General features: G+C 61.1%; 51 protein-coding genes, 1 tRNA gene and 3 pseudogenes (2 of these 55 running past the window's edge). 18 read left to right on the top strand and 37 right to left on the bottom strand.

Features of this window, described 5'->3' with window-relative positions:
- The 4 genes from ACVINW_RS20770 to chpT form a co-directional block, all read right to left on the bottom strand.
- Positions 1–149 carry the 5' end (the start) of a response regulator gene (locus ACVINW_RS20770; protein ID WP_021081912.1) on the bottom strand. The gene continues 217 nt to the left of window position 1, outside the view, so 149 of the gene's 366 nt are visible here — the first part of the coding sequence; its start codon is at positions 147–149; its stop codon lies off the left edge, out of view.
- Between the two features lie 51 nt (positions 150–200).
- Positions 201–671, bottom strand: a complete 471-nt coding sequence (locus ACVINW_RS20765; RefSeq protein ID WP_456752997.1) for a chemotaxis protein CheW — start codon at positions 669–671, stop codon at positions 201–203.
- A gap of 29 nt (positions 672–700) precedes the next feature.
- Positions 701–3430 (bottom strand): hybrid sensor histidine kinase/response regulator, encoded by a 2730-nt coding sequence (locus tag ACVINW_RS20760; protein WP_456752996.1) that lies wholly within the window; start codon positions 3428–3430, stop codon positions 701–703.
- 204 nt (positions 3431–3634) lie between these two features.
- The gene (gene chpT / locus ACVINW_RS20755; RefSeq protein ID WP_456752995.1) at positions 3635–4282 is read right to left on the bottom strand and encodes a histidine phosphotransferase ChpT; all 648 of its coding nucleotides are present in this window, start codon (positions 4280–4282) and stop codon (positions 3635–3637) included.
- A 150-nt stretch (positions 4283–4432) separates the two neighbouring features.
- Here chpT and cysQ point away from each other — a divergent pair, with 150 nt between their 5' ends.
- Positions 4433–5260 carry a 3'(2'),5'-bisphosphate nucleotidase CysQ gene (gene cysQ / locus ACVINW_RS20750; RefSeq protein WP_456752994.1) on the top strand — a complete coding sequence of 276 codons (828 nt, stop codon included), beginning with the start codon at positions 4433–4435 and terminating at the stop codon, positions 5258–5260.
- On the opposite strand, the pseudogene ACVINW_RS20745 reads toward cysQ, so the two are convergent.
- Positions 5261–5726, bottom strand: a pseudogene (locus ACVINW_RS20745) (YHS domain-containing (seleno)protein). It lies immediately after the preceding gene.
- Between the two features lie 153 nt (positions 5727–5879).
- Here ACVINW_RS20745 and ACVINW_RS20740 point away from each other — a divergent pair.
- The 7 genes from ACVINW_RS20740 (at position 5880) to ACVINW_RS20710 (ending at position 13590) form a co-directional block, all read left to right on the top strand.
- Complete coding sequence (locus tag ACVINW_RS20740; protein WP_050420523.1) at positions 5880–6485, top strand: DUF1134 domain-containing protein; 606 nt, start codon at positions 5880–5882, stop codon at positions 6483–6485.
- Between the two features lie 166 nt (positions 6486–6651).
- Entirely contained in the window at positions 6652–7935 is a 1284-nt protein-coding gene (locus ACVINW_RS20735) for a hypothetical protein (protein ID WP_456752993.1), read from the top strand.
- A 110-nt stretch (positions 7936–8045) separates the two neighbouring features.
- Positions 8046–8120, top strand: a tRNA-Val gene (locus ACVINW_RS20730).
- A gap of 469 nt (positions 8121–8589) precedes the next feature.
- On the top strand, positions 8590–8751 hold the full coding sequence (locus tag ACVINW_RS20725; RefSeq protein ID WP_456752992.1) for a hypothetical protein: 162 nt from the start codon (positions 8590–8592) through the stop codon (positions 8749–8751).
- A 288-nt stretch (positions 8752–9039) separates the two neighbouring features.
- Positions 9040–9645: a hypothetical protein gene (locus ACVINW_RS20720; protein ID WP_456752991.1), complete on the top strand. Its 606-nt coding sequence runs from the start codon at positions 9040–9042 to the stop codon at positions 9643–9645.
- 254 nt (positions 9646–9899) lie between these two features.
- A complete protein-coding gene (locus ACVINW_RS20715; protein WP_456752990.1) occupies positions 9900–12224 on the top strand; it encodes a P-loop ATPase, Sll1717 family in 2325 nt (774 codons plus the stop codon).
- A 307-nt stretch (positions 12225–12531) separates the two neighbouring features.
- The gene (locus ACVINW_RS20710; RefSeq protein WP_456752989.1) at positions 12532–13590 is read left to right on the top strand and encodes an AlbA family DNA-binding domain-containing protein; all 1059 of its coding nucleotides are present in this window, start codon (positions 12532–12534) and stop codon (positions 13588–13590) included.
- A gap of 901 nt (positions 13591–14491) precedes the next feature.
- Here ACVINW_RS20710 and ACVINW_RS20705 read toward each other — a convergent pair.
- Both ACVINW_RS20705 and ACVINW_RS20700 read right to left on the bottom strand, forming a co-directional pair.
- Entirely contained in the window at positions 14492–14755 is a 264-nt protein-coding gene (locus ACVINW_RS20705) for a hypothetical protein (protein WP_456752988.1), read from the bottom strand.
- Positions 14756–15329: 574 nt separating this feature from the next.
- Positions 15330–15569 carry a hypothetical protein gene (locus ACVINW_RS20700; protein ID WP_456752987.1) on the bottom strand — a complete coding sequence of 80 codons (240 nt, stop codon included), beginning with the start codon at positions 15567–15569 and terminating at the stop codon, positions 15330–15332.
- A 184-nt stretch (positions 15570–15753) separates the two neighbouring features.
- On the opposite strand from ACVINW_RS20700, the gene ACVINW_RS20695 reads away from it, so the two are divergent.
- The 5 genes from ACVINW_RS20695 to ACVINW_RS20675 all read left to right on the top strand — a co-directional run bounded on the left by ACVINW_RS20695 (position 15754) and on the right by ACVINW_RS20675 (position 17639).
- A complete protein-coding gene (locus tag ACVINW_RS20695; protein WP_456752986.1) occupies positions 15754–16125 on the top strand; it encodes a hypothetical protein in 372 nt (123 codons plus the stop codon).
- 373 nt (positions 16126–16498) lie between these two features.
- Positions 16499–16870, top strand: coding sequence for a hypothetical protein (locus ACVINW_RS20690; RefSeq protein WP_456752985.1), 372 nt, complete (start codon positions 16499–16501; stop codon positions 16868–16870).
- A gap of 35 nt (positions 16871–16905) precedes the next feature.
- Positions 16906–17082 (top strand): hypothetical protein, encoded by a 177-nt coding sequence (locus ACVINW_RS20685; RefSeq protein ID WP_225646387.1) that lies wholly within the window; start codon positions 16906–16908, stop codon positions 17080–17082.
- Between the two features lie 62 nt (positions 17083–17144).
- Positions 17145–17339: a hypothetical protein gene (locus ACVINW_RS20680; RefSeq protein WP_456752984.1), complete on the top strand. Its 195-nt coding sequence runs from the start codon at positions 17145–17147 to the stop codon at positions 17337–17339.
- 45 nt (positions 17340–17384) lie between these two features.
- A complete protein-coding gene (locus ACVINW_RS20675) occupies positions 17385–17639 on the top strand; it encodes a hypothetical protein (protein WP_456752983.1) in 255 nt (84 codons plus the stop codon).
- Between the two features lie 622 nt (positions 17640–18261).
- On the opposite strand, the gene ACVINW_RS20670 is transcribed toward ACVINW_RS20675, so the two are convergent.
- A complete protein-coding gene (locus ACVINW_RS20670) occupies positions 18262–18417 on the bottom strand; it encodes a hypothetical protein (protein WP_456752982.1) in 156 nt (51 codons plus the stop codon).
- A gap of 52 nt (positions 18418–18469) precedes the next feature.
- Here ACVINW_RS20670 and ACVINW_RS20665 point away from each other — a divergent pair, with 52 nt between their 5' ends.
- Positions 18470–20056, top strand: coding sequence for an acyl-CoA dehydrogenase family protein (locus ACVINW_RS20665; protein WP_456752981.1), 1587 nt, complete (start codon positions 18470–18472; stop codon positions 20054–20056).
- 330 nt (positions 20057–20386) lie between these two features.
- Here ACVINW_RS20665 and ACVINW_RS20660 read toward each other — a convergent pair whose 3' ends face one another.
- Both ACVINW_RS20660 and ACVINW_RS20655 read right to left on the bottom strand, forming a co-directional pair.
- Positions 20387–21457, bottom strand: a complete 1071-nt coding sequence (locus ACVINW_RS20660) for a cytochrome-c peroxidase (RefSeq protein ID WP_456756459.1) — start codon at positions 21455–21457, stop codon at positions 20387–20389.
- A gap of 687 nt (positions 21458–22144) precedes the next feature.
- On the bottom strand, positions 22145–22390 hold the full coding sequence (locus ACVINW_RS20655) for a hypothetical protein (RefSeq protein WP_456752980.1): 246 nt from the start codon (positions 22388–22390) through the stop codon (positions 22145–22147).
- Positions 22391–23351: 961 nt separating this feature from the next.
- Here ACVINW_RS20655 and ACVINW_RS20650 point away from each other — a divergent pair.
- From ACVINW_RS20650 to ACVINW_RS20640, 3 genes are all read left to right on the top strand, one after another.
- Positions 23352–23981 (top strand): FMN-binding negative transcriptional regulator, encoded by a 630-nt coding sequence (locus tag ACVINW_RS20650; protein WP_456752979.1) that lies wholly within the window; start codon positions 23352–23354, stop codon positions 23979–23981.
- Between the two features lie 666 nt (positions 23982–24647).
- Complete coding sequence (locus ACVINW_RS20645; RefSeq protein WP_456752978.1) at positions 24648–25328, top strand: HAD family hydrolase; 681 nt, start codon at positions 24648–24650, stop codon at positions 25326–25328.
- A gap of 268 nt (positions 25329–25596) precedes the next feature.
- A complete protein-coding gene (locus tag ACVINW_RS20640; RefSeq protein ID WP_456752977.1) occupies positions 25597–26496 on the top strand; it encodes a TauD/TfdA dioxygenase family protein in 900 nt (299 codons plus the stop codon).
- 172 nt (positions 26497–26668) lie between these two features.
- Here ACVINW_RS20640 and ACVINW_RS20635 read toward each other — a convergent pair whose 3' ends face one another.
- The 18 genes and pseudogenes from ACVINW_RS20635 to ACVINW_RS20550 all read right to left on the bottom strand — a co-directional run bounded on the left by ACVINW_RS20635 (position 26669) and on the right by ACVINW_RS20550 (position 44195).
- Positions 26669–26911: a DUF2274 domain-containing protein gene (locus tag ACVINW_RS20635; protein ID WP_456752976.1), complete on the bottom strand. Its 243-nt coding sequence runs from the start codon at positions 26909–26911 to the stop codon at positions 26669–26671.
- A gap of 3 nt (positions 26912–26914) precedes the next feature.
- Positions 26915–28117: a TrbI/VirB10 family protein gene (locus ACVINW_RS20630; RefSeq protein ID WP_456752975.1), complete on the bottom strand. Its 1203-nt coding sequence runs from the start codon at positions 28115–28117 to the stop codon at positions 26915–26917.
- Entirely contained in the window at positions 28114–29148 is a 1035-nt protein-coding gene (trbG, locus tag ACVINW_RS20625) for a P-type conjugative transfer protein TrbG (protein WP_456752974.1), read from the bottom strand. The genes ACVINW_RS20630 and trbG overlap by 4 nt, the downstream gene beginning before the upstream one ends.
- Positions 29145–29828 (bottom strand): conjugal transfer protein TrbF, encoded by a 684-nt coding sequence (gene trbF, locus ACVINW_RS20620; RefSeq protein WP_456752973.1) that lies wholly within the window; start codon positions 29826–29828, stop codon positions 29145–29147. Before trbF ends, trbG begins: the two co-directional genes overlap by 4 nt.
- Positions 29829–29927: 99 nt before the next feature.
- Positions 29928–31154 carry a P-type conjugative transfer protein TrbL gene (gene trbL, locus ACVINW_RS20615; protein ID WP_456752972.1) on the bottom strand — a complete coding sequence of 409 codons (1227 nt, stop codon included), beginning with the start codon at positions 31152–31154 and terminating at the stop codon, positions 29928–29930.
- Entirely contained in the window at positions 31151–31519 is a 369-nt protein-coding gene (gene trbK-alt, locus ACVINW_RS20610) for a putative entry exclusion protein TrbK-alt (RefSeq protein WP_456752971.1), read from the bottom strand. Before trbK-alt ends, trbL begins: the two co-directional genes overlap by 4 nt.
- The gene (gene trbJ / locus ACVINW_RS20605; protein WP_456752970.1) at positions 31519–32247 is read right to left on the bottom strand and encodes a P-type conjugative transfer protein TrbJ; all 729 of its coding nucleotides are present in this window, start codon (positions 32245–32247) and stop codon (positions 31519–31521) included. Before trbJ ends, trbK-alt begins: the two co-directional genes overlap by 1 nt.
- Positions 32244–34686, bottom strand: a pseudogene (gene trbE, locus ACVINW_RS20600) (conjugal transfer protein TrbE). The gene trbJ and the pseudogene trbE overlap by 4 nt, the downstream one beginning before the upstream one ends.
- 9 nt (positions 34687–34695) lie before the next feature.
- Positions 34696–34959 carry a VirB3 family type IV secretion system protein gene (locus ACVINW_RS20595; protein ID WP_456752969.1) on the bottom strand — a complete coding sequence of 88 codons (264 nt, stop codon included), beginning with the start codon at positions 34957–34959 and terminating at the stop codon, positions 34696–34698.
- Positions 34959–35282 carry a TrbC/VirB2 family protein gene (locus ACVINW_RS20590; protein WP_456752968.1) on the bottom strand — a complete coding sequence of 108 codons (324 nt, stop codon included), beginning with the start codon at positions 35280–35282 and terminating at the stop codon, positions 34959–34961. The genes ACVINW_RS20595 and ACVINW_RS20590 overlap by 1 nt, the downstream gene beginning before the upstream one ends.
- A gap of 1 nt (position 35283) precedes the next feature.
- Positions 35284–36198 (bottom strand): P-type conjugative transfer ATPase TrbB, encoded by a 915-nt coding sequence (gene trbB, locus ACVINW_RS20585; RefSeq protein WP_456756458.1) that lies wholly within the window; start codon positions 36196–36198, stop codon positions 35284–35286.
- A 229-nt stretch (positions 36199–36427) separates the two neighbouring features.
- A complete protein-coding gene (locus ACVINW_RS20580) occupies positions 36428–37750 on the bottom strand; it encodes an MFS transporter (RefSeq protein ID WP_456752967.1) in 1323 nt (440 codons plus the stop codon).
- A gap of 120 nt (positions 37751–37870) precedes the next feature.
- Positions 37871–38296, bottom strand: a complete 426-nt coding sequence (locus ACVINW_RS20575; protein ID WP_456752966.1) for a ribbon-helix-helix domain-containing protein — start codon at positions 38294–38296, stop codon at positions 37871–37873.
- Between the two features lie 6 nt (positions 38297–38302).
- A complete protein-coding gene (locus ACVINW_RS20570) occupies positions 38303–40291 on the bottom strand; it encodes a conjugal transfer protein TraG (protein ID WP_456752965.1) in 1989 nt (662 codons plus the stop codon).
- Between the two features lie 32 nt (positions 40292–40323).
- Complete coding sequence (locus tag ACVINW_RS20565) at positions 40324–42087, bottom strand: relaxase/mobilization nuclease domain-containing protein (RefSeq protein ID WP_456752964.1); 1764 nt, start codon at positions 42085–42087, stop codon at positions 40324–40326.
- Between the two features lie 250 nt (positions 42088–42337).
- Positions 42338–43027: a lytic transglycosylase domain-containing protein gene (locus ACVINW_RS20560; RefSeq protein ID WP_456756457.1), complete on the bottom strand. Its 690-nt coding sequence runs from the start codon at positions 43025–43027 to the stop codon at positions 42338–42340.
- A 194-nt stretch (positions 43028–43221) separates the two neighbouring features.
- Entirely contained in the window at positions 43222–43734 is a 513-nt protein-coding gene (locus ACVINW_RS20555) for a S26 family signal peptidase (protein WP_456752963.1), read from the bottom strand.
- Positions 43731–44195: a DUF2840 domain-containing protein gene (locus ACVINW_RS20550; RefSeq protein WP_456752962.1), complete on the bottom strand. Its 465-nt coding sequence runs from the start codon at positions 44193–44195 to the stop codon at positions 43731–43733. The genes ACVINW_RS20555 and ACVINW_RS20550 overlap by 4 nt, the downstream gene beginning before the upstream one ends.
- Before the next feature lie 245 nt (positions 44196–44440).
- Here ACVINW_RS20550 and ACVINW_RS20545 point away from each other — a divergent pair, with 245 nt between their 5' ends.
- Positions 44441–44881, top strand: a complete 441-nt coding sequence (locus ACVINW_RS20545; RefSeq protein ID WP_456752961.1) for a hypothetical protein — start codon at positions 44441–44443, stop codon at positions 44879–44881.
- A 356-nt stretch (positions 44882–45237) separates the two neighbouring features.
- Here the strand turns inward: ACVINW_RS20545 and ACVINW_RS20540 are convergent.
- The 9 genes and pseudogenes from ACVINW_RS20540 to ACVINW_RS20500 form a co-directional block, all read right to left on the bottom strand.
- Positions 45238–45892 (bottom strand): annotated as a pseudogene (locus ACVINW_RS20540) (replication initiator protein A); the annotation flags it as partial.
- 3 nt (positions 45893–45895) lie between these two features.
- A complete protein-coding gene (locus ACVINW_RS20535; RefSeq protein WP_456752960.1) occupies positions 45896–46174 on the bottom strand; it encodes a helix-turn-helix transcriptional regulator in 279 nt (92 codons plus the stop codon).
- 833 nt (positions 46175–47007) lie between these two features.
- Positions 47008–47328 carry a DUF736 domain-containing protein gene (locus tag ACVINW_RS20530; protein WP_456752959.1) on the bottom strand — a complete coding sequence of 107 codons (321 nt, stop codon included), beginning with the start codon at positions 47326–47328 and terminating at the stop codon, positions 47008–47010.
- Between the two features lie 601 nt (positions 47329–47929).
- Positions 47930–48361 (bottom strand): hypothetical protein, encoded by a 432-nt coding sequence (locus ACVINW_RS20525; RefSeq protein ID WP_456752958.1) that lies wholly within the window; start codon positions 48359–48361, stop codon positions 47930–47932.
- 141 nt (positions 48362–48502) lie between these two features.
- Complete coding sequence (locus ACVINW_RS20520; RefSeq protein ID WP_456752957.1) at positions 48503–49420, bottom strand: DUF2493 domain-containing protein; 918 nt, start codon at positions 49418–49420, stop codon at positions 48503–48505.
- A gap of 375 nt (positions 49421–49795) precedes the next feature.
- A complete protein-coding gene (locus tag ACVINW_RS20515) occupies positions 49796–50857 on the bottom strand; it encodes a DUF7146 domain-containing protein (RefSeq protein ID WP_456752956.1) in 1062 nt (353 codons plus the stop codon).
- Positions 50857–55182 (bottom strand): strawberry notch-like NTP hydrolase domain-containing protein, encoded by a 4326-nt coding sequence (locus ACVINW_RS20510; protein WP_456752955.1) that lies wholly within the window; start codon positions 55180–55182, stop codon positions 50857–50859. Before ACVINW_RS20510 ends, ACVINW_RS20515 begins: the two co-directional genes overlap by 1 nt.
- Before the next feature lie 303 nt (positions 55183–55485).
- On the bottom strand, positions 55486–55677 hold the full coding sequence (locus ACVINW_RS20505) for a hypothetical protein (RefSeq protein ID WP_456752954.1): 192 nt from the start codon (positions 55675–55677) through the stop codon (positions 55486–55488).
- Positions 55664–57671: the 3' portion of a ParB/RepB/Spo0J family partition protein gene (locus ACVINW_RS20500; protein ID WP_456752953.1), read on the bottom strand. Its footprint extends 119 nt past the window's final position; only the last 2008 of its 2127 coding nucleotides appear in the window; the start codon falls outside the window, past its right edge; it ends in the stop codon at positions 55664–55666. The genes ACVINW_RS20505 and ACVINW_RS20500 overlap by 14 nt, the downstream gene beginning before the upstream one ends.

Here is a 57671-nt window from a genome sequence, read left to right as displayed (position 1 = left end):
AGCACGGCTTCGGGCATCGCGCGCTTGCAGGCTTCGAGCGCCTTGGCGCCGTCCTCGGCCTCGACGATCGTGAAATCGAGTCCTTCCAGGATGCGGCGGGCGACCTTGCGAATGACGCTTGAGTCATCGACTACAAGACAGGTTCTCATCTGCGACCTCTTCCTCATCCCCGGTGGGATGTTTCAGTTCTTCAGTTCTGCTCACGCCGCCTTGGCGTCGGGCACCAGTTCGAGCACGCGATCGACATCGAGGACGACCATGAGCTGGCCGTCGAGACGGTGGACGCCGCCGGCGAGCTTGGCCATGCGGGGATCGAGGTTGACCGGATTGTCCTCGCGGCTGTCGTCGGGCAGCCGCAGCACCTCGCCGATCTGGTCGATCAGCAGGCCATAGGATTCGCCGCGCTGGTCGACCCCGACCGCCATCGGCGGCTGGCCGTCATCGGCCTTCGGCAGCCCGAGCCGGGCGCGCATGTCGACCACGGTGACGATGCGGCCGCGCAGGTTGAGCACGCCGGCGATCTCGCTGGACGACAGCGGCACCCGCGTCAGCCGCTCCGGCATGAACACGTCCTGGACGCGCGAGATCGGCAGCCCGAACAGCTGGCCGCCGATCACGGCGGTGACGTATTCGGCGACCGCGCCTTCAGTTGTCTCGGTCTTGCTGGTCATCACTTTGTGTTCCTTCAAGCCAAGTCCGATTACGCGGCCCGCCGCATCTCGGCGGTCTGCTCTTTCAGCGCCGCGATCAGCCCGGGACGGTCGAATTTTGCCACGTAGTCGTGGAAGCCGGCCTGCCGGCCGCGCTCGATCGCCGCCGGAGACACCATCGCCGACAGCGCGATGATCGGCAGCTGGTTCAGATTGTGGTCAGATCGGATGTTCTCGGCGAACTCGAAACCGTTCATCTCGGGCATCTCGATGTCGGTCAGCACGACGTCGAAGGCCTGCCCCGAGCGCAGCGCGGCAAGGCCCTCCTGCGCATTCGGCGCGGTCCTGACCTTGTAGCCGGCAGCCTTCAAGACCGGCGCCAGCATGTTGCGGAAGAACGCCGAGTCGTCGACCAGCAGCACCGACTGTGCCGACGCCGACGGGCGCATCTCCTTGCGCGAGAACCAGTCGGCGAACGCCATCGGCAGGAAGTGGCCGACGTCGATCACCTCGGTGGCCTGGCCCTTGATCACCGCCGAGCCCAGAATGCCGTCCTGGGAGCCGGCGACCTCGATATTGAGCCGCTCCTCGACGATGTCGATGATCTCGTCGACCACGAGCCCCATCGAGCGGCCGTCATCGGCGAACACCAGGATCGGCTGCGCGCCCTGGCTTTGCACCTCGACCCCGGCCATCTGCACCAGCGGCATCAGCTGCTCGCGGTACTGCACCATGTAGCGGCCGTTGCTGAGCTCGATCTTGTCGGTTGCGATCTCCTCCAGGCGCGTGACGAGGCCGAGCGGCACCGCCTTGGGCTGGCTGGAGCCGGCGCGGAACACCAGCAACGAAGTCAGCTGCTCGCCGCTTGCGGCATGGGCATTGGCGCTGTCGTCGGCCATGTCATGGGCCGAGGAGCCGGAGGCGCCGAGCGCCTTGGCAATCCCGTTGGGGTCGATGATCATGATCACGGCGCCATCGCCCAAAATGGTGTTCCCGGAGAACATGTCGATGTGCCGCAGCTTGGTCGACATCGGCTTGACCACGATCTCCTCGGTGTGGAACACGCCGTCGACCACGATGCCGAAGGTCTGGCTGCCGACTTGCGTGACCACGATGAAGCCGTTCTCGGCATCTGACGTGGTGGCGCCGTCGTCGATCTTCAGGAGCTTCTTGAGATGGATCAGCGGCAAGAGCTTGTTGCGCAGGCGCAAGACTGCGGTGTCCTTGATCCGCTCGATGCGGTGCTCGGAGTTGGCGCGGGCCCGCACCAGCTCGACCACGGACAGCTGCGGGATGGCAAAACGGTCGCCGCCGGCTTCGACGATCAGCGCGGAGACGATCGCAAGCGTCAGCGGAATCTTGATGGTGACACTGGCGCCCTCGCCGGCCACGCTCTTGATGTCGATGGTGCCGCCGATCTGGTCGATATTGGTGCGCACCACGTCCATGCCGACGCCGCGGCCGGACACCGAGGTCACCTGCGCTGCGGTCGAGAAGCCCGGCGCGAAGATGAACTTGTGGATCTGGGCTTCGGTCATCTTCTCGAGCTCGGCCTCGGTGACGAGGCCGTTCTGGAGCGCCTTGGCCTTGATCCGCTCGGTGTTGAGGCCTCTGCCATTGTCGGCGATGCAGATGATGATGTGGCCGCCTTCGTGATAGGCGGAGAGGCGAATGGTGCCCTGCTCCGGCTTGCCGGCGGCGAGGCGCTCGGCGGTGGTCTCCAGCCCATGGTCGGCGGAGTTGCGCACCATGTGCGTCAGCGGATCCTTGATCAGGTCGAGCACCTGGCGGTCGAGCTCGGTGTCGGCGCCGTGCATCTCCAGCTCGATCTGCTTGCCGAGTTCGCCGGAGAGGTCGCGGACGATGCGCGGCAGCTTCTGCCAGGCATTGCCGATCGGCTGCATCCGCGTCTTCATGACGCCCTCCTGCAGCTCGGCGGTGACGTTGGAGAGCCGCTGCAGCGGCACCTTGAACTCGGTGTCCTCGTTGCGCCTGCTAATCTCCAGCAGCTGGTTGCGGGTCAAGACCAGCTCGGAGACCATGGTCATCAAATGTTCGAGGGTGTCGACATTGACCCGGATCGACTGGTTGGCGATCTTGTCGCCTTCCTGGACGTCGGTCTCGGCGGCCGCCTTGCGGGCCGGCTTCTTTGCGGCTTCCGCGGGCTCGGCGACAGGTGCCGCGGCCACCGGCTTGGCAACCGGCGCCGATGCGGGTGCAGTCACTTCGGTCTCGGTCTCGCGGAAGGCGCGCTCGAGCTCGTCGAGCGAGACCTCGCCCGGACGCAAGGGGCGCTCCAGCGTCTGCACCACCAGCGTGCCTTCGGTCATTGCCGCCTGCACCGACGGGGCGTCGACCACCGGCACATCTTCTTCGGCGACATCAGCAGCCGCCATTGCGGCCATGCCGCGATCGACCATGGCCTCGAGCTGATCGATCAGGTCGCGGTCATTGCCTTCAGGCTCGGCTTCGGTTGCCTCGAGCCCGGCCAGAATCTCCTTGATGCGGTCGATCGAGGACAGGATCAGCGTCACGGCTTCGGCCTTCACCGGCATGCCGTCGCGGAATTTGCCCATCAAGGTCTCGCCGGCATGCGCCAGCGCTTCCAGCCGCGGCAGTCCGAGGAAGCCGCAGGTCCCCTTGATGGTGTGCACAAGGCGGAAGATATTATCCAGGATCTTTGCGTTGTTCGGATCCTGCTCGAACTGCACCAGCTGGTTGTCGACCGTATCCAGGCTCTCGCTGCTCTCCGTCAGGAACTCGCGCAACAGATCGTCCATGAAAACCAACCTTCGAAAAACGCCGAAAACGCAGGCGGCGCGCGACATCGACGCGCCTGACGGAACCGAGGTCAGCTTCTCCGCAAAGCGTTTAAGTTTGGTTGAGTAATTGGAAAAGAACGGGATCAACAAAGAGATAAGGCCGCACGATTGAATCGCGCGGCCGGTCGTAACCTTTGATTAATGATCTCCGCGCGGCCGCGTTCAGGCCGCGGCGACAATGACCTTGTCGCCGTCGAGCGTGAGCGTCACCTTGAGCCCGCAGGCTTCCGCCAACAGGCGCGTGTAGTATGGCTGCACCGCATGCGCATCGACCGTGTTCGCCGAGGTCCCGCTGAGGATATCGACGATGTTCTGCGGCACGCGGGCATTGAGCCCGGCGGAGGTGATCCGGAAGATCGTCGCGTCACCCTCGCCGACCGGATCGACGGTGAGCGTGCCGCCGCGCGGGATGGTCTGCTGTGCGACCACCAGCATGTTCAGCAGCAGCTTGACGCGATTCTTGGGCAGCAGCAGCCGCGGCAAATTCCAGACCAGCGTGACCTTGCCGTCCTCGATGTGCCCCTTCGCCATGTTCTGGGCGTCGCCGAGATCGATCTGGGCGCCGGAGGAACCGGCTGCGCCGAACGCCAGCCGGCAGAACTGCAACCGGGCCGACGCGGTCTTGGCGCTCTTGCGGATCAGATCGAGCGCGAAGTCGCGATCTTCCGGCTTCGGATTGTCGTCGAGGACCTCAAGCCCATTGACGATCGCGCCCACCGGACTGATGAGATCGTGACAGACCTTCGAGCACAGCAGCGCTGCGAGCTCGAGCGCATCGGGAGCGGGACCGGGAGACGAAGTGCCAGACATCAATTGTTTCCTGGAAAGCCGCACGCCGACCGAGGAGTGCGAATCACGCATGCCTGTCGGCTTGATACACCGCGCAGACGGATGCTGCCAGCTTGCGGCGGGACTGGCATCATGATCTCAGGGGAAGACGAACAGGATTGAGACCCGCTCATGAATAAGGCACAATCGGCCACCGTCGACTGCGACAAGGCCGCCACGCTGCTCGGATCGCTGACCGAACTGGTGATCCGGGCCGGTGAGGCGATCCTCGCGGTCAACCGTTCCGCCATGCAGGTCACCGGCAAGAGTGACGGCTCGCCGGTCACCGAGGCCGATCTCGCCGCCGACCACATCATCGTCGAGGGGCTGACACGGCTGGCACCGCATGTCTCGCTGCTGTCGGAGGAGCGCGTCCATCTGGCGACGCCGCCCTACAAGGACAGTTTCTTCCTGATCGATCCGCTCGACGGCACCAAGGAGTTCGTCGCCGGCCGCAATGAATTCACCGTCAATGTGGCGCTGGTCACGCACGGCGTGCCGCTGCTCGGCATCGTCGGTGCGCCGGCACTCGGCTTGATCTGGCGCGGCATCGTCGGCAAGGGCGCCGAGCGGCTGACGCTCGAGGGCAATCAGGTTTCGCAGATCGCGCCGATCAAGACCCGTCGCTGTCCGCCGCGCGGCGCGCCATGGACGGTTGCGGTCAGCCGCTCGCACGGCGATCCGCGCACCGAAGCCTTCATCGACCAACGCGGTGGCGCGGTCCGTGCCGTGCTCGGATCGGCCGTCAAGTTCGGCCGCGTCGCCGAGGGCGAGGTCGACATCTATCCGCGGCTGTCGCCGACGTCGGAATGGGACGTGGCGGCCGGTCATGCGGTGATCGTGGCGGCCGGCGGCAAGGTCACCGATTCGAAGGGCAACCAATTGCATTTCGGACTCGGCCGCGAAGACTTTCTGGTGCCGGAATTCATCGCCTGGGGCGACCCGGCCGCGGCGCCGTGATTACTGTGCGAGGCTTTCTTCCAGCTCCGGCCAACGCGCGGCGGCTTCCTTGAGGAAGCGCGCGGGATCGGCGGCGAAGGCATCGCGGCTGTGTTCCCGGTTGAACAGATAAAGCCTGTTCCCGACCACGGCCCAGAAGCGCGGATTGCCCGCGCAGGTCACGCCCCGCACCAGGTCGGTCGGATCGTAGCCGCCGAACTGCGGGCCATAGATTTCCGGATGTGCCACGAACGAGGCGCGGTTGCCCTCGTTGCGGAAGCGCCAGATCGCGCCGCTGTCGGCGGCCTCGAATATCCGGCCGCCCCAACGTGGCGGTGGCATCGGTGAAATAGGCGACGGGATCGAATCCCTCGATCGCCAGACCTGAGTAACGGTTCGTCACCACGCGCTCGGTCGTCGTGGCCTTGACCGGCAAACCGGGGCCGATAGCCGCCAAAATGCCCGCCAACAGGCCGAAAAACGCCATGCCCCGGCACGATCCATATCTTTCCTGCCGTTGTGCCGTCATAGTTGATACCGATAACATCCGAGTCGAGGGGACACTGGGCGCAACCTAGAGCCGTGCCTGTTGGCATCAGGTTAAAGGGCAGCGCCCAGATTTCGATAGCAGGGGTTCTTTATGACTTTCGCATCACGCCTTGCCGCGGTCGCGTTCGCCGCGCTGATGTGCTGGAGCGCAGGGGCGTCCGCGCAGCAGCCCCCACCGCCGCAATATCCGCCGCCGCAGCGTGAGCCGACCCCGTATACTTACGGGCCAGACGAATTGGTCGGCGCCGGACACAAGTTCTTCGGCAACGTCTCGCGCGGGCTCGCCTCGGTGATCGAGCGCGCGGTCAGCCAATGGGGTCTCCCCAACGGCTATGTGCTCGGCGAGGAAGGCTCCGGCGCGTTCGTGGCCGGCCTGCGCTACGGCGAAGGCACGCTCTACACCAAGAACGCCGGCGACCTCCGGGTCTACTGGCAAGGTCCTTCGGTCGGCTTCGACTGGGGCGGCGATGGCGCCCGCACCATGACCCTGGTCTACAACCTGCCATCGACGCAGGCGATCTATCAGCGCTTCGTCGGCATCGACGGCTCGGCCTACATCGTCGGCGGCTTCGGCATGACGGCGCTGACCGCCAACAACATCGTGCTGGTCCCGATTCGCTCGGGCATCGGCCTGCGGCTCGGCGCCAGCGTCGGCTATCTCAAATACACCCCGCGCGCGACCTGGAACCCGTTCTAGGTTACAAGCCCCGCCAGGTTACACACGCCCCCGGCCGGGTGATGCGCCGGAGCGCGCCGGCTCGGTTGGCGATTCACCTTAACGCGGCAAACGGGCTGGCCTTCGGCCGGCCCGCCGTGGCATTGTGATTAACAAATTCTTTCTTCTGTTCTCGGAGTGATCCTTCATGATCGAGCCGATCATGTACGCGGCGATCGGTTTCCTGATCTCGATGCTGTGTGGCCTGATGATCGTGCCGCTGGTGCATAACCGGGCGGTGCGGCTGACCACTCGCCGCATGGAGGCGGCCACCCCGCTGTCGATGGCCGAGATCCAGGCCGACAAGGACCAGCTCCGCGCCGAATTCGCGATGTCCGCCCGCCGGCTCGAGATGAGCGTCGAGCAGCTCAAGAGCAAGACCACGAGCCAGCTCGCCGAGCTCGGCAAGAAGACCGATGCGATCAACCGCATGAAGATCGAGCTCGGCGAGAAGAACGCCGCGATCTTCGCGCTGGAGGCGCGCGAGAAGGCGATGAAGGAACAGCTTCGCGCCACCGAGGAAGAATTCGGCGCCAAGAGCGAGCTGCTGCGCAACGCCGAGCAGGCGCTGACCGACAAGCAGAGCGAGCTCGGCAAGATCAACGCCGAGCTCAGCGACCGCTCGATGGCCGCCGACAGCCGCCAGGTCGAGCTGGTCGCGGTGCGGACCCAGGTCGAGGAATTGAAGAACCGCGTCGGCGATGCCGCCAGGGAATTCGCGGCGACCGAAGCGCGCCTCGCCCAGGAGCGCAGCCAGTCGGAAACCGTGACGCGCGATCTCGCCGAGGCGCGCGGCCGGGTCGAGAATCTGAGCCAGCGTGTCACCGATCTCGACCGCCAGCTGATCGCCCAGGTCAAGGAAGCCGAGATGCTCGGCAACCGCGTCACCGACCTGGAGACGCGGCTTGCGACCCAGGGCAAGCTGCTGGCCGAGCGTGAATTCGAGAACAGCCAGCTCAAGCAGGCCAACGCCGCCGCCGAGCGGACGGTGCAGGAGCTGCGCGAGGAGATCGCCGCAGCAGGCGGCGGCAAATCCTCGGTGCTCGAGAAGCTGCGCCAGGAGAAGGCCGCGGTCGAGGAGCAGCTGCGCACAGCCCGCGACGAGCGCGGCAAGCTGCAGCGCGACATCAACGCGATCCAGCAGCAGGCCGAGAGCTCCTGGGCGACCGAGCGGATGGAGAACGCGCTGCTGCGCGAGCGCATCAACGACATCGCCGCCGAAGTCGCCAAGCTCGCGATCCAGCTCGAGGGCCCCAATTCGGCGATCGAGGCGATGCTGGCGGCGGAGCCGACCGTGCCGGCGAAGACCGCCGCCAAGCCTGCCAATGGCGCCATACCCGGCAGCGGCATGCCCGAAGGCGGCGGGACGCTCGCCGAACGCATCCGGGCGCTGCAGTCCCACGCCTCCCGCGCCCGCCAGCAAGGCGCCTGATTTACGCAGGGTTTGGCTTGACACCCCTACCCGGCACTTCGTAAATCGCACGCTCTGACGAAGCGCCACTTTTCGACCGGCCGGCATCGGCCGTCGGCACGTCAGATCCCGGACGCATAGCTCAGCGGGAGAGCGTTCCCTTCACACGGGAGAGGTCCAAGGTTCGATCCCTTGTGCGTCCACCATTAACGCAATAAAATCAATAACATATCTAACCGCCTCCCGTAGCATGTGCCCCAGAAATCGCGGGGCACAGCCGGGGCACAGACGCTATCTGATATGTGATCGCGCGCTCTCTGCCATCGCCCCGCGCCAGTGCAGTTGATATCGAGCGCGATCGACTCGAAATCACTGGCGCGGTCCCATTTTCGTCGGCCAAAAGCCGGGCGCGCTCGCGTCCCACGCCTGCGATCGGCAAATTGAGGCCACGAGACGTTTGCCGACAAGAATTACCCAGTGTTCGGGTTGGGTGGGGCGCGATTAACAGCTGATCGGCGGCTGCCGTCATCGCCGAGCCATGGCGCGCGATGAAGGCCGCGCATTTCGGCGTGGAGTTCCGCTGCATGCCAATGAACTTCGCAACCTAACAGCTGAGCAGCTTGATGCATTGTCGAGGTTTTCCGCGAGCAACAGTTTGCGCGCCTTGCGGTGACGATGTCGGATTCGGCTGTGCTGCCGACCGGCAAGACGCCGTTAGAAATCATCACCGGTTTGAGCGCGGACCTCCGAAACTTCAGCATACGGCTCAGCTGGCCGATAGGAACGAAGCAGCAAACGAAAAAATCAACAAAAACAACGAAGCTCGATCCGGCTTGACCACTATTATCGCTGTTTGTTCACGGTGTTTCGGCGGTCAATCGGTGGTTGGTGAAGTCCAATCCCGAACACGAGTAGCGGATTTCGACTCCGCGGGTTGCAGGTTCGAATCCTGCCGGGATCACCAGCAGTTATGCCGATGAATAAGGGTTTCTTGCAGTTTCGGCTTCGTTCCATTGCCCGGATCCGCGTTGCAAGCCATCGTCAGCCGATACAAGCAAAATCAACGAATTACTCCGCGCAACACGGGCGCAACACGACAGTTCGATTTTCGTTCAGGGGTGCTGGATGCAAAACACGACACAGCGACAGAATCATTTCTGGGAACGAGGGTGCCAGTACTATGTCGCAGGCAGGCACGCTGTGACCGCTGGCCTCAACCCGATTTCCGGCAACCTTCTTCATCACGCGATCGAATGCATGTTGAAGGGCGCGATGGTGAAGACCAGGACCCTTCAGGAACTAAAAAAGCTCGGTCACGGCTTGCCGCAGCTCTGGCAGGCCTTCAAGTTCGACGTTGGCGATCCAGCGCTCTCCAAATTCGATGCAGCCGTCGTCGCGCTCGATAACTACGAAGATCTCCGATACCCCGACGATGCACTGAAGAACGGCATGGAGTCGGTGATCATTAGCCATCGCCTCCAAGCCGGCTCCTCGCGCTTCCCACCGCTTCCGCCGGGTCTGCCAGCGGAGGTTGCCGCTCAGATAAATCAGGTTCGCGCAAATTTGCCCCAGGTGCGCAGATACGATCTCTGCCTGCAGGACGTTGACGAGCTAGCCGAGGCGATTTTTAGGGCCTCCGGGCGGAAACCGGTCGAATTTTTCGGCGGCATGAACCCCGCGGCCAAACAAGCGTTGGCGGATGGGAACATGGCCAAGGGACTACGGGGATAATTCGCCTTTGCCCAGTCCGACCACGACGCAATAAACGGTAGCCGGGATAACTAGAGAATAGCTGAAGGAAGATTGTCTCGCGTCCGATCCTCCCACTACCGATGCGTGGCAATCTATTGAATTCATTCAGCTATTATGTCAGCAACTCGCAACAACACCAGCGCTCGTCTTATCAACCTTGTTTTACCCCTTTCCAATGTTGAAGCCGGGAGATTCGCGATACTCTCGTTCTTGGAATGAGCGGGGGGACCAACATGGCAAAGTTCAAGGTTGGATTTGCGGCCTACCCGGCCGCTCCACCTGATCTGGCGTCAGGCATCGCCCGCGCCGTGAAGGCGGTTGAGAATTCACCGAAGGCTCGGATCACTGCTTGGCCCCAACTCGAAATTTTCGGGGCTGTGATTCCGGATGAAGTCAGAGCCGGCATCGAGACCGCAGATGTTTTGATCTGCGACGTCACCCGTTCAAATCTGAACGTCTACTACGAGATCGGCTACAGCATCGGTAAGCGCAAGTCGATCGCGCCAGTGGTGAACGTATCATTCAAAGGCGCAGCCGAAGATATCCAGAAGGACGGCCTCTTCGACATTGTTGGCTACCGTTCCTATGAGAACTCGGAGGGGCTTTCCGCGATACTATCCGAACTGCCCGAACACATCTTGCTCGACCTCTATGCAAAGCCCCTCAACTCGACCCAGCCGCTGTACTTCCTGAATGCCTACCGGAAGACGAATTTCGTGGCAGCGATCGCTGCGGCGATCAAAAGCAGCAAGGTCCACTTTCGCAGCTTCGACCCGGCCGAAATCTCGCGCTTCTCCACGGTGCAAATCATAAGCGATGTTTCCTCCTCGGCCGGCGTTGTGATTCCATTCTTGTCGCCTCACATCGATGACGCTGAGCGACATAATATCCGCGCCGCCTTCCTTGCTGGACTAACCCACGGGCTCGGCCGCCAAGCATTATTGATCAAGGACGCCCAGTCGGATTCGCGTGATCCAGTGGACTTTCGCGAACTTGTCGAGTCTTTTCCAACCGACGAGGCATTGAGCGAACGCGTCGTCAATTTCGCCACGCAAACTCTGATCGAAGCCCAATCATTCCGCACGCCGTCTAGATCAAGAGGCGAAACGCGACTGCAACGACTGACGCTCGGCGCAATTGCGGCCGAGAATGAATTTCGCACGCTCGAGGACTACTTCGTGCGCACGTCCGAGTTTTATCGGACCGTTCGCGGAGAAGTCGAAATGGTCGCCGGTCGGAAAGGCTCCGGTAAGACTGCAATTTTCTTCATGGTTCGAGATCACTTTCGACGCGAGCGTCACTCGATCGTGGTGGATCTGAGGCCAGAATCGCATCAGCTCAGCCTTTTTCGGAGTGAGCTGTTGAAGATGCTGGAGACCGGCACGTTTGACCATACGCTCGCTGCTTTCTGGTACTTCGTTGTTTTGTCGGAAGTGTTGCTGACAATTCGACGTGACTTCCAGTTTGCTCAACGTCGCAGCTCTGTGTCCGTGCAAAGCGAGCTCGACGAGCTCGACCGAACACTGCGCAACCTTCAAATCACCGACACCGGAGACTTCACTGCTCGGATCAATCGTCTCAGTGAATACGTGCTGCGCGAAATCAAGACGCTCAGCAAAAAGGGGCAGCAACTGCCCCCAGAGCAGTTGACCAACGTGGTTTTTAAGGGGGGGATTGCGGAGGCCAAGTCATTGGTCGCAAAATTCTCCGCGAAGTCGCCGAACATTGTTTTTCTTTTCGATAACATTGACAAGGGATGGGCAACGAACGGCGTCGATGAATTCGACGTCAGATTGGTCCGCTTGCTTATAGAGTCGTTGGAGAAGGTAAAGCGAGACCTGGCTGTCGCGGGACGCTCATTCATTCCCGTCGTTTTTCTGCGAAATGACGTGTATGAGCTTCTCGTCGATGAGACACCGGATCGTGGCAAGGCAGCCATCGTTCGGATTGATTGGACTGACCGCGCGAAGCTCAGGCAAGTTATTCATCGTCGCCTGCAGGCTTCAGTGGACGACGATAGCGACTTCAACTCACTTTGGGCGCGGTATTTCGAACCGACTGTAGCTGGTCGTGACTCTTTCGAATATCTGGTAGATCACTGCCTGATGCGACCTCGCTTCCTTATAAACATCATCGAGTACGCGGTCGCGAACGCTATCAATCGCGGGCATGACTCTGTCGGCGCCGAAGATTGCACAGATGCTGTTCGCCAGCACTCGAACTACTTGCTGAACGAGTTCGGCTATGAAATCAGAGATGTGTCCGGCCTCTCGGCCAGGCTGCTTCACTCGTTAGTCGGCACCACGCTGTACGTCACGAAAAACGAAGTGCTCGAGCGATTCAGGAAGGGCCAGATCGCCGACGAGAATCTGGAGAGAGCGTTCCACTTGATGCTTTGGTACGGCGTGCTGGGAGTGATCTCACCGTCTGGCGGCGAACGCTACATCTACGACTTCGACTACAGCATGAACCGCCTTGAAGCTGAGATCGATACTCAGCGCGACGAGCCGTTGTATGTCGTGAACCGAGCGCTGCATGTGGCGTTACAAAGCACCTGAAATACAAAAGGCCTCCGCATGGAGGCCATTGAAAAAAGCTGAGTAGCGCGGTTCGGTCACATGACGTCCATCCTGTTGCTGTTTCGCTCAGATTGAACCTGAGCCTTATCCACAGCCTACACTCTGGCCGCGAGCGCCGCAACAGCTCGAATCGCTTGATTTTGAGCCGGAATGGAGTGGAATTTGCTGCGGTTCATTGATTGTTCCGCCCCCGCAATGGCTAACCGCAGTCCAGTTCATGACCCGTCGAGATCGAAATAGCACCGAGCCCGCGTGCTGTCGAAGCCGGTGGAAAGGTTGTCCTAGCATGCGTTCGTCTCTGTTTGAAAGTCTCCTGGCTTCGGGTCTGGCCGGCATTGAAGATCTCGTTGCAGAAGAACGCGCGGAGAGCTTGCACCTGGAGTTCAAGACGATCGCAAGTACCAACGGTCTAACGCGTGAAGATCGGAAAATGATTGCAAAGGCTGTCTGCGGCTTCAGCAATGCGGAAGGAGGGCTTTTGCTCCTCGGGATCGAGACCACGAAAGCTGATGGTCTCGACGTAGCCTCACGTCTTCGTCCAGTGAATGGCGTCAGCAGGTTTCAGAATCAAGTCAGATCGGCTCTGCCGGAGATGCTCTCTCCGCAGCATTCGGCTATTCGGGTCGAAACCATCGGCGACGATCGCGATGTCGGATTTCTGCTCATCGACGTTCCTGCCTCGAACAACCGCCCGCACATGAGCCTATCTGAGCAGCGCTATTTCCGGCGCGGCAGCGACGGGACGCGAGTTCTCATCCACGGAGAAGTCCGCGATTTGATGTTTGTCGAGCGAGAAGGCTCGCAGGAGATCAAATGTAGCCTGCGCTCGGGCGTGTCCCAGGGCGATACTAAGTTTCAACTCTGGCTCAGGCTGGACATATGCAATGTTGGCCGGATCCCAATCATTGCTCCGTACATACGAACTAATGCAAACCTGGGGATACCGGAAAGCTTACAGCCCCGCACTGTGCGTGATCATAATGAAGGGGTCTTCGGAATCTACACAACGCGCGATGTCGTGTTGCACGTTGGTCAAGCGATGACACTAGGTGAAACGCCGACGGGCCTAGATTTCACCAGAACTGGTCAGAGTAACTTAACGTCGGCTATTGCAAGCATTAAGAAGGGCGGCATAGATCATGCCTTTTCGATGGTCCCATGGGGTCAAATGGCTCACGGATCGCAAAATATCCCCCCTCCTCAAGAGACACCAATTTACATTGTAGGCACGTCCGGAGGGATGAACGCTCCCGCAAATGGCTTCGAGCTTCGTGTTGGTAAACACGAGTTGCTCGGTTTGTTCGAGCAACACAAGGGCTTGCGAACTCCAAGCGAGTTAAGTTGATCAGCTACTAGACAACGAATCGGCCGAGTTCATCTGGCCGCCGGTGGATGATCCGCGAAGTGACGGCCTGGCGCGTGACCGTCGTCAATTGGGCGAATCCGCCGACGTAGCAGAAATCGCCATCCTCGAGTCGGGGGTTTGCGCGCTGGAGCTCGAGCATGGCCAGGCCGTCGACCTCGGGATCGATCGCATCGGGATGCTTACCTCTAGCCGCCCCTGGATGAGCCCCAGCAGGCGCCGATCACACGGCAGCGCCACGAACCGGGCGAGGTCTTGTCCGCGACCACGGCGCCCCGTAGCGACCTTGGCTGGGTAGCATGTAGGCCGCGGGCCTGCCGTCGCCGTCGACGCCGGCGACGGTCACCTTGACTTCATGGCCGAAATCCCTCGATTGGACCGACAACGTTGTGAAATCGGGCGAGCTCGCGCCGAAGGTTCACCCCCAGCGACTCCGAATAGGCCGCGATCTGCTCCTCCGTGGCGCCCGTCCTGCGCAGCTTCTCGAGACGCTTCGCTAGAACATGTTCATGGTGCACGGAGACGCGATCGGCGGAGGCACGGCCAGCATTGACCGCTATCGTTGCTACACCTGCGACACGCGGTTCGAGGTCCCATTTCGTTAGCTCCGCGTAACACGGCAGCAACGCAAGCTAGCTAAGGGCTTGAAAAGGTTAGCGTCCCAGCGGATTTCTACTCCGCAGGTTGCAGGTTCGAATCTGCCGGGATCGCCAGCGGCAAAACCGGAGCTTGAAATCACGGCAGAAAACGCCCCTCAGTTACCCACTTTTTAGAACCTTTGTTCTGGTGGGTAACATTGGCTTGCGGAACATCGCTGCGCGGCCGGCCACCCTGCAGGGCTTCGTCGACCGGCGATCGGGCGGCAATTGAGTTTGCGCCTCGTCTAGCGACGCAAGAGTTCGCTCACATAGCTTTCCGGAAGATCGCGACCGGTCGGGTAGCCGAGATCGCTGCGCTGGATATCGACCTTCTTCGCAACGGCGCGGACCAAGGCTTCAAGCGCAAAAATGCGTTTTTCGGCCACCTCAAGCGCGTTCGCCGCTCCGAGGAGCTGCATCTTGTTCTGAGGTTCAGCCTTGGACGCGAGCTGCTTAAGGCAGCTTGCGGCGTGGTCGAGCCGCATCTGATGGGTGAGGAATTCCGCCACGAAATGACCCTCCTGTTTGCAACGGAGGGGAGATAGGCGCGCCCGCCGGCGCGTCGAAGCCCGTCCTTCAGCCCTGCGTACCGGTCGCCTCCAAGATTGTCCCGACCGGCCCAGATTGCTGCCCCGTCGGGCGAAGCGCGACCCAAAACCGTGCGCGTCAGCTCGAAGTCCGGCCTTGGTTGTGGCGATTACCGCGGATCGTCGAGAGCGCCGTGAAGCTACCGGCGACGCGCTTCGCAGTCGACGGCGAGATCTGCGCGCTCGACGTGCGCGGGATCTCTGATCCTCAACGCCCTGCACTCACCAACCGGAACAACTACATCCTCTGCGATGACACAGGCTGGGTCTGCGAGAACACCAGGACCAACCCTGGACCGGTCCGCATCCTGTACTTGCGGCGGCGCCGGCGCCCCGTGCCCGGTCCGCAATAGGCCTGACGACGGCGACATGCCGCGGATGCGGCTGGGATTCCGGCCGTACCCGCGAACGGAACGGGCTGTGACCCAACGCATTGACAATCATCGCAATCGCCCCCTTTAAAGGGTTGGCACTTGTTCCCGTCTCCCATCGGCGGTCATTCGAGCGGCAGAGAAAACGTCGGCAGCGACTTATTGCCCTGCTCGCAACCCCTTCGGCCCTTGGGCGGCATCGGTGAGGCATCCGCGGCGGTCCGGCTCATGAAATGGGTCAGATTGACGCCCGATGACCACTCCACATAGCCAACGACCGCAAAGGCAATCGCTCCCACAGTGACTATACCGAGCACTGAAGTGGTGGCTGCTGCCGACAGGCTTTGGCTGCTGAAAAACGGCATCACGATTCTCCGATACCGATCTGCCACCCGCTCTTGCGCTAGACCAACTCGCGATCATCGACTGTGAACTGTCTCACATTTCACGCGCTTTTTATGCCAAGGCAGCACTGAAGCCTCACCGGGCAAAACCCGGCCATGCTTGCCGACTGTCATCAGCCCGTGGCTTGGTTCGTGCAGGACAATCATGGCTGGGGATTTCAGCGTCCCAGTTCAGGAAGAAAACGCCGCCGGGCGTGTATTTTTGAGACCGGCGGCGTCTTTTCTTAGGATGGCTCTAGGCAAACTGGCCCCGAAGCTCCTCCGCCGGCTCGCCGCCGATAAGGTCGATAAGCAGTCGGCGAGCCATCAGCACATGGTGGTCGACGAGGTTCTCTTGGTCGCACCATTCGTCTCGCAGCACGCATGCGAGAACGACCGACATCTTCGCCCTCCCGCCGATCGCAGTATGAGCTGGGATGATGGCCCACATTTGCTGTATGAGCTCATCCATCCGATCAAGGTGCTGATAGCTCAGATCAACCAGTCGCTCTCGCTCTTTGGACTCCGGGTGGCCTAGACGGCCTGCCACCGCTGCTCCTCGGTGAAATCACTTCGTCCGGCCTTTACTTCATCAAGAAACCGCTCGGCATGGCGTGCCAAATCTTGTCCAGCCGCTCGATTTCGTCATTGTACGCATTGGCGGCCCCTAAGCGTCGAAGATTTTCTCTTCCAACTGCAATAGCATGCTGTCATCGGACAACGCGAGAGCCGCTGCTGCGGGCACTGCCGCAGCATTGACGCCGGCCACAGCCGCCCGCAACCATTTAGAGAACTGCCGTCGTGTGGTGGTGTTTGGATAGCCTGCATCTCGGGTGCACTCCATGTGTAGGTTAGGGCCGGCTTGGAAGTTCGCGCTTCCGTCCGGCCTGTTTTTGAGATATCCTTAATTCATGGCGAAGCCAATTAACGATATCTCGAAAGGGCGCGGCCGTCCTAAGACGACCGGCCCAGGAACCGGCATTCTAGTGAAGATGCACGATCCGGAGCTCGAGGCGATTGACAAGTGGATCGAGAAGCAGGCCGATGAGCCTTCCCGCCCCGAGGCGATCCGCAGGCTGCTCCAGATCGCGTTGACGTCGTCAACCGCAGTGCGGCCCAAGACTGAAAGCCAACGCCAGCGCGCTCGCGACATGGCCGGCAAAGCAATCGATAAAGTTGCGGACAGCACTGCCAGTTCGGAGGAGCAAGCCGACCGCAAGCGCCGGCTCGTCAAGGGACCCGAGGAATTCCAAAAGGTACGACGCGATCGAAACCGGAAATGAACCGGCCGAGGCGACCGGACATCGGGGAGACGACAATGGCTGCTATTTCACTTCTGATCGGTATTTTGATCATCGTGGTTGTGGGGGCGATCTGCTTTTGGGTGATAGATAGGTTCGCGCCGGACGGTCGCCTGGCGCAGCTCCTGAAGCTGCTGGTAGTGCTCGTGTGCCTCGGCGCTATTGTGCAGCGGCTGCTGGCGCTGACCTATTAGGCCCCTCAGGATCGAAACGCCTCTCCGCGCGTTGACTGTTGAGCCCAGGTGGGAGGTCAATAATGATCAACCGAGAACGGCGTACAACGACAGCTGCGGAGCGCGAAGCCCACAAGATATTCAAAGCGGTCAAGCCGAAGGAAGCCATGACCGATTACGCCAAAGAGCAAAAAGCACTCCACGACAATCGAGACCGCCTAAAGGCAGAACGGTTGGCGCGGGAAGCTGAAGCTGCCAACCGCACAAAAGCAGGTTGAGCGTCCGTCCGAGGAGCAAGTTTTGGCCTCTCCGCGGAGGGCGACGTGGCCCTGCACTTCCGCCAAGTCGATGCTGAACTGGAGATATGGATCGCGAGCAGCGACGACTATTCATTCGTCATCAGCAACGAGAGCCAGACCGGACCCGGCTTGCATGGAGAGCCGGGTTTTGTTGCATCATATCGCCCCGACTTCCTGAATATGCCTGCGGCTCAAGTGTCCGGATTGCCCTTCAACACGCTCACTGAAGCCGAGCGGGCCTGCAATGCTTTCCTTGGTCGCCTCATCATTAGGGGATGACTACCGTTATACGCCTTAGCTCATTGGCAGTATTGGCAAGCTAGCCCCCGTAAAACCCCCGGCCTACCCTCTACCTCTGGCTGCGGAAGCCTTGCGCCTTTCTCCCGTTGGGGCAACGGACAATGGGAACAATTGTGGATGGGTGATCTTTGCGATCATCGTAGCGATCGCGGCTAATTCCACAGGTCGAAACGGCCTGGGCTGGTTTGTCTTGGCGGTGATTATCTCGCCGTTGCTAGCTTTCGTTCTGTTGGTAGGGATGTCTACGCGCACCAGGGACAGCGGGCCTACGTGGATGGAAAAGCACGAAGGGAACGCAGAAATCATTGAACACCTCGAGCGACGTCGAGCCGCGTTGCGGGCCTCGTGCCAAGGCCACGACAGGGGCGATGCTTGGGAAGTCGAACGAATTGCGACCGAGGTTTGCGATCTCGTTCTCGATGACGGGGCCACGACTACTTCCTGGGACCGCCTTGTGCGTTGAGCGATTCATGAAGTGTGCGAGAAATGTCCTGCACTTGAGCTGACGACTGATGAGTTCGTTGGTCTCTATGCGGGACTTGGGTGACGATCAGGCTGCGTGGTGTGCCGACGCTTGCCGGCACCATCCTTGACGCGGCGATCACGAACTTGAAATCATCAACTCAGCGGCGGTCGGCGACAACGAATCCCCTGAAGCATATCCCGCGAACACGCCTTCGATGAGTTGCTCTGCAAGATGCATCTCGATGCCCGCCGCACAGCCCTGACGATGACTCCCAGTCTGGGTAACCTGCATATGCTTCGCTCGCATCCAAGTATACCAATGTCTATTCGAGCCAGCCACGAAGATGATTGTCACAACGCACGCGCGCAATCAATCTGGCGTTATGGATATGTACACTCAAGCTTACCCCTTATGCGAGGAGGCGCAGGAGCGCACAGCTGACTTTGGTGCGGCTACCACCTTATATTCCCGTTTGATCGATGACCTGAGTCAGTTGAATTTCGCAGACGCGGATGACCGTCGGGCATTCCCTCCGACCCTACACAGCGTATTGGCAAGGCATGGGCTATTTGGGCTCACTACACCAACAGAGCACGGTGGCTTAGAGCTTCCTCTGCAAGAGGCCATCGACCTCATCTCCGCGACTGCATCCTTCGATGTCTCAGCTGCCTCTACCCTCGTGATCCATAACTTTCTGGCCCTGCCCTGCATCGAAGCGGCACCGCACATCCCTGAACAAAGGCAGGTCATGTGGGGCGCAACACGCGGCGACCTCTGCGCTTTCGCTTTAACAGAGCCTGGAGCTGGCTCTGCGCCGCGACATATAGAAGCGTCGGCCTTCATACATGAAGATCGAGTTCGCATCTCTGGCCGCAAAATCTGGATCGGCCTCGCTGACTGGGCTCGTTGGATCGTTTGTTTCGCGCGAGCCGCTGGTCCCAATGCGAAAGGACGGGTCGTTGGCATTCTAGTTGATAGGCAGGCTCCGGGCCTAAAGGTCACGCACGAGCATCGCACACTCGGTCTGCGCGGCATTATTCAAAACACCCTAGAGTTCCACGATGTCGAGCTGCCGAGCGCTTACGTGCTCTCTCGCGATCAAGATGGCTGGGGAGCGGCAGCATCCAGTATGAACCGCGGGCGCATCGGTGTGGCTGCTATGGGTCTTGGAGCCCTTGAGCGCGCTATTCAGGTCGCAGCCTCATACGCAAGCCGTCGTCGACTAGGCAAGCTGCGCATGATCGAGAACAGCTATATCGAGCAGTCATTTGGACAGATGGTGCTCCGACGGGAAGTCGTGAAGGCAATGCTGGGCGCATCCTGCCGACTTGTCTCAGCGCAGGGCGCACCGAACGTCCACCTTGCGTCAGCCACGAAGGTTTTGTCCTCGGAGTGGTGCGGCCTCGTCGCTGATCAATGCGTCCAATTGTTAGGTGGCCGCGGTTACGATGAGGGGACTCCTGTAGCTAAAATCTATCGAGACGCTCGCATTCTCCGCATCTTCGAGGGGCCGACTGAGACGCTCCTATCACATCTCGGCCGCTGCCTTCTCTCGCGAGCCACACGTGACGAAATAGCTGATCTTTTTCTATCTCTTGATGCGGCACCATTCCACGCTGCTGCAATTGAGGAACTCTCTGGACTCAATGAGACAGATGGCGCCGTACTAATCTATGCGGGTTGGCTCACCACATTAGGACTGGCGCAAGCTGTCATGTCCAATGGTTCGTTTTCGGCCTCAGATTGCCTCGCGGCTGACCTCGTCAGTTCCGAATTGAACACCCTCCGTACTCGCAAGCCGGCAAGGCTATCTTTCGAAGGCCGCATTCGCGCTAGTAGGACTTTGAATACTTTCCTTCACGACGCAGCGTCTTCCATCCGTTCACCAGTCCTTACAGACGATTACCTCCGATTGGTACAGTATGTTTGAGATCCCCATGCGAACGGTTCGAGGTGCTGGTGCGAGACGATCCGAAACTCGACAGTAACGAACTTTCGGTAACGCCGGCGTAGCAGGATTTAGCGATTTTCCTCAGCACAGCATCTCATCGACGCCAAGCCATCTTGTCGCAAGTCAGAACTCCAGTCGGGGCTTGGGACGAACGCGCTGCATGAGAAATTCAAATGCTTCGCTGATTTGCGTCGCTGAGGCGAGACGAACTGGGGCGTCGCGTCGACAACAACAATTAACACAGTTAGCGACGCGCACATCTGAATGTCAATGAACCAAGGACGCACGGCATCCGGCTTATCGGTGGTCCTATTTGTCTAGAGAGGGCCGTGGCGTCGCATCGCTCCGCGTGGGCAGTCGCGGATATTCGATCTTGGGCAGCTGCCCAGTTAGCGAATTTAAAAACGCGACAATGTCGTTTTCCTCTTTATCGCTGAGCTTCGCGCCAAGCTGGGTCTCACTCATTACGCCAACCGCTTGCTTAAGGCTCCAGGCCTGGCCCGAATGGAAGTACGGGGCCCGCAACGCGACGTTGCGCAACGGCGCGGCGCGAAAAACGTATTCGTCGCTGGCCACCTTGGTAACCGCAAAACGGCCCTTGTCGGCGGATGGAAGCAGCGTTCCGTCCGGCTTTTCAACCACGCCGAACGGGAAGTAATCCTGTCCACCGACGTTGATTCCATTGTGGCAAGACGAGCATCCTTTTTCCATGAACAGCTTTAGTCCCGCCTTCTGCTGATCATCGAGAGCATGCGCATCGCCCCTGAGGTACTGATCAAACGGGGCTGCGGGCGTAATCAGAGTCGCTTCGAAAGCCTCGATCGCCTTGGCGGAATTGTCAAAGGTGACGGGCCTCGCCTCGTTCGGGAACGCTTTCTGGAACATGATGACATAGTCGGTCATCGAATTCAACGTGCTGAGTACCCTGTCCGGCGTGGCATTCATTTCGACACTCGCCTGGATGGGGCCGGTGGCTTGCGCCTTGAGATCTGCCGCGCGCCCATCCCAGAACTGCGCCACATTGAATACTGCGTTATAGACGGTAGGTGCCCGACGGGGACCCCGCTGCCAGCCATGCCCCACCGACGTTGGACCGGCATCGACGCCGCCCGCGCCAAGGTTATGGCACGTATTGCAGCTAATGATCCCGCTTGCCGATAGCCTCGGATCGAAGAACAGTGTCTTGCCAAGTTCGACCTTTTCGCGGGTGACTGTATTGTCCTTGAGCGCAGGGACGACCGAAGGAATCGGTTTGAAAGCCTCCCTGGCAGCGCTCATCAAATCGTCAGTTGCGCCAGCTACTGAGGAGACCAGCATCCCAATGCTCAGAACGCACACTTTGTAGACCAGGGAAAACTCTCGTATCGCTGACTTCTTCATTACTTGCATTACCAATTTCTTAGATGCCGGAAACGGCCGAAAAGCAGCACGCGACCACGCTCCAGGAAAGACACAGCTCACCAGAAGGAAAACGTCGCAACAGGAGCCCTCGAACCCGCCGGCCGTCTCGGGTGCCGCCGACCAACAATGAAGAGGCGGTCAACTACAGCGGTTATGATCCAGGATCGCCGAACACGCAGCCTCATTCGCACCCCAGCACTTGCTGCCGGCGCAAAGACGTCTGCGTGAGATCTGGGTTGTCGAAGCGTTGATATTGTCAAAGCAATCCATCGGATTCTCCTCTGCCAGATCTGGGCAAATCAAGCCGGACCTGACACTAGCTGAGCCCCTCCCATGCTGTGAGCCTTAGCTGTCGACAAGCTGACGAGCCCCGGAACAATTCACAATGTAGGTCTTGCACGGCAACTCTCGTGTAACGCCGTTCGGTTTTTTTAGCGGGTCGACGGCAGAATTACGGGGCAACTGAGCGAGGGCAAAGCCGCCATTAAGAAGCTCAATCCCATGATGTCCGTCAAGGAACCGGCCTTGAAGGCGACTAGCTGAGCGGCGGCTGTCACGGTGTTCGCGCGATCGGGTGGGGCAGCTTGATGGCTGAGCAGCAACGAATGTTGAGGAACATCGCATTAAGCCGGTTTGTCAGCTAGTAGGTAAGCGGACTCCGCCCTACTAGGTGGGCACGCGCCGTTCGCGCTCAGCCCTATTTGCAGCCCTGAGCCGCTCTCCAATGTACTCAGAGATATCGCTCATCTCAGCCTGCAAGTCGGCTTCGGAAATATCCTGTTCTTTGGCAGCCTCGACAAGTCGCTGCGCGAGTTCGGCCACATCCTGCGACGCGCCGGGAGTCCGATATTGCTCGACGGCGTGAACGCTATTCTCGATCCAGAAGTCGATAAATTCGCGAGCTTTGCTCACCGTATACCCTTAAGCACCAAACCAATGGACCAGCGTTAACCCCAGTAACGGAACGGAGCAAGGCCGTCTTAGCGGCGTCGGCGTATACCAAGGTTTGGCGGAGGCGAGATTTAGGAAGTGACACTCGAACAGCGGATGGCCGATGAATGAACGTGATCAGAAACACAACAAGTGCCGCAATCGCGATAGGCAAAGGCCGAACAGAGCGATTCCTGCGCTGAACAATAAACTCGCTTATGACTCCCCTTCGCCGCGGACACACTGTGCCTTAGATGCGTGACTTCGTAGACGCCTTTATCCAGCGTCCAGGACGCGACAAGTCCACATACGAAATCGGGGGCCCACATGGCAAATGACATGCCGCGCGCTATTCCGCCGATGATCTTGGCGATGCCTTGTCCTCTAACATCTCCACGGATCCAAGTATCCCGTGGTAGGCACTTTTTCACGGTCATCTTTTTTATAATAGAGTACTTGCCACCGTCCATAACGGGTTGTCCCCCCCGCGCTTCAGCTCGATTAGATCAAGCTGATCAGAACCTCCGACATTCATAAAGTTCGACAGTGCCACCAGAGATATCGAGTTGGCGTTGAGGGAGTCGTTGGCTGAGCCAAATGGAAAGTTATCAGCACCCCTGTCCGCTCTGCTCTCGGTAAGCTGGCTGTTGGTAGGTTTCGAGTTGAACGTGGAACGCACCAATCGGTAAGCAGCCGTCCGGCTCGCTACCGAGGAAGCTCAGTCGTTCAGAGCGGCGAATGAAAGAGAGCGGCCCATGGAGCTGGACTGACGCGTCATAATTTTGACTTGCTCGGTTACGTCAGCAGGCGATCATGAGGCGGCCAAGCAACGAGCAAGGCGGGCGGATCCAACGGCGAACTTCCAAGGGGGGCGACTGAAACTGGCAGTTTTCTCGCATATTGGCCTGTGTTTATCTCGACGACGTCTAACCGAGAGCCTTCCATGTACATACCATGCCCCTTTCGAGATGACGACCTTGAGAACATTCGAGCGACAATCCGCTGCGCCCGATTGGCCAACCTGATCACGGCCGCGTCGGATGGGCCCCTTGCGACGCCACTTCCGCTCTTCCTCGATGAGAGCGAAGGCGAGCACGGCACGCTGTACGGGCACCTTGCGAAGCGCAATCCGCAATGGCGCACCGCCACGATCGGAGATGCGATGGCGATATTTACTGGCCCGGACGCTTACGTGACGCCATCCTGGTATCCCAGTAAACGACAAGCTGAGCATGTGGTGCCGACATGGAATTACATCGCGGTCCATGCCCATGGGCCGATTGAGTTCGTCGAGGATCCTGATCGCCTGCTTGAGATCGTGACGCGCCTGACGAATATCCATGAAACGTCACGTGCGACGCCTTGGGCCGTCAGCGATGCTCCCGTGGATTTTATTGCCGCCCAGTTGCGTGAAATCGTCGGCGTGCGCATCCCGATCACCAGGGTCGAAAGCATGCGCAAGATGAGCCAAAATCGCCCGATGCCTGACCGCATTGGTGTCGCCACCGGCCTAGCGGCTAGCAAACTGGCGCGAGACCAGGAAGTTGCACCTCTTATCCTAGTTCAGGCCTGAGACGATAATAAGCATGGACGTTACCAACAGCGGCGGTCGACACATGGCGATCTTACATGTGCAGTTCTCTCGGGAACAGCGGCATCAGTCTAGCCGTTGCGCCGCTCAAGACATTTTTTCCTCGTCGCATTAGGGGTTGCTGGCGCCAGAATGGATGGGCGAAAATTGAGCATTGGCTCCAGTCCTCTCAATGGAAAGTCGTTGCCCCCCGACGTTCGAAGCCCATTCGCCTCACTGGCCGGACAGATCACGGAGGGGGACTACCCCAGTATCAATCGCGCCCGAATTTCACGAACGAGTCAGTGGGCTCGCACTTACCGCACCTTTTGGACTCTTGTCGGTATTCTGACAGAGGCACAATCTCGTGTAAGGTCCAGTACAGCGCGCCCACCACGCGTTTAGACTGTCGAAAGCCCATTCGGCCTTGATGGCCGGCTGGCATGACCATTGCTTCAAGCAAATCGATCCAGAAATAGAGCCATCAAAGCAGCAATGCTCACGCTCTCCGCCTCCAACTCGCCTCAGAATCACGGAGCGCCCGTCGAGCGCACTGGCGCGCGTTGCTCCCCCGACAACTCTGTATAGGCCTTAACCCAGGACCGCGCCGGACCAACAGCCAGTCTCGAACTCGAGAATATCGCACGATTAGTTATCTAGGTTTTCCGCATGAAATCCGCCGTTGTATTCGACTGGAATGGCACGCTGCTCGATGATGCCAATGCCGTGCTGCAAACCGTTAATGCGATTTTGAGCCGCTTCGGTCGCGCAACCGTCGATATGCACAGGCTTCGAGAGGAGTTCGAACTCCCTCTTTCGGTTCTTTTCCGCAACCTAGACATGTCGGAAGATGAAATCGGAGTCGTGAATAGTAACGACAGCGCCATTTTCCACGATGCCTACGAATTTTTGGCGCGCAACGCTGCCTTACGTAAAGGCGCACGAAACGTTTTGCTCGCTCTTGATCAGAGATCAGTTCAAACCGTGATCGTTAGCAATCACATTGTTGAACCGATCCGCACACAAGTGCGAAGACTCGGAATCAAGACTCAAATTAGCGATATCTTGGCATTTGAGAGCCGCGCTACCCAGTTTAGGAGCATGAGCAAGCAAGAACGGCTGCGTTTGTATATGCAGGCCAATGATCTATCGCCAGAAAGAACCGTGATCGTAGGTGACATGCCAATTGAGACTGAGATTGCCCGCAATCTGGGTCTCATTAACGTATCAATCACGGGGGGATTTGTTTCCGAAGCGCGCCTGTGCGCCGCAGAGCCCGACTATATGATTCAAGACCATCATGAGTTATTGCCGGTTTTGCAAAAGCATTGTTTTATTCAGGTCAGTTAAGTGACCATAAGAACATAACTGAAAATTCGCCGTTCGGCGCTGCTATCCGCTTCGTCTTCACGATCCGATGATATTCGAGAAGAGGAGATCGAAAACCGAGTTCTTTTACTTGGTCAAGCCGCGGATCAAGTCCGATAGCTCGTGTTAAATATCGCGATCCGCTCAGTGCCATCTTGCGCCATATGTTCGGTCTTTCGCCTGGCATGATGCTTGCTGCAGATCATTCGTTAACAAGGGGCAGGAAACTGAAAGGCCTTGGAAAAACGGCATGAGCACAGCCGCTTTGATGAGTAACGTCATTCCTGGCAGCGATGTTGTGAAACGTGCAGCGCGCATCGGTGCCGAAGTCAAAAATATCAAGCTGTCGGGCGATCTACCGGACCACACGATCGCCGCGATTAACAGCTTGTTGCTCGAGCACAAGGTAATTTTCTTTCGCAATCAAGGACATCTCGACGACACCGAGCAGGAGCGCTTTGCCACTCGTCTCGGAAAGCTAGTGCCGCATCCGATGCTCGGTTCCACCAAGGGAACGACGGCGCTTCTCGAACTAGACTCTACTCGCGGCGGCGGTCGTGCCGATGTTTGGCATGCCGATGGGACTTTTGCCGAAGCCTATCCCAAGATTTTAGTCTTGCGAGCCGTGGTAATGCCGACGTTCGGAGGTGATACCGTGTGGTCGAACACAGCTGCCGCATACCTTGACCTGCCGCCGCCGCTACAACGGCTTGCCGATGAGCTATGGGCTGTTCACAGCAACGTTTTCGATTACGCTGGGATCGCGCGCGTCCGTGACGTCGACAAGAAACACTTTGACGATGTGTTCACCAGCAGGACCTTTGAGACTGAGCATCCCGTGGTGCGTGTCCATCCCGAAACAGGCGAGCGGACGCTAGTGCTCGGCGTCTTGGTGAAGCACTTTATTGGGGTACCAAAATACGACGGACAAAAGCTGTTCGAGCTGTTCCAGTCTCATATCACCGCGCCCGAAAACACAGTGCGGTGGAACTGGTCTGAGGGCGATATCGCGATATGGGATAACCGCGCAACACAGCATTACGCGGTCAACGATTACGGGGACCAGCATCGCGTCGTACGTCGGGCCACGATCGATGGTGACGTGCCCGTCAGCGTGGATGGCCGGAGAAGCGTAACGCGCAGGAAGTGATCAACGATCAGCGCCCTCGCATCTGAAATTGGACAAAGCCTGGCTAGCGGAGTTGTTTGGGACGGACGTGCGAACGCTAAACGATATCTCGACTGTTAGGGACAAAATAGCACCCCTAAGTTGACGTCGCTGCTATTTAGCGTCCAGCGAAAGCTTCGAGAAACTTTGAGCATCACTTGCCTTCGCCAGCGGCTGGTACGTGGACCTCACGCTTCAGTTTAGAAAACCCCCGATCCGTGGCCATAAAGCGAGCCAGCATGGGCGCGATCAGCTTCGCCGGATCGATACGCTGCCCATTTTCGCGTGCCAGGGCCTCTGCATAGGCGACGAGATCCCTATGCACTAAGGCTGGCAATTCAGTGGTGACCTTGACCGGCTTGTCGTCTGGAAGTGCTCCGATTCTAAGCTTGGGCATCCCCTATCCTCCGTACGGTGCAAGTATGAGGTCGCGATTGACGACGACGCGAATCGGGAAACCAGGTCGCACGGTCAGCGTCGGCTGGATATTGAGACTGCGCCGAACTACCTGCTGTCCAGTCTGGTTCAGTGAGTCCGAGGCGCCGTGCCGCAATGCCTGGATGATCGCGCTGTCGTTGCTGTTGGTGTCCGAGCCGGCACCTAGCTCGGTCCCGACTGCTAGAAACGTCGACAGCGCCGCAGCCTTGAAGAGCTCACCCCAGTGATTGTCTACCTGGTCTTCAAGGCCCGCATATCCAGCTGTGTCAGCGCTAGGCTGCCGCTCGAGAACGATAGAACGTCCATTTGGCATGATCAGTCGGGTCCAGACGAGCAGGACACGTGACTGGCCGAAAGTGACCTGGCTGTCGTAGATTCCGATCAGACGCGCACCTTGAGGCACTAACAAGAACCGACCGGTGGGCGTGTCGTATAAGTTTTCGGTGACCTGCGCCGTTACTTGGCCTGGAAGGTCTGATCGAATCCCGGTGATAAGGGCTCCCGGAATGACCGTCCCAGCCTGCACGATATACGGTGAAGCTGGCCTAGTGATGCGGTCAGGGCTGACCGTACGACGGTCCGCAGGGGCGTTCACGAAGGCAAGCTTGCGGTCCTGGCCGTTCTGCGCATATCCATCGTCGCCAGTGCTAGTTGCGCTCGGTGGCACGACGCGCTCGCCTCCAACAGCCGCATCGGCGGACGGACGCACTCCTCCTCCATTGGTCGAAGCGAATAGATGACTGATGCGGGCTGCCTCGGACTCTTGATCTCGGCGCTGCTGGTCCGGATCAGCGCCGATCTGGCCTTGGGCGGCAAGGATCGGTCGACCGAGGTCCCCGGGGAGTGGCGGACCAAGCTGCGGGATTGGCTGGCGCGGAACACCAGTATAGTCCTTCGGCAGCGTCGTAATGCCGTCGGCAACATTGTGGTGGTCGGTACTGTAAAGCTCATCGGCCGCTTGATTGCGGGATCGATTGCTCTGTAGCGACCACAGCACCGCTCCGCCGATGACAAGCAGGGCAACTGCGCTCCCTCCGGCCAAGACCTTCCGCGACAACCGCGTCACACGCGGGTGCTCAGCTCTCAAGCGGAAGCTTTCGGACTGCTCCCCTTGTGTCTCCGCCGGAACTGCTTGCTCCTGATCGTTAGCATTCCGAGTGTTCATGACGAGGGCCTCCCGTCGGTCCTCACAATCCTGACCTTCTGCTGATGCTCGCCGCCAAGCCGCAGTTCGGCAGCAGCAAACAGCCGATCGACGATCAATACGTTGCCGTACGCGCGATAGTTGACGAGTTCGGTCTTGCCGTCTGGACCGATGACGAAGAGCGGAGGCATCTCGCCCTGCACGATGCCTCGCGGGAATTCGACGTAGACCTTGCGGCCATCGTCATATGCGGCGACCGGCCGCCAGGGAGGACTGTCCCCTTCGATGGCATAGCGGGAGATGCGCTGCGCCGGGTCCGGAAGAACTGGTCTCAGAGGGACTGAACGGGATCGGTCCCGTGAAGTTTCTGGATAGTACCAGGCAACCGACGGCATGTATGGCCGCTCGCGGGAGCGGAGCTCGAGCAGGTAGGTGCGCCGGTCGGTATTGACCACCAGGTTGGTCTCGATCGAAGCTCGGGTGGGTTTGACCAGGACATGGACGCGTCGAGTGTCGCCGCTCCCGCTCTCGGTATCGCCCACGACCCAGCGTACGGTATCTCCGGCCGCGATCGGCCCTGATCCCGTCAACTGTTCTCCCTCCTCGAGCGCGATATCCGTGATCTGCCCCGGTGCGGCGTAAATCTGATAGAGCGCTCCGGGACTGTAGGCGTAGATCTGCGCCGCGTTGAAATACCCCCGCTTGCGCGGTTCGACCCGGGCTGCGCTGTTTGCGGTCTCAACCCGGCTCACGGGTTCAACGTCTTCCCTCCCTCCCGACTTGCCGCCGAGAGCCGGCTTCCAGAGGGGTGGAACGTGAAGTGGTCGCGGCCTGTCGTCGAGAGGCACAGGCGGCGCGGGCACCGAAGGAACTTCAGCGTCATAGCTGATCTCCGGGGGAATGTAGGTCGCGCACCCACCAAGCGCCGAGGAACCAAGCAGCAGAGCAAACAACACTGGTCGCTTCGCGGTCAAGAATTCGGGCCAAGTCGGACCGTCCCCACTGTGCGGGACGGGACGCTTCGAATAAACCTCAGACGGCGTCTTAGTCACTGACTCAACTCCTTTGACCAGTTGATGGCGCGGACGTAGACGCCAAGAGGATTCTTGCGCAGGCGTTCGGCATCTCGCGGCGTTTCGATCACGATGGTGAGAATGGCAGTCCAGCGCTCGGTCGAGCTCAAGGAGCCGTTGTCATAGGTGCGCTCGGACCACGCGACCCGAAAGCTCTCCGACGAAGCGCGAATGACGCTCGAGACGTCCACGGAGATTTGGGCCTTACCCAACTTGGCAAAGGGGTCATTGCTGCGCGCATAGTCGTTCAACGCGGCGGCGCCACGATCGGTCGTAAAATCATAGGCCCGGAGCCAGTTTTGGCGCAGAACGATGCCGTCGGCCGGTAGGCCTCTGACGTCCTCGATAAACCGCGCCAGATGGTAGGCAATCTGCGCATCAGTGGGTTGATAGTCGATATTAGCCGGCGCAACCCTTTGGGCTTGGCCGAGATGATCGACTTCGACCACCCAGGGTGTGATCGAGCCTTGGCTCGATTGCCAGACAAGACTACCAGCGAGACCGGCTGATAGCATGAGGCAACCGAACGCCATCAAGCGCCAATTCTTGGCCTGCACGCGGGCAGATCCAATGCGTTCGTCCCAAACCTGCGCCGCCTTTTGGTAAGGCGTGATCGGCTCGGGCATGCGCCCGTAGTGTACGGAAGGTCGTTTGAACATCGATAGTTGCCCCTGAGATCAAGTAATCGTTTTCGAGTTGTTCGGTGTCCGCGTTTCAGTCGGCCGCGCAGCGGCTGGCGACGGCGCAGTGGCTAAGTGTCAGCGCTCTCCTTCAGACAACTCGACGGATGAGCCGCCGCCACCGTGATCACCTGAGCGAACCGCGTGGCTGACTGCCGATGCCCCGTGCCGAATAGTCTCGGCACGCTTCATGCGCCGCGCCCAATCGGGCTGCGCGCCGGCCGAACTGCTGGCGGCCTGCTCGCTGGTTTGCCCACCTCTACCGAGCGCAGCCGCTGCACGACGCAACGGGCTAATCGCAGCGGAAGCGCCTGCCTCCGCGACGCCGACAAGGCCGCTGCGGTAGGCGGCGGATGCTCCGCTCATGGCAGCGCCGCCACTACGCGCGGCGCCCGCAATCGCGCCGCCAGCGAGACCAGCACCGCCAGCGGCAACACCTGCGCCTGCCGCAACAATGCCACCGGCAGCAAGGCCTGTTCCAACCGCGGCACCGGCACCGAGCTGAGGTCCACCCGACACCAGACCGTTCGCGATACCTGGACCGAAGATACCGAGGCCAAGCAAGGAGAGCGCTGCAAGGACCAGGGTCATCGCGTCTTCGATCGTTGGCTGAGCGCCGCCGAAGCCAGTGGTGAACTGCGAGAACAGGGTCGAGCCAATGCCGACGATGACGGCCAGGACCAGGACCTTGATCCCTGAAGAGATGACGTTACCCAACACCCGCTCTGCCGCGAAGGCAGTCTTGCCAAACAGTCCGAAGGGAATGAGCACGAAGCCGGCCAACGTCGTGAGCTTGAACTCGATCAGGGTGACAAAGAGCTGGATCGCCAGAATAAAAAAGGCGAGCAGCACCACGACCCAGGCGAACAGGAGAACGACGATCTGGACGAAATTCTCGAAGAAGCTGATGTAGCCCATCAGGTTCGAGATCGAATCGAGCAACGGTCGACCAGCATCGAGTCCGACTTGAGCGATTTTTCCAGGTCTCAGGAAATCTGATGCGGACAGGCTTGCACCCGATGCTTTCAGTCCAAGACCGGCAAAGCTCTCGAAGACGATGCGCGCGAGGCTGTTCCAGTTGCCGATAAGGTAGGCGAAGATCCCCACGAAGAGCGTCTTCTTGACGAGGCGCGCGATGATGTCTTCGTCTGGCCCCCAACTCCAGAACAACGCAGCAAGCGTGATGTCGATCGCAGCAAGGGTTATTGCGAGATATCCGACATCGCCGCTGAGCAGCCCAAAACCGTTGTCGATATAACGCGTGAACGTTTCCAGGAACTGGTCGATGATCCCCGTACCAGTCATTGCCTGCTCGCCTCAGGTGTCGCCAGGTTCGGATATCCCTGCGGAATTCGGCTTTGATCCTTTGGGGCAGGCGTCGTGCTGGCCGAGTCATCGAGGCCGGGAACTACAACGCCGTCTTTCTTGCCAAGGAACCGACGCCGGTTTTCGGCCCAAATCTGCTGGCAATGGCGATAGCCTGCCATCTCCTCCGGAGTGACGCCGTGGCAGCGTGCGAGGTCAAAGCTGATTGCATCTGTTGTCTGCTCCGCCTTCGGTGCCGGCGGAGAATCGTCTCCGCCACGCAGCTGAATCGTGCAGGCAGCGACGGCCGCCAGGCCGATTGTCGTAAGCAGCGACAGCGCCTTGAATACTTTTACATCGTTCATCAGTGGAACATCTGCACATTGGAGGATTGATAGCCCTGTCCTGGCGTCAGGAAACGCCTGAGCTGCTCTCGCCCCTGATCCTGAGCCGAAGCGCGCTGAGCCGCTTCGAGGCTCTGCGCCCTGCCCTGCGCCGCCGCGGCCGCTGTGAGATCGGCAAGTTGTTGCGCTTGAAGCGCGAGGATCTGGTTGCCGGCCTGAGTCGCCTGCAAGGCGCCACTGGCACTCTGGCTCGACGTTACGAGGGCAGACGTCTGCATGCGATTGTTGTCGAGGTTGCCAACGATGCCGGCCTGGACACGAAGCGCGTCTTGCGTCGCTCCATAGGAATTCTGCCATCGCGATTGAGCGTTGGAGATCAGCAACTGGCTCGACTGGCTGCTGGTCGCTGGCGCATAGCTTGTCGAGAAGGCATGATCGATCTGCTGCACGTCGTACGCAATGCGCTGGGCCTGGGCCAGCAATTGCTGGGTGCGCTGGATCGATGATTGCAGTTGCTGCAGCGACGAATACGGCAGGCTTGCCAGATTCCTTGCCTGATTGATCAGCATCTGTGCCTCGTTCTGCAACGAGGTGATCTGATTATTAATCTGCTGGAGCTCCCGCGCGGCCGTCAGGATATTCTGGACGTAGTTGGTGGGATCGAAGACGATCAGCGCCCGTGCGGGCACCGTGACGCCAAGCAACAGCGCGAAGGCGGCCGTGGTCGCCAATAGGCCAAGAGGTCTCATAGCGATTTCTCCAGATTGACGAGATTGGGGATCAGATCTGTCGCCCAGGCGACGCCACAGTGCTGGAGCCAGGCAGGCACGAAACCGTCGGGTCCATGTTCGGCGATGAGTAGCGAGATGGCGGCCTGGTCTGTCTTGGAAGAGGCTGCGGTGAAAGCGAGCGCAATCTCACCAAGACCAAGTTCGAACATCCGGTTGCCCCGACGCGACTGGCAATAGTAGTCGCGCTTTGGCGTTGCCCGGCTCAAAAGCTCGATCTGACGGTCATTGAGGCCGAAGCGGCGGTAGATGGCAGTGATCTGCGATTCGATCGCCCGTTCGTTCGGCAGCAACAAGCGCGTTGGGCAGCTTTCGATGATCGCCGGCGCGATCGCGGAGCCATCAATGTCCGAAAGCGACTGGGTGGCGAAGATGACGGACGCGTTCTTCTTCCGAAGCGTCTTCAGCCATTCACGGAGTTGCCCCGCAAAATGCTCGTCATCGAGGGCAAGCCAACCTTCATCGACAATCAGGAGTGTCGGCCGGCCGTCGAGACGGTCCCCGATACGATGGAAGAGGTACGCCAGCACAGCCGGGGCAGCGCTCGTTCCGATCAAGCCTTCGGTCTCAAACGCCTGGACCGAAGCCTCGCCAAGGCGCTCGAACTCAGCATCAAGCAAGCGCCCGGAAGGTCCGCCCAGGCAATATGGTTGCAGGGCGCGCTTCAGGGAGTGTAATTGAAGAAGGACTGACAGGCCCGTCAGCGTCCGCTCCTCCCGCGGCGCCGAAGCGAGAGACGTCAGCGCCGACCACAGGTGATCCTTGACCTCCGGGGTGATCTCAATCTTTTCCCGTGCCAGGATCGCGCCGATCCATTCCGTCGCCCATCCGCGTTCGGAAGGATCATCAATCCACGCCAGCGGCTGCAGGGCGACGGGATTTTCGTCCCCGTCAGACGATGCACCGCCGAGATCATGCCAGTCGCCACCCATGGCGAGGGCGGCCGCACGAATTGAACCGCCAAAATCGAACGCAAAGACCTGAGAATTCGGGTAACGCCTGAACTGTAGCGCCATCAGCGCAAGGAGGACTGACTTGCCGGCACCGGTCGGCCCCACTACTAGCGTATGGCCGACGTCACCGACGTGGAGAGAGAATCGGAACGGCGTCGATCCCTCGGTCTTGCCGAACAGAAGCGGCGCCCCCTTGAAGTGCGCATCCCTCGCCTCGCCCGCCCACACGGCCGACATCGGAATCATATGGGCGAGGTTGAGGGTCGACACCGGCGGCTGCCGCACATTCGCATAGACATGCCCGGGCAGGCTGCCCGAGCCAGGCTTCAACGGCGTTGACCGTCTCGATCATGCAGGTGAAATCGCGGCCCTGAATGACCTTCTCGACCAGCCGCAGCTTTTCATCGGCGGCACCGGGATCTCTGTCCCAGACAGTGATGGTAGCCGTGACAAAGGTCTGTCCGATCTGATCGGACCCCAATTCCTGCAACGCCGCGTCGGCATCAAGCGCCTTGTTGTGGGCGTCGGTATCGAGCAGCGTCGACGCCTCGTTGGTCATGACCTCCTTGAGGATGGCGCCGATGGACTTTCGCTTGGCGAACCACTGGCGGCGGATCTTGGTCAGCAGCTTCGTGGCATCGGTCTTGTCGAGCATGATCGCGCGGGTCGACCACCGATATGAAAACGCCAGCCGATTCAGGTCATCCAGAATTCCCGGGGTCGTCGCCCCCGGAAAGCCCACGATCGTCAGAACCCGAAGATTGGCTGAGCCCAACATCGGTTCTAATCCGCCGGTCAGCGCTTGGTCGGCCAACAGCGCATCGATGTACATCGGAATTTCGGGCACCCGAACGCGGTGACGCTTGGTCGAGATCGTCGAGTGCAGGTAGGTCAGCGTGTCCTGATCATCGAGCCAGGCACATTCGGGCATGAACCCTTCGACGAGTTGAAGCACACGGCTTGTCTGGTCAATAAACCCACGAAGGACCTCGCGCGCGTCGGCTCCGACGGTGCGGTCGCGACCCTCGTAAAGCAGTTGCTCTGCCCTGGCGGCCCCTTCCTCTGGAGGCAGATAGAGGAAGGTCAGGAAGTAGCTGGACTCATAGTGCGCGCCCGCCTCCTCGAATTGAGCCCTGCGTTCCGCGTCAACCAGCGCAGACGCGACATCCGGAAAGGTGCTCGGAGGATAGGTCCCCGCAAAATGACGCTGCGCCTCAACGAATACGGCCCAGCCTGATCCCAGGCGACGCAAGGCGTTATTCAGACGACCGGCGACGCCGACAAGTTCGGCCGGCACCGCGCTGTCGAGGTCAGGCCCCCGGAACTTCGCCGTCCGTTGGAACGAGCCGTCCTTGTTCAGGATGATTCCCTCGTCGACGAGGGCCGCCCAGGGCAGGAAGTCGGCGAGACGCGCGTTGGAATGACGATATTCGGCAAGATTCATCATGACCGAGGCTCAGGTGTTGAGGTGACCGGGAATGCGCAGATGTCGGCGCACCACATCGACGAAGGCAGGATCGCGCTTGGCGGCCCAGACGGCGGCCATGTGGCCGATGAACCAGAGGACGAGGCCCGCGATCCAGAGCCGAAGTCCCAGCCCCAGGGCTGCCGCAAGCGTGCCGTTGACAATCGCGACCGACCGCGGCGCACCGCCCATCAGGATTGGTTCAGTCAGGGCGCGGTGAACGGGCACGACAAAGCCTGCCACATGATCATCCATCAGATCACCACGCCGCCGCCGAAAGAGAAGAACGACAGGAAGAAGCTCGAGGCAGCAAACGCGATCGACAGACCGAACACGATCTGGATCAGCCTGCGAAAACCACCTGACGAGTCGCCGAATGCGAGCGTGAGACCGGTCACCACGATGATGATGACAGCGATGATCTTGGCGACCGGACCTTCAACCGACTGCAAGATCTGATTGAGTGGCTGCTCCCACGGCATGTTCGAGCCAGCCGCCCATGCCGGCGCTGACGTCAAAAGTACCGCGACGAAGGCGGCCAACGATGCACCGCGAAGAAAGCGAAATTGCTGACGCATGTCAGTCTCCTGCTGATGAAAGGTTGTAGTCGCCGGCGGCGCCAAGGCTCGAAACGAAGGCGAGCTCAGCGAGGCGACGGTCAGCGCCGCGGCCCGTAAGGACGGCGACGAGGTTGATTGTCTCAGCGATCAGGGCCCGCGGAACCGTGATCACGGCTTCCTGGATAAGCTGCTCGAGCCGCCGCAGCGCACCGAGCGCGGTGCCCGCATGAATAGTGCCGATGCCACCGGGGTGACCGGTGCCCCAGGCCTTGAGCAGATCGAGTGCTTCCGCACCGCGGACCTCGCCAACCGGAATACGATCGGGACGCAGTCGCAGCGAGGACCGAACGAGATCCGATAGCGTGGCCACGCCATCTTTGGTCCGCAGCGCCACGAGATTGGGCGCATTGCATTGCAGTTCGCGCGTGTCTTCGATCAGAACGACCCGATCGGAGCTCTTTGCCACCTCGGCCAGGAGGGCATTCGTCAGCGTCGTCTTGCCGGTCGATGTCCCGCCGGCGACGAGGATGTTCTTCCGTGCGGCGACCGCGCCCCTCAGGACCTTGGCCTGCTCCGAGGTCATGGTCCCCCTGGCGACGTAGTCGTCGAGCGTAAACACGGCCACTGCGGGCTTGCGGATCGCAAAGGTCGGTGCTGCAACGACCGGAGGCAAGAGACCTTCGAAGCGCTCGCCGGTCCCAGGCAATTCGGCCGAGACCCGTGGCGAGCCGGCATGCACCTCGGCACCGACGTGATGCGCTACCAGGCGAACAATGCGCTCGCCATCCGCTGCGGACAGAGTTTCGCCCGTGTCGATCAGGCCATTCAACAACCGGTCGATCCACAACCGCCCATCCGGATTGAGCATCACCTCGATGATCGATTCGTCTTCGAGGTAGCCGGCAATCGCTGAGCCAAGCGCGCTACGCAGCATTCGCGCGCCGCGCGAGCTCGCTTCCGATTGAATGGAATGGATTACCACCGTTCGCCCCACCGAATGAGGACATCCAACGAGCGTCCTCATATGGGGATGATTAGAAAAGGCACTGATGGACTTGGCGCAACAAGCGCTTTCGGTAATCGTAGACTGGCGTAGAAAAAGGAAGACTGACGGCTGATATTGGACGGCTACTCAATCGTACCGGTTCGCGATGAGTTATTGCTCACCACTCCGCGTCGTCTGCGGGCACCAGAATGACCGAATCCTCATACAATCCAACTGACTCGAGAGCATAGGAAACATCAGCCGGCTTGAAGAAGAGGATTGAACTGATCCACGAAGCGATGGATCGGCGCCAGGGCATCGCGAACCAGACCAACGTCGCGATCTGCATTGCTACGTTGAGACCGAACGCGACTTGATAGGCTTGGACGGGTCTATGGCCATCATTCGCAGACCATTGCTCCAAGATAAGACCTGTCGCGTATTGTGCCAGAAAAGCCCAACCAAAGTGCAAAACGTTCAAGGCGGCGTTGGCACGACCGGCAAGCTCCGGCGGAAAGTAATCCGCTATCACCGCGAAGCTGACCACGGTTGCCGTTCCGACAATTGCGACAACAGACCAGGGAAAGATGGATGGCACCGGCGCTCTCAGGATCAAAGCAAACTCGGCTGCGATAAATAGTACTGCAACGATCGCCAATATTGTCTCCGCCCCGATTCCCCTTCGTTTGATGCAATGAACCGTCATTCCGAACAACCAGGCACCACCGCTAAGTACGATTGACATCATGAAAAGCTGTCTGACGAGACTTGCGCGATCAAGCCCCTCCACGTCGGTCAGCCATGGAGATGCCCACAATCCCTGCAGGGACCAGGCCGATCCAATGCAAGTCGCCGACAATGGGGCCATTCGCCAAAAGCGCCGATCGCCGAAAACGGAGCTAAGAGTGGCGTGCTTTGCTGATGGGACAATGCCTCGCTCAGGCACGACGGCATAGATGAGGATGGCCGTCGCACCGGTAGCGGCCGCTAGGACCTTAAAGAGTTGCCGCCAGCCCATCCAGGCGAGCAGGTGTTCGACGGGGACCGTAGCCGTCACTGCTCCTAGCGATCCCAGCATGACCATGTAGCCGTTCAGCAAGGCGACACGCTCCCTGGGGAACCAAAGGACGATCGACTTCAATCCTGCGGTCAGCGCCGCCGCCGCGCCAAGGCCGATCATTGCGCGCGCGATCAAAAGCGACAGGAAGCCAGTCGATATAGCGAAGAGTCCGGCGCCCGCTGCGGCAAGCAAGAGCAGAATACTCTGGACGCGACGCGGACCAAAGCGATCCAACAATATACCGATGGGGATCTGAGCGGCCGCGAATACCAGGAAATAGACTGACGTAAGTAACCCGATGTCGGCAGTTCCAAGCCCGGTGTCCGAGTTGAGATGGCTTGCGATCAGAGCGTTGATGGTTCGAAACAGATACGAGAGGTAGTACCCAGCTGCAAAAGGGAGAAAAACGCGCGCGATTTGCCATGCTGGTGAGAATTGCATGCTGGCCCCTCTTGCTGTCAGCTCGTACGAGCCGATAGCGCGACCAGCTTTTCGTCGGGTCGGCTAAATCGCTGCAGTCGCAGGCAGGCGTAGTGAAAAGAAGGATCGGCGAAATGGCAATCAGGTTTCTTCGGCCGGTTCCTGACGGCGAATATCTTCTGGAATCTCGCGCAGAAAGCTTTGCCCTTTTTGCAAACGGCGCCCGAGCGCTTCGACAAATCCTTCAAAACGCTCGCGACCCTTTGCCTGCGCGGCCGCCTGCGCGTCGTTGGGTAGCGGCGGCGTGATCGTTAACCAGAAGCGAATGAAAAGCGCCAAGCTCTCAGCCGTCAGACCGACGTCGCGCTCCAGCCTCTGCATCTGACGCGACAGCCGATCGAGGCGCCGGGCGAACGCCGCCTCCCGCCTGTCCGCTCCATCCGGTGACAGAAACGAAGCGACGGCCGCTTCCACGATCGCAGACCGGGAAAGCTTCTTGCGATCGGCAAGTTCCGAGATCTGTTTCAGCAGCTCTGGCGGGAAGTAGACGTTCATCCGGTCGCGCATGTTGCCTCAGAGCTCCATACCGTCATTCGGGTCCATAGCGGCCTGACGGGCGACACCTCGCGTCTGTTGGCGTATGAGCCGGGACTGACGGACCGCATCCTCGTCATCGTCAAGGACGATGGCGAACTCCTCTGCCGGCGTCGGTGCTGTCGTCTCCTTGGCGATCGCGACGTGATCCGGAAGTTCAGGCTCACGACGGAGCCCACTGTTCGCCGTGTCTTCCTCGGCATCCGCAGTTTTGTCAGTTGGGCGTGCCGTCGGCTTCAGAGGTCCGAGCGCCGACCATCCGTCCGTTCGCGAGGAACGGCCGGCGCTCGCTGGATCGGGCGGCGGCAGAACCCGCTCGGTGAACCGCCGATCCTCATAGTAGCGAACTTTCTTCACCCGGATCGGCGGCGTACCCGCCACCATGACGATCTCGTCCATAGGCGGAAGCTGCATGACCTCGCCAGGAGTCAAAAGCGGCCTCGCCGTCTCCTGCCGCGAGACCATCAGGTGACCCAGCCAGGGGTTCAACCTATGCCCGGCGTAGTTCTTCATCGCCCGCATCTCGGTCGCCGTTCCCAAGGCGTCCGACAGCCGCTTGGCGGTCCGCTCGTCGTTCGTCGCGAAGCTGACCCGGACGTGGCAGTTGTCGAGGATGGCATTGTTTGGCCCGTAGGCCTTCTCGATCTGATTGAGCGACTGCGCGATCAAGAAGCTCTTGATGCCGTACCCCGCCATGAAGGCGAGTGCGGACTCGAAGAAATCAAGCCGCCCAAGAGCCGGGAACTCGTCGAGCATCATCAAAACTCGATGCCGCCGGTCGCGGGCACGCAGATCCTCGGTCAGACGACGGCCAATCGGGTTCAGCACCAGGCGGATCAACGGCTTAGTGCGCGAGATATCGGAGGGCGGCACCACGAGGTAAAGCGTCGCAGGGCGGCTATCTGCGATCAGATCGGCGATCCGCCAGTCGCAGCGGCAGGTCACCTGAGCCACGACGGGATCACGGTACAGCCCAAGGAACGACATTGCGGTGGACAGGACGCCTGAACGTTCATTCTCGGACTTGTTGAGAAGTTCGCGCGCCGTCGAGGCGACCACGGGATGGGCTCCGTGCTCGCCGAGGTGCGGTGTGGTCATCATCGCCTTCAGCGTCGCCTCGATCGGCCGCTTCGGATCGGACAGGAAGCCGGCCACGCCCGCCAAGGTCTTGTCTGCCTCGGCATAGAGGACATGGAGGATGGCGCCGACGAGGAGGGAATGACTGGTCTTCTCCCAATGGTTCCGCTTGTCGAGCGAGCCTTCGGGGTCAACCAGGACGTCGGCCACGTTCTGGACGTCACGAACCTCCCATTCCCCACGCCGGACTTCGAGGAGCGGATTGTAGGCTGAGGATTTTGGGTTGGTCGGGTCGAACAAGAGGACGCGTCCATGCCGCGAGCGGAAGCCGGCGGTCAGCTGCCAGTTCTCCCCCTTGATGTCGTGAACGATGGCCGAGCCGGGCCAAGCCAGCAGGGATGGGACTACAAGACCGACACCCTTGCCGGATCGGGTAGGTGCAAAACACAATACGTGCTCCGGTCCGTCATGGCGGAGATAGTCGCGGTCGAGCTTGCCCAGCACCACACCATCCGGGCCGAGAAGTCCCGCTGCTCGGACTTCTTCCACACCAGCCCAGCGCGCCGAACCGTAGGTCGCGACATTCTTGGCTTCACGCGCGCGCCACACCGACATGCCGATCGCCGCCGCGATCGAAACGAAGGTCCCTGACGCCGCAATGAACGCCCCCTCGACAAAGACCTGCGGGGCATAGGCATCAAAGACGAACCACCACCAGAAGAAGATTGGCGGGAAATAGATCCGGAAGCCCAACAGCTCGAACCAGGGCCGCCCAAGCTCCGGTTGCCAGGCGAGCCGCCAGGCCGTCCACTCGGTTGCTCCCCAGATGGCCAGCAGGACGATCAGGCCGACGACGATCACCTGTCCCCAGAGGATTTTAGTTCCGGACATCCCGAACGCCCTTCTGCAACTTGGAGAGATTGCTAAAGGCCGAGGTCGCGCTTCCGACCGAAGCCCCATTCGATGCCACCGCCGTCCTTCATGACTCCGGTGACGTGTTGGCCGAGTTTCCTTTCGAGTTCGCGCGACCAAGGCACGAGCTGGAAACCGAGCCCATTATCGATCATGGCGAAGCGTCCCGAAGTGAGCGTCAGGCGCTGGCGATAGGTGCCCACCACATGCTCCCCGGAAGCGGCATTCACGCGAGGCAGGCCGTTGTCGGCCGAGATTCTAGCGGCCACCTCGTCCAGTTCGCGCCGGCGCAACGTGTTCAGGAGGTCGCGCTGCAGGATGATGCGTTGGCCCTGCCGCCGCGCCAGCCCCTCCTGGATCAGATGCTCGGTACGGGCTTCCATGGCTTCGCGGGTCTCGCGGCCGAAGCCGCCCGTGGCGAGTGGCATGGGGTCGCGTTCGACCAGCCGGTGGTCGAGCCAGGTGGCCCCTCTTGCAGTGACCTGCTCGGCAAGATCGAAATCGGAACGGGCTGCGAGCACCATGGTCGGCCGCGGATCGCCGGCTTGACCGAGGCGTCGGACTTCGACGATGCCGCCAGCCCTTGGCGCCTGGTCCAAAGCCTCCAGCCCTCGGAAGCGCACGTGATGGGCGCGCCCGTCCGTTCCGTCGATCAGAGCGTAGGCCTCGCCAGTCAGTTCGTCATGCAACCCGCGGTCGACCAGTCGCCCGATGATCTGGGACGTCGGCTCTCGGCCTTCGATCACGAAGTCGGCAACACCGCGCGCTTCCCCACGTTCGGTGAAGGCGCGATGCATGGTCTTGATGATGTCGCCGCGCATGCCAAGCTCGCGCAAGCTCCGCTCAGCCTCGAGCCCGACCATCCATTCCCCCGGCGCGGCCGATGCGGCAAGGCCCATCTTCTCCAGGTGCTGAAGACGACCGATCATCAGGCGCCGAATCTCGGGATCGGACTGGCCGGGGTTCTCCGGGCGAAGATCGATAGAGCTGGTCTCATCGGCCGCCAGCCGGATCTCCCGATCGAGCCGCGTCCATCGTTCCGCCGTGACTTCTCTCTCCAGTGAATTGCGGATCTCGTGCTCCGGCTTTGGACCCAATTCGATGGCGGCCAGTTCCTCGGCGCGTGAGCGCAGGCCCTGGCTGATGTAGTCGCGGGAAATCACGAGATCCGCCCCTTCCTCATCTACGCCCCGAACGAGAAGGTGGACGTGGGGGTTGTCGGTATTCCAATGATCGACAGCCACCCAGTCGAGCCGTGTGCCGAGATCGGTCTCCATCTGATGCGCGAGATCGCGGACAAAGGCCTTCAGGTCGGTCATGTCACCGGCATCCTCTGGCGAGACGATGAACCTGAAATGATGCCGGTCGTCATTGCACCGTTCTGCGAAAGCCGCGCTATCGGCGCGGTCGCTGCCGGCATCGAACATCTCGGCCCGCTCACCACTCCGGGTCACGCCGTCGCGCTTCAGATATGAGAGGTGGGCGGTCAGTGGCGCTGAACGGAACGCTCGCCCCTTATGACGAACCACGCGCGCCTTCACCACAACGCGCCGCGTCGGGCTGAACAATCTGGCGCAACTAAAGGCGAGCCGCCCGCGGCCAAAAGTCGAGCGCCCATAGGCCGCGGAACGCCCGCCCGCCAGTGTCTGACCTGAGGGGTGTCCTGCTTTCTTCGCCGCCCGCAGCACCTGATTGATGAAGCTCTTGGACTTCGGCGCGCGGGTACTGCGGATGCGCCCAGGCCGAATACGTAGATCGCTGTCGCGCACACTCATGGTAGGGCCTCCGAGCGATCCAAAGTGCACACGGTGCCGAAAACGCCTTTGATTGCATTCGTTAAAAAGCAAGGCGCGGCACGCGCCGCGACCGACCGGCACGCCAGAACCCAAGCCATGCCAATGGCTTGTGGTTCGACCGGCGAGCCCTTTTTATCTAGCAGTCCAGCTGTCGTGCTTGTGCGCCCTCCTCGTTCTTTCGCCAATTGCTCGCTGTTGCACGCCAGGGCTCGCGAACCTGCCGTTATGGTCATTGCGATCCTCCCGCCTTCGACCCAGGGACGAACACACCAACAGGCCGGGGCACCATGGGCGAGACACCTTGCACCGAGATTGCAGCCTTGGCGCCACTCGAAGGCATGAGCTCTGCCGATCGATCGCGCATTCTCGTCCGATCAAACCATGTGACGAACAAAGTTTCAGCGGTGGATGGCTGCCTGGCGGCGCTCCTCGTCGCAGGCATTTCGATGTCAAGCAGAGCTGCAAGCTTTGCCACATACGCTTGCGTCTCGGCTGGCAAAGCGCCGCTCGCAAGAAGTGCTCCATAGCGAGATGGTCCCGCGTTGTACGCCGCAAACATACCGGGCGAGCCATAGCGATCGAGCAATTCACGCAGATACGCAGCCCCAGCCAGAATGTTGTCGTGTGGATCGTAAGGATTGCTGCCTAGATTATAGCGCTTGCGAAGTTCCGCCCAGGTCGCCGGCATGATTTGCATCAGGCCAATTGCGCCCCTGGGCGATTTGGCATGCACGTCTCCCGCGCTTTCGATGCTGAGCACCGAGCGTATCCAGGCTGGCGGGATCGCAAAGCGTTGTGCGGCTTCGTCGATGAAGCCCGCGAACGAGCGGGTGCCCTGACGGATCGCTGGAACTGCGATCGGCCCGTTCTCGGCTGAAGCAGCATCGCCAGATGCGGTCAGTAGGAGCAACAGGGGCATCACACGTGCGACGGATCGAGCCAAGCAGGCCACCGCGCTCTCGCCCCTCCAGGGCAAAGCTGCTTCGTGCCAGTCGCTCGGCCGGCCTGGACCGTCCCTGCGCGCGTCGACCTTGATATCGATCGGAACGGGGGAAGGGTCCCGCAATGGACCGAACAAAGGAATGGCAAGGTGAACACGTGGAACACGCACGCTCATTCCTCCCGCGTCCAGACCGGGAACGCACGTCCGATTACGGCGGAAGCCGGGCTAAATCCAAAATATCGACCGTCCAGGGAGTCGTTGGACTGCCAGTTCATCAGAAAGAGTTCGTCCGTGCCGACGACGCGACAGCCCTGCCATTTCGGCAGCGGACGGCCGCGTCCGTCGCGATCGCGGGCCTCGCCGACTGCAATCTCATCAACCGAAATCGTGGGGCCGGATCTGCAGACCGTCTGTCCGGGCAGCGCGAGCACCCGTTTAAGCATGGGAACGCCGATGGGCAGGTAGCCGTTAAGGTCGAGGAAGGTCGCAAGCGGCTCTGGCGGCTGAACGGCGACCAGTTCGGTAACCTGCAAGCGCGTTGCCGGTCGTAAGCGATAAAGACCGATTGGCACGCTCGTCGATGCATTCCAGATGTAGAGGGGAAGCGGCTCGAGAGCGACAGTCGCGACCAGCGCAGCTGCGACCCCAAACGTCGTTGTCAACGTCATCAGGCGGCTTCTCATCGCGTCACTCTCCGGCGATGGAGCCACGCCTGGTGGCGGGCTTTCGTGTAGGGACGCGGCTTTTCATTGACGGATAGACGGTTGTGGACGTGATGCCAGTGATCTGGAGCGACGTCGGCCGGATCGATGCTGAGCGCCTCGACGGCGTCGATCATCTGCAGCACGCGTTCGACCTTCGGCCACCCGGAGAGCCGCAGCAAAATTTCTCCGCCGGGCTTCACATAGGGCACAGTCGAGCAGCGCTGTCCCGGCGCGACCGAGCGCAAGATGTCGATCCGCGAAATGATCGTACCGAAGTCGTTGGAGGTCCAACGGACAAATGCAAAGATGCTGTCTGGCGCGAATGATAGGACACGCCGATGACGATCAATCTTCCGTTCCTCGACGATACGACCGAACCGAATGCGGTTTTCGATTCGCTTCTCGAGCCACAGCAGTTCTACTTCGGTGAGATCGCTCATGCCGCCGCTCCCCGACGCTCGAACTGGGAGCCGTATGCTTTGAGCGGCGTTAAACACGCGTGACGCTTCTGAAGGTTAGCAGGACTGGCGCCGCGGCGTTGCCAATCACCTCTCCCGGAGCATTTCTGGGCAATCGGGGTACTGACTTGTGTCCCCTCGCCAGCCGCATTGCGGCGACGGCACCTCGCAATGATTCGCGAAAGCAGCGCGCGGCGCGCGCCGGCGACCGACCGTGAAAGCGAACGATGGACTACTATCCAGGTCCTGACGTGTCGCTGGAGGCGACGAACATTTGCGTGGTGGATAGTGACGGCAAGCTCGTCCTGGGCACGACGCTTGACCCGGAAGCGTTCTCGTTCAGCACATGGCTGTTCCCGGCGCTCGTCCAAAAGCGCTTCCCCGTGATTTGCATCGAGACGCGCCATGCCGAGGCGGCGGTGAACGCGACCTGCCGGAACGACGTCAAAGATATTGCGCAGATGATGCGGACCGGCTGGTTCCGTGCAATCCACGTCAGGCCGGAGAGCGCGCAAACGTTGCGGGCGCTGCGGGTCGGGCGGACGGCGCTGCTCGGCAAGCTGCTGTATATGGTGAACACGATCCGCGACTCGTTGCGCACGTCCTGGCTCAAGGTCGGCGACATATCGGCAGGCCGCCTTGAAGCTATCAAGCATTGCGCTTGTTAGCCTGACCGCCCATTCTCCAGATTCCCGCATGTGGTGGCCTTGGTGCCAACCACGGATGTCGCCGAGTTCTCCTCGACGAGCGAGCTGCCGCAAAGGAACACAAGGAGTGTAATATGCTGACGCCGACGTTGGTGATCGCGCGGTATTATCCGTACGTTCTAGAAACGAGTTGCATCGCAGGAACGCGTCGCGCGTGGGAAAGCAAGTGCAAGTGGCATCGCTCCAGGCGTGGCCTACTTGTTCAAAATGCAAGGATCCACGATTAGAAGTTGGGGTCTGAAGGTGAGTGAAGTGAGCGCGGTCGTAAAGCGCGGAGAAGCAAGCAATGAAGCTCAATGTCGGCCCTCGACAGCATGTTGGCGCCCACCGCGCTTGCCCACGAGCGAGTAAAGCCGACGGGCAAGTCCGCCGGTCAGATTGAAATGGGGTACGACCGATCGTCAGCACGAGCCCGTCATCAACCACCCCCGTATGCAACCAACCCGGCAGGATCAGCTCGAGACCAAATCGACGCTCGTTTACATTGACCGTCTCCTTCCACTCGTTGATCCAGGAGCGACGATACGGTCGCCATTCTGTCGGTTGGTGGAGCGAAGTCTGCACTGTCACAGATCGCGGTCTGTCGAGCCCGGTCTTTAGCCGGTCATATTCCCGCGCGCTGGTGTCGCGAGCCCCAAAAGTCGAAATCTCGTAACGCGTTGCAGCCATCAGGCGCGACGTTCTCAAACCGGCGACACGGGCTTCGACGATTTGGCGCACGGCCCAGATCGGAACATCTGCATCCAAAATCGACGCCATGCCGCGTTTCCGCATGGCGTCGACGTGAATTAGGATCGCGCCGGCACAGAAATCGATTGGCACGATGCGATTTGTCTTCACGCGTGAGAAGAACGGATAAGCCATGAGATCCTGCGCATCGCGCGGCGCGAGATCGTCAGGATGCGCACGAAACGGGGGAATGCGCTCGCGCTCTGAACGGCGGCGGTGCGCCGGGGATTTGCTAACGGACATTGCTTAGCGCCGCTCTTTACCTGCATAAGGAATTGGCGCGTGCCGTTTTGCGGGCAGTACCGTGCCGGCACCGGGATCGGAAGTCGATTTCTTCTTGCCCAGTTCGGCCCAGGCTCTCAGGTCAGCTACTGAGTAGACGACACGCCCACCGATCTTGTGATATTGCGGGCCGGTTCCGTACGTTCGATGTTTCTCCAAAGTGCGGCCGGACAAACTCAAAAAGCGCGCGGCTTCGGACGTTCGTAGGTAACGCTGCGTCTTATCCGCGTACGGATCGGACATTTGAAAAGCTCCGTGATCGTCTGGAGCGCGAACGAGGTTCGTCGCGCGTCGACGGCCACCATCGCGGAGTAGCAGTGCTTAGGGGGATGCCGAAGATGACGGGGTGATTTTCGATACCCTACAGAAGACCTATTCGTCCTCGCGCCCGGGCCGCAGAAGCTTGCGATAGAAGCCGCCGATCAGCGATTGCGCAGGCGAGCGCGCGGATAACGGAGCTAAGGCGCTTGCCCTGCTATTTAAACGATTGATCCAAGCTTGGGCTTCGCGCGCTCCCGTTCATCATGCGCCAGAGTAACTGGCTACATATGCCCGTTAGTCGCCTCAAACATCAACTCGGCTGCTTATGACGAGCCGACTACCGGCGGCTCCTTGGACCAGATGCGGTGCTCGACCGAAATCGACACGCAGAACCGCAGTCCAGACATTGGGCGCGACGCACCTGCCCGGCCGCATGATCGAGCCGTAGCCGAGACGCTGAAGTTGCAAGAAACAGGCGGTGCGGCTGCTGCGATCAAGATCGGCCACGCCTGTCGCGTCGCCGGAGCCGGTGAGATCGTTCGACAACAATAGGAACGATCGTTCGGCTCAGCTCCCGTATAGCGCTGGATTCAAGGAGATCATGGCTGAAAATCCGCGTCGGACATACGACGATCTACTCATTGCGCAGGAGGAGCGAGCGGGCTTAAGCCGCCTACCGTGCTCGGACAGATTGCTGAAGGGTCGGATCGAACCGGGAGCCTGCTCAAGGCGCCGCGCAGCCTGGCAATCGTAAGCCGCCTCGGGCCGGTTGCGAAGCGCCCCGCCAGATGGCGGGGCGCAGCACTCGGCTCAACTCACTCGCCGTTCTTGCGCGGCCGCGACCAGAGCAGGGTGTAGCCTTCACCGCCTTCATCGTCGAACAGGTTCGCGTAGATCGGTGCGGTGAAGGAGGGATCGTCGAGCTTGAGCGAGAGGTAATCGCGGCCCTCTTCGGAGCGCTTCGACCAGGCGGCCCCGATCTCGGCCCGGCCCACATAGATGCGGTGGCTGGGGGCGTTGTCGTTGGAGCGGTTGGTCTCGGCGACGATCCGGACGCCCTTGGCTTGCAGGCTCAGGGTGACGATCTCGCCCTGGAAATCGTTGCCGACCTTCTTGAAGGAACCGATGTTAGCCATGTCACTTCTCCTGTTGTGTTTCGAGCCCGCGACCACCGCGGCCTCGATGGCGATCTGAAGGCCGGGGACGATCGGCGACGCACCCTCTCGGGCCGGAGCGCAGCGGAGGACGCCGTTGTGGCGACTTTCTTGTCCCGCGAGGAATGGGCTTTAGCCCAGGGGAAGAAAGTCGCATCAACGGCGTTGCGGCTCAGACGATCGAGGCGAAGCCGGTCCTCGGCCAGATCAAGCCATCAAGGAGGCCACGTGCGTCCGCGTGCTGAACCGCAACCGCAAGGAGAAGACTGGCGAATCTCGGTTGGGCTGCACAAGATGTCGCAACGATCCAGCGAAGAGAAAGAAACAATCTGCCGCAAAGGGCGGTATCGTCCATAAAGAACATCGAGAACACGCCGCACGCCACCGCTACTGGTGGGCCGGGCCGAGATCGGCGCCGCCTGGTCGAAACACATCGACGAGGGCGCGATTACCTCTCGCTCCAGTCACCTTGACCCGCATTCGATATCGCGATCTACGCGAACCTGTTCGACGAGGAAGCTGACGAAGGATCACCCCCCGCGCGCGGCGGCCGCAAGAACGGTTGAGGCGTTGCTTCACCAGCCTAGCCGACTTTAACAGGCGGGCCTCCGCGAGCAAGAACAGTCAAGCGCATCCACGTCGTGCCGCCAACGCAAAACGCGCCCAGACAGGCGAAGGCCTCACGCCAAGCCAGCGACGGCACCCCGATTCGGGACAGGGCGAACACCACATTGTAGCCGGCCATGGCAGCTGGAACGGCGAATATGGTTGCGATCACGAGGCGCAGCGCCACCGATCGGGTAACAGCGAAAGCGGCCTCACCGGCGGTAAGTGTCAGCGCGCCGGCCGCACTTCCGACAAGCAGCGCGCCGATGACGCCGGCGCCTCCATGGAACGCACTCATCCCGCAAATGAGTGCGACGAAAAACGGCAAGGCATGCACTGCCAGCGCGAACATCGCCCAGCAGAATAAGCCGATGCCGAGCGCATTGAGAATAAGCCCAAGGGCGGGCATGGTGGCGGCTCCATTTGCATGGGTTTGCAAGTCGCGCCTTCCACCACCACCACAGCGCAACTTCGGATATAAAGTCTGAACGAGGCGGAGTTGCGGCGCGCACAACTCCGCCTTGATGGTTTGGAGACGAGAAGACGGCGCTCACGCGCCGCCGAACCTCCAAACGGGGATGCCGAAACGCTTCGCTTTGTCGGCAAGGTTGTCCTGGATCCCCGTACCCGGAAAGTGCATGACGCCGATCGGCAACAGTTCGAGCATGGCGTCATTGCGCTTGAAGGGTGCCGCCTTGGCGTGCTTCGTCCAGTCGGGCTTGAAAGCGATCTGGGGCACCTTGCGGGTGGTCGCCCATTTGGAGGCGATCAGTTCGGCCCCTTTGGGCGAGCCGCCATGGACCAGGACCATGTCGGGATGCTTGGCATGAACCTTGTCGAGGCGATCCCAGATGAGGCGATGGTCGTTGAAGTCGAGCCCGCCGGTGAGTGCGATCTTCACTCCCTGCGGCAACATGACCTCGGTCTCGGAACGACGCTTGGCGGCGATGAAGTCGCGGGAATCGATCATCGCTGCGGTGAGCGTGCGGTGGTTGACCAGGGAGCCCGACCGAGGACGCCAGGATGAACCGGTGTGGACTTCAAATCGTTCGATCGCCTGGTCGCGGAAGAGTTCCAAGCAATTTCGGCGCTCGATCAGCGTGACGCCCTCACCGGTCAGGCGCTCGAGCTCAACCGATCGCACCTCCGACCCGTTCTGCTCTCGCTGGCTCTTGTGCTGCGCTTGTTCATTGTCGTCGAGCTGGCGTTCGATGCGGTCGACGGCACGATGAAACAGGTTGACAGTCGACCAAAGGAGATCGTCGAGGTCCGGCTCAAGCCGCGTATCGCTCAGAGTGGCAACCAAGGCGTCAAACAGATCGACGACGGCGCCGGCGATCATCTTGCCCTCGGGAAGAGGTCTGGGATCTGGCTGGTCGTCGAAGGGACGATAGCCGAAGAGCTGCAATTCGCTCAGAACATGGTCGGTCGGAGACTGTGCCGGTTCGATGTCGTCGTGGTCGGTCATGGGAAGAGGTCCTTTGCCGGATTGGCCGCGCCCATCGCGGCCTTCGTGGCGATCACTCAGACGGCGGGCGGAACGGGCCGGCACCCGTAAGCGGCTCGTCCGCCGAAGCCCGGCAGGGCGTAGGCGGAAGCGGAGGGCCGAAGCGGCAGCGGAGGATGGCGGAGGCCGGCTATTTTGCTTCGCGATGCAAAGCGCGCGGATCGGATCACTGGCGTGCCTCCCATCGCCTGCGCGCGGCGGAAAATAGCCGGACGCAGCCATTGCCGGCCCGGACCGCTTGCCGTCCGATCGCCCTCTAGAAGGCCGTGGTCGCGTGCTCTTCCGGTATCGGCCTAGTCTACGACCGAGCCATCGCGATCATCGAAGGATAGCGGCTTATTCAGCGGCCGGCGTGGGCGAATGGAGGAAGCGGTCGACGTCTTCTGGTACGAGTTGAAGCCGCAACGCTGCTTGGAGGGCCTCGCGGCCGAAGATGTGCAGATCTTCGTTGAAGTCGCCCAGCCGAGGCGACAATGCAATCGCTTCAACGCCGGCATCTGCCGCGCGCTGGGTGAGGATAGCCTGTACGGCATCTCCGGCGGCATCGGCGTCGCGGGCGATGTAGAGGCGACGCAGCCCAGACGGCAGCAACATGGCCGACAGGTGATTGGCCGACAACGCGGCGGTCATCGGCAAGGTCGGCAGTACGTAACGCAGCGACAGCATGGTCTCGATGCCCTCGCCGGCAGCGAGCACGTCGTCCACCCGGCCGAAACGCACGGCATTGCCGAGCAGGTCGCCCATGGCCCGTCGCGGTGTGTCGATCGGAGCCTTGCCGAGCCGGACGCGATCGAAGCCGTCCGGATCGAGCCAGGTGCGATGCACGCCGGAGATCCGCCCGTCGAGATCCGTGACGCAGGCTATCATCGCTGGCCATATTTCGGTCGGCAAATGGTCGTCCGGTCGATAATAACAGCGTGGGTGGAAGCGCAAACTGCCGCCATGGTGGATGCGGGCTATTCCGCGACGCTGCAAATAAGCTTCGACCATCGTACCGTCGATCGGGCTGGACATGGCAAAGAGGCGACGGGCGGCTTCCTGCGATCCGGCCGGCACTGCTGGATCCACGAGTTCCGGGGCAGGTTGTCGCTCGGAACGAGGTAGCATCAGAAAGCGTCTCGCCTCCTCGGCGACTTCGCGAAAGTCTCGCAAGGCCAGACTTTCGCGGATGATGTCGAGGAGGTCACCATGTTCTCCGGTCGCGGCATCGGTCCACTTACCGGCGGGACCTTTCGGCGACTGCTGCAGCCGTACGAACAACGAACGCCCCGGCGCGTTGTGGACGTCGCCGACCACCCAATACCGTCCCACCCGCTTGCCATTGGAGAGATAGTGCCTGCATACCGCCTCGGCCTCTCGCGCGAGGCGGCGTGCCAATTCGGAAGGCTCGCGCGGCATCACGCGGCCTCCCGCCCACCAATGCGCGCAACCGGATAGCCGTCGAGGACCTTCGACAGGATCTCGACACCGCTTGCGTCCGCGGGCACGAACATCCGCAGCTTCCAGGAGATGATCTCGCCAAAGAGCCCATAAGCCCGCAGACGATCGCGCATGGTGTCGTTGAATCCCGACAGCTCGATGCGGGCCGCGCCCATCACCCGAACACGGCGAAGCTGGAGCCCGTCCGCGAGATCGAGGACGATCTGTCCCTCCATCAGCGCGACAAAGGCGGCGTCCGGCGCCATCGAGGGCGCATCGGCGGCAAGGACGTTCGCGACCCAGGCGGCGGAGACCTTGCGGCCGATGATGCGTTCGCCCGCATCGGTCTGGAGACGGTAGACGCGGGTCGATTCGTTCGGCAGCCGCTTCCATATGGGTAGCAGCAAGCCCGCCACGATGTGGATCGTACTTTCCGTGAACACCGGTACCTCGGCGAGTTCCGCCAGCCAGGCGGCGGCAAAGCGTTCGCGATCCGCTTCGGCCCAATGGCTTTCCGCCATCATGTCGAGGGCGAGGCTGTGCTGCTCCATCGGCCGTACCAGGCGGATGCGCCGCTCGATCTCGCCATCGTCGAGCATGAGACTCGGGGCGGGAAGCTGCACGGCAGCACGGCCCGAGCGCTCATTGAGCAACAGGATCGCGTGATGGTCGGAACGGCGAGCCAGGGCGTCATCGAGACTGATGGGATGATTGCGCTGGCGCTGGACGATGGTGAGCAGCCGGGTCTCGGCACCAGTGCCGGGGTGGGCGTAGATCGTCCGCCGGTCGGTGACGACAAAGCTCTCGGCGCGGAGCGTTTCCAGTCCAATGTCGTAGGTGCCGGAGCTAACCGCGCCCTCGATCCGAGCAGTCAAAAGCTGATCGAAGGCGGTGAACAGAATGTTCTGCAGGTCGATGGTGAGCGCCAGCAAACGATTGAGGAACGTCGTGATCGGGGGCAGGTCGTCCCTCAGCCCATTGGCATCAGTCAGCTTCAGGCCGGTCGCATCCTCAAATCTCGCGAGCGAGCAGCCGTCGACCTTGCCCCGCACGAGCAGGACATAGAGTTGACGCAAGGCATCACGCCCGTACTGGCTTTCGAGATTATCCTCTGGCCGGAACAGGCCCTGCCCTCCGGTCTGGCGCTGACCGCGCGTGATGGCGCCCAGTGTGTCGAGCCGACGGGCAATGGTGCTGAGAAAGCGTTTTTCGGCCTTCACGTCGGTCGCGATGGGACGGAACAGCGGCGGCTGCGCCTGATTGGTACGGTTGGTCCGGCCAAGCCCCTGGATCGCGGCGTCGGCCTTCCAGCCGGGCTCGAGCAGGTAATGGACCCGCAACCGTCGATTCCGGGCTGACAGTTCGGCGTGGTAGCTCCTTCCCGTGCCACCCGCGTCGGAGAACACGAGGATACGCTTGACGTCATCCATGAAGGCCGAGGTCTCGGCGAGGTTGGCCGAGCCGGCTCGGTTTTCCACCACTAGCCTGTCCCCCTTGCGAACGATGCGGCGCGAGCGACCGGTCACTTCCGCGACCATGTCCGTGCCAAAGCGCTGGATGACCTGATCCAATGCGCCGGGTACCGGCCGTAGCGATGCGAGCTTTTCGATCAAGCGATCACGGCGGGAGACCGCATCCCTGCTCTCAACCGGTTGACCATCGCGATAGACAGGCCGCGAGCAAAGATTGCCCTCCGAGTCGGTGAATGGCTCGTAAAGCTGAACCGGGAAGGAATGGGCGAGATAGTCGAGCACATATTCGCGAGGCGTGATGTCGACCTGGACATCGCCCCACTCCTCGGTCGGAATCTCGGCGAGGCGACGCTCCATCAGCGCTTCGCCCGTTGACACGATCTGGATCACGGCGGCATGGCCCGCGTCGAGATCGCGCTCGATCGATCGGATCAGCGAAGGGGTCTTCATCGAGGTCAACAGATGCCCGAAGAAGCGCTGCTTGGCGCTTTCGAAGGCGGATCGCGCCGCCGATTTGGCCTGCCCGTTCAGTGTTCCGGTTTCGCCGGTGATGTTGGCGGCCCGCATCGCCGCGTCGAGATTGTTATGAATGACGCTGAACGCGGCAGCATAGGCATCGTAGATGCGAACCTGCTCCGGCGTCAGCGTGTGCTCGACCAGCTCGTACTCGACGCCCTGATAGGACAGCGAGCGGGCGGCGTAGAGACCGAGCGCTTTAAGGTCACGCGCCAGCACCTCCATCGCCGCCACCCCACCCTCCTCGATCGCCTCGACGAACTCGGCGCGGGTGCCGAACGGGAAGTCGGCGCCGCCCCAAAGGCCGAGGCGTTGGGCATAAGCAAGGTTGTGCACCGTGGTGGCGCCCGTCGCCGACACATAGACCACGCGAGCATTCGGCAAGGCGTGCTGGAGCCTCAGCCCGGCGCGCCCCTGCTGAGAGGCCGCCTGGTCGCCGCGCTCGCCTTTGCCCCCGACCGCATTCTGCATGGCGTGGCTCTCGTCGAAGACGATCACTCCGTCGAAGTCGGAGCCCAACCATTCGACGATCTGCCTGACCCGCGAAAGCTTTTCGCCACGCTCGTCGGTGCGTAGCGTGGCATAGGTGGTAAATAGGATGCCCTCCGAAAGCCGGATCGCCGTGCCCTGGCGAAACCGCGACAGGGGCGTAACCAGCAGGCGCTCCATGCCGAGCGCTGACCAGTCGCGCTGCGCATCCTCGATCAGCTTGTCGGATTTGCTGATCCACACCGCACGGCGACGGCCCTTGAGCCAATTGTCGAGCAGGATCCCGGCGACCTGTCGTCCCTTGCCCGCACCGGTGCCATCGCCCAAGAACCAGCCGCGACGGAAGCGGACGGCGTTCTGAGCGCCCTCGCAGGCGGCGGCCACGACGTCAAATGTCGCGTCGACCGTCCAGAAGCCTGCCAGCAACTCGGTATGTGCTTCGCCAGCATAAATGACGCTCTCGAGCTGGGCGTCCGACAGAAGTCCATCTGTCACCACACGCGACGGCAGGTGCGGACGATAGGTCGGCTTCGGTGGCGCGACGGACGCCATCGCCGCGGACTGCACGAGTTCGGTCGGATGCGGGCACGATCCGGGAATCAGGATCGACTGCAACCCGTATGTCTCATAAAGGGCATCGGTCAGCCGGGCTTCTTCCGGCGGCGACCACTCGACTGTCCCGTAGTCGAGCTCCAGGCCTTCTGGCGCCGCGCTTCCCGAGGTGGACGGTGAATATAGTGCAGCGGCGGTGCTCGATTTCGACTTGGCGGGATGACAACGGCCAAGGTCGATCGCTACCGACGTCGCGATGGGCAGCCTCGGAGGCACATGCTGGGTCACCCAGTCAAGCAAGGTCCCGACATGGCTCGCCATGCCCAAGGAAGCTGGAAAGACCTTCGGATCAGCCGCCGGCAGCTTGTCGATCACAAGCAGCCTTGTGTCCGTTTGTGTTCCGTGCCTGGCGTACACGGCGCCGTCAATGGCGGCAGAAAACGCCACCCGACCGCGTTGCTGGAGGCGAACAAAGGCTTCCGTCCATGCCGGATTCTCCGGCGCGAGGCTCGCGCCAATGATCGCGACAAGACGCCCGCCGTCGCAAAGGCGTGCCAAGGCCGAGGTGATGTGCCGGAGGGCCGCATCTGGCATTGGTCGTTCGACATTCGCCACCGCCGAGAACGGCGGGTTCATCAAGACGACGCTCGGGGCGACGCTCGCATCGAGATGGTCATCGATTTGGGCGGCGTCGAAGCGAGTGACTTTAAGGTTGGCGAACAGATGATCGAGCAATGTGGCGCGCGCCTCGGCCAACTCGTTCAACACCAAGGCGCCGCCCGAAAGCTCGGCAAAGATAGCGAGCAAGCCCGTCCCCGCGGAGGGCTCGAGAACGCGATCGGCGGGCGTCACGCCCGCCGCCGTAGATGCAACAAAGCCGAGCGAAATCGGCGTCGAGAATTGTTGGAGTGCCTGGCTATGCTCGGAACGCCGCGTGTGGGTCGGCAGATAGCTCGCGATCCTCGCGAGCATCGGCAGCATGGCGGCCGTCGAGCCGGCCCTGGCGCGCATGGCCGGGCCGAACTTGCGCAGGAACAGAACGGTCGCCGCCTCGCAGGCGTCATAGGCGGTCTTCCAGTTCCAGGCGCCGGCCGCGTCCGAGCCGGCGAACGCCGCCTCCATGGCGCTGCGCAGGACGGCGGCATCGATGCGACGGCCGCGTTCGAGCTCGGACAGGAGATTCTGTGCGGCGCGAAGGGCAGCGGAGGTGAGACTTGCAGCGGCACGCATCGAGAGCGGCGCGGCGGCGACGCCGCCGGCGAGAGATTCGGTCATGTCAGTGTCTTTCGGAGAGCGGGAATGGGGCGAGCCGGCTGGCGCTCTCTCTGGACCGTGCCGGCTCAAACCCATCCGGCCGCTCTCTGCCTCTCATGACCCGGCCGCCCCTCACGGTTCGCCCACAACCCTCGGCCGGGCGAACAAGGCGAATGCACCGCCGGCACGGCGTGGGCTGACCCGCCGGCCTCACGGCGTGACCTGAGCGATGAACTCCTCGAGGAGATCGTTGGTGGACTTGCCGAGGATTTGATTGGCCGAGATCACAACGAGCGCGCCGCCAAAACCATCGGCGCGCATACGCTAACAGGCAAAGGAGAAAACGGCCGATACATGCTCCAGCGTCAGCGAGCGCCACACAATGTCCTGAGCGATGAATTCCCGCGCATTGGAAAGCCGAAAGCCCGGCACGAAGCCGGTCGCGGTGTGAGAATTGCGATGGAAGGCGTGCGGGACGGCCGGAGCCGTCCCGCGATAGGCTTCATTCGGCGGCATCGAGCTGTGGTTCGGCGTCGTCGTCGCCGCCGTCCTCCTGCCCTTGGTTGGCGAGGAATTCAGGGAGCGGGCCAGCCTCCGCCTCCTGTTTCGTTGGCGCGGCGGTGGCGTCGACAAGACGCAGCAACTCCGGCAACCAGCCCGAACCATCGAGAAGACGCTCGGCCTCCTTGGCCATGTCGACCTTCTTCAGGTGATCGATCAATTGCGCGGACGATTCACCTCGTGCCTCCCGCACCGCCTCCAGAATACGAGGCTTGGTGACGCGGCCGAGATAATTATCGACGGTCGGTCTCCAGCCGGATTGAACCATGTCGAGGCCGACGGCGCGTGCCAGCACATCGGCCTGGCGGAGCCGAGAGCTGACGCCGCCGGCTAAGACACGGCCCTGATTGTAACGGCTGGCCGGCTCATGGACGGCGTTGACCGCAAATGACGCACAGTGAGCGAACAGGGACGCCTGTGCGGCACCGTCAAGGACCGTGAGCGCATCCCACAGGTCGTTCTCGCTCTTGGGCAGTTGCGCCCTCCAGGACTCGTGCCGGGCCTCAACGGCCTTGGCAGACGCGCTTTCCCTGAGCCCGGGGGCTTGAGCGGGAAAGGTCGGCGTGCGCAGTCCGATCTCCAGACACGTGCCGGACGATCCGTGTCGGTAAAAGGCCGTCAGCACGAAATTGTGCAGCACCGCCTGGAACGCGATTGCCGGATTTTCTGCCAGCGCATCGCGCAATGCCAGCGTGCGATGGGCCGTCAGTTCGGTGATGAGCCGATCCGGCAGTGGCCGTGCCACATCCTCATCGCCCTCCTCCGACTCGCTCGATGCACCGGCGAGCGAAATCGTCGTAGGCTGGACGAAAGCGCCGGGCTCCTGCCCTTGGGTCAAGGATGCATCGATGCCTCGCTCGCCATCGTCGGCCACAGACACCTCGTCCTCCGGCCGGACATAGCCCCGATCGATGGAAAGTCGCCCTTCGCCATCGATGCTGACGAAGACGCCGGCCCTGGCTATCTGGTCCGGCTCGAAGACGCCCGGCCGGTCGTTGAACGCTTCGAGCGCCTGCTCGAGTTCGCCGAGCCGCGCGTCGACCTCGTCGGGCAGCTCGTCAGCGCCTTCAAATCTCGTCTGAAGCGCGTCGTATTCCGCCTGGAGAGCATCGAAGCGCGCCTGCTGCTCGGCGGTGAGAGCCGCCGGATCTGCGTCGAGCCGACGGAGGCCGTGGTCGTGGCCATAGGGAAAGCTGGCGGCGGTGACCTCGATCCACTTCCAGCCTTCGGCGGCGATCGTCTCGGCTTCTGTCCGCAGCTTCTCAGCCACGAGACGCTCCAGCAAAGCAACGTCCTCGAGCCAGCCGCCGCCATCTTCTTCGAACAGATCACGCAGCACCTTGCCGCCGGCCGCTTCATAGGCCGCGAGGCCGACAAATCGGACGCGCTTGTCGGATCCCCGCACCGCGCGCTCGGTCAGAAGACGCCTGATCTGATATGGCTCGTCGTAGCCCGACTTGCTGACGTTCTCCCAGACCTGTTCCTGTCGGTCGTGGTCGTCGGTAACGGAGAACGCCATCAGCTGTTCGAGCGACATACCCTCGTCGGCGTAAACGTCGAGCAGCTTCGGGCAAACCGCCGCAAGCCGCAGCCGCTGCTTCACCACGTTGACCGATACGAAGAAGATGGCGGCGATATCCTCCTCGGACCGCCCTTGCTCGCGCAGGGTGTGGAATGCCCGGAACTGGTCGAGGGGATGAAGCGCGACGCGGTGCACGTTCTCGGCGAGCGAGTCCTCTTCCGCGCTGATCTCGCTACCCATCTCACTGACGATGCAGGGCACCGGCGCGGTTTTCGCCAGACGCTTCTGCGTTACCAAAAGCTCGAGCGCGCGATAACGGCGGCCGCCGGCCGGCACCTCGAACATGCCGGTTTCCTGGCCTTCGCCGTCGAGCACTGGCCTGACGTTGAGACTTTGCAGCAGGGAGCGCCGAGCGATGTCCTCGGCA

This window comes from Bradyrhizobium sp. USDA 4461 (assembly GCF_054055655.1).
The sequence above is the reverse complement of the archived record's forward strand: the minus strand, read 5'-3'. Positions and strand labels throughout refer to the sequence as shown.

Bases quoted from the DNA above. Each gene is read 5' to 3' on its own strand.
- ACVINW_RS20765 (WP_456752997.1), bottom strand. From the start codon at position 671: ATGACCAGCAAGACCGAGACAACTGAAGGCGCGGTCGCCGAATACGTC.
- ACVINW_RS20760 (WP_456752996.1), bottom strand. From the start codon at position 3,430: ATGGACGATCTGTTGCGCGAGTTCCTGACGGAGAGCAGCGAGAGCCTG.
- chpT (WP_456752995.1), bottom strand. From the start codon at position 4,282: ATGTCTGGCACTTCGTCTCCCGGTCCCGCTCCCGATGCGCTCGAGCTC.
- cysQ (WP_456752994.1), top strand. From the start codon at position 4,433: ATGAATAAGGCACAATCGGCCACCGTCGACTGCGACAAGGCCGCCACG.
- ACVINW_RS20740 (WP_050420523.1), top strand. From the start codon at position 5,880: ATGACTTTCGCATCACGCCTTGCCGCGGTCGCGTTCGCCGCGCTGATG.
- ACVINW_RS20735 (WP_456752993.1), top strand. From the start codon at position 6,652: ATGATCGAGCCGATCATGTACGCGGCGATCGGTTTCCTGATCTCGATG.
- ACVINW_RS20725 (WP_456752992.1), top strand. From the start codon at position 8,590: ATGTCGGATTCGGCTGTGCTGCCGACCGGCAAGACGCCGTTAGAAATC.
- ACVINW_RS20720 (WP_456752991.1), top strand. From the start codon at position 9,040: ATGCAAAACACGACACAGCGACAGAATCATTTCTGGGAACGAGGGTGC.
- ACVINW_RS20715 (WP_456752990.1), top strand. From the start codon at position 9,900: ATGGCAAAGTTCAAGGTTGGATTTGCGGCCTACCCGGCCGCTCCACCT.
- ACVINW_RS20710 (WP_456752989.1), top strand. From the start codon at position 12,532: ATGCGTTCGTCTCTGTTTGAAAGTCTCCTGGCTTCGGGTCTGGCCGGC.
- ACVINW_RS20700 (WP_456752987.1), bottom strand. From the start codon at position 15,569: ATGCCGTTTTTCAGCAGCCAAAGCCTGTCGGCAGCAGCCACCACTTCA.
- ACVINW_RS20695 (WP_456752986.1), top strand. From the start codon at position 15,754: ATGGCTGGGGATTTCAGCGTCCCAGTTCAGGAAGAAAACGCCGCCGGG.
- ACVINW_RS20690 (WP_456752985.1), top strand. From the start codon at position 16,499: ATGGCGAAGCCAATTAACGATATCTCGAAAGGGCGCGGCCGTCCTAAG.
- ACVINW_RS20685 (WP_225646387.1), top strand. From the start codon at position 16,906: ATGGCTGCTATTTCACTTCTGATCGGTATTTTGATCATCGTGGTTGTG.
- ACVINW_RS20680 (WP_456752984.1), top strand. From the start codon at position 17,145: ATGATCAACCGAGAACGGCGTACAACGACAGCTGCGGAGCGCGAAGCC.
- ACVINW_RS20670 (WP_456752982.1), bottom strand. From the start codon at position 18,417: ATGCAGGTTACCCAGACTGGGAGTCATCGTCAGGGCTGTGCGGCGGGC.
- ACVINW_RS20665 (WP_456752981.1), top strand. From the start codon at position 18,470: ATGATTGTCACAACGCACGCGCGCAATCAATCTGGCGTTATGGATATG.
- ACVINW_RS20660 (WP_456756459.1), bottom strand. From the start codon at position 21,457: ATGAAGAAGTCAGCGATACGAGAGTTTTCCCTGGTCTACAAAGTGTGC.
- ACVINW_RS20650 (WP_456752979.1), top strand. From the start codon at position 23,352: ATGTACATACCATGCCCCTTTCGAGATGACGACCTTGAGAACATTCGA.
- ACVINW_RS20645 (WP_456752978.1), top strand. From the start codon at position 24,648: ATGAAATCCGCCGTTGTATTCGACTGGAATGGCACGCTGCTCGATGAT.
- ACVINW_RS20640 (WP_456752977.1), top strand. From the start codon at position 25,597: ATGAGCACAGCCGCTTTGATGAGTAACGTCATTCCTGGCAGCGATGTT.
- ACVINW_RS20635 (WP_456752976.1), bottom strand. From the start codon at position 26,911: ATGCCCAAGCTTAGAATCGGAGCACTTCCAGACGACAAGCCGGTCAAG.
- ACVINW_RS20630 (WP_456752975.1), bottom strand. From the start codon at position 28,117: ATGAACACTCGGAATGCTAACGATCAGGAGCAAGCAGTTCCGGCGGAG.
- trbF (WP_456752973.1), bottom strand. From the start codon at position 29,828: ATGTTCAAACGACCTTCCGTACACTACGGGCGCATGCCCGAGCCGATC.
- trbL (WP_456752972.1), bottom strand. From the start codon at position 31,154: ATGACTGGTACGGGGATCATCGACCAGTTCCTGGAAACGTTCACGCGT.
- trbK-alt (WP_456752971.1), bottom strand. From the start codon at position 31,519: ATGAACGATGTAAAAGTATTCAAGGCGCTGTCGCTGCTTACGACAATC.
- trbJ (WP_456752970.1), bottom strand. From the start codon at position 32,247: ATGAGACCTCTTGGCCTATTGGCGACCACGGCCGCCTTCGCGCTGTTG.
- ACVINW_RS20595 (WP_456752969.1), bottom strand. From the start codon at position 34,959: ATGGATGATCATGTGGCAGGCTTTGTCGTGCCCGTTCACCGCGCCCTG.
- ACVINW_RS20590 (WP_456752968.1), bottom strand. From the start codon at position 35,282: ATGCGTCAGCAATTTCGCTTTCTTCGCGGTGCATCGTTGGCCGCCTTC.
- trbB (WP_456756458.1), bottom strand. From the start codon at position 36,198: ATGCTGCGTAGCGCGCTTGGCTCAGCGATTGCCGGCTACCTCGAAGAC.
- ACVINW_RS20580 (WP_456752967.1), bottom strand. From the start codon at position 37,750: ATGCAATTCTCACCAGCATGGCAAATCGCGCGCGTTTTTCTCCCTTTT.
- ACVINW_RS20575 (WP_456752966.1), bottom strand. From the start codon at position 38,296: ATGCGCGACCGGATGAACGTCTACTTCCCGCCAGAGCTGCTGAAACAG.
- ACVINW_RS20570 (WP_456752965.1), bottom strand. From the start codon at position 40,291: ATGTCCGGAACTAAAATCCTCTGGGGACAGGTGATCGTCGTCGGCCTG.
- ACVINW_RS20565 (WP_456752964.1), bottom strand. From the start codon at position 42,087: ATGAGTGTGCGCGACAGCGATCTACGTATTCGGCCTGGGCGCATCCGC.
- ACVINW_RS20560 (WP_456756457.1), bottom strand. From the start codon at position 43,027: ATGCCCCTGTTGCTCCTACTGACCGCATCTGGCGATGCTGCTTCAGCC.
- ACVINW_RS20555 (WP_456752963.1), bottom strand. From the start codon at position 43,734: ATGAGAAGCCGCCTGATGACGTTGACAACGACGTTTGGGGTCGCAGCT.
- ACVINW_RS20550 (WP_456752962.1), bottom strand. From the start codon at position 44,195: ATGAGCGATCTCACCGAAGTAGAACTGCTGTGGCTCGAGAAGCGAATC.
- ACVINW_RS20545 (WP_456752961.1), top strand. From the start codon at position 44,441: ATGGACTACTATCCAGGTCCTGACGTGTCGCTGGAGGCGACGAACATT.
- ACVINW_RS20535 (WP_456752960.1), bottom strand. From the start codon at position 46,174: ATGTCCGATCCGTACGCGGATAAGACGCAGCGTTACCTACGAACGTCC.
- ACVINW_RS20530 (WP_456752959.1), bottom strand. From the start codon at position 47,328: ATGGCTAACATCGGTTCCTTCAAGAAGGTCGGCAACGATTTCCAGGGC.
- ACVINW_RS20525 (WP_456752958.1), bottom strand. From the start codon at position 48,361: ATGCCCGCCCTTGGGCTTATTCTCAATGCGCTCGGCATCGGCTTATTC.
- ACVINW_RS20520 (WP_456752957.1), bottom strand. From the start codon at position 49,420: ATGACCGACCACGACGACATCGAACCGGCACAGTCTCCGACCGACCAT.
- ACVINW_RS20515 (WP_456752956.1), bottom strand. From the start codon at position 50,857: ATGCCGCGCGAGCCTTCCGAATTGGCACGCCGCCTCGCGCGAGAGGCC.
- ACVINW_RS20510 (WP_456752955.1), bottom strand. From the start codon at position 55,182: ATGACCGAATCTCTCGCCGGCGGCGTCGCCGCCGCGCCGCTCTCGATG.
- ACVINW_RS20505 (WP_456752954.1), bottom strand. From the start codon at position 55,677: ATGCCGCCGAATGAAGCCTATCGCGGGACGGCTCCGGCCGTCCCGCAC.